Below are 57,671 nucleotides of genomic sequence, written 5' to 3'. Positions count from 1 at the left end.
GAATATCAGTCCATATCGCCGTGCTGTATGTGGTGATTTAACAACAGCTTTTGACTTTAAAAATCCAAATACCACAGCTATTTCGGACTTGATGGGTAAAAAAACCAAGAATGATGCAGATGCGATTCGTAATGCGCAAGCGCTATTGCCGCCGGTTTCCCGTCCTTTAAGTCAGGTCTATCCTGTTCAAGATTTAGGAACACGATTGTCTCGGGCATTACCTTATATTTTACATAGTAGTGCGAAAGTTGATGTGGCAACAAAAACGGTGAAGTTAATGTTCTCCAATACAGGAACACACGCCGCAGTTTTCCATGTTTATGACAAATTGAATTTAGATGCGATTCCTCGTCGTTATATGGTTGAAGCAGGTAAGCAATTGGATGATGTATGGAAAGCTTCAAATGGACTATATGATTTATGGGTGTTGGGTCCAAATGGCTTCCATCGTGGCTTTGCAGGTGATTTAGCCAAGTCTGCACAAATAGAGGCATTGCCAGAAGTGCGTGTATGTGTTGAAGAATGTGATCCTAAACTCTATTTAAAAGTTCGTAATGACGCTGCGAAAACAGCAAAATTGACAGTGAAAGCCAATGCTTATCTACCCAATAAGACATGGAATATCGAAACGGCTTCTACAGAAAAGGAGTTGAATTGGAATATGTCTGATTTCGGTGGTTGGTATGATTTTACTGTAACAATAGAGGGTGATAGCACCTTTAAACGCCGTTTTGCTGGGCGTATTGAAACGGGTAAAGATTCATTTTCTGACCCTTATATGGGATTTATAGAATCTTAATTTTAAATAGCTGAATTTTTATAATTTAAATAAGGTGCGAATTGCACCTTATTTTTAGTTGATAGAAGATTTTTAGTTGATAGAAGGCCACATAATTTGCGCAAACTTACATGATTAAGATTCCAATCATCTATTTACGTCAATAGATACATAAATCAGCTGAAATCCCTTGTTTCGTATACAGACTCTACAAATCTTTTCATCAACCGATATTTAGAATATTTCAAACTTTAGCAAATGGCAGGCTTATGAAAATACTCATTGTTCTATTCGCAGTGATTACCTTTGTATTGATGGCTGGAGATCCACGCCGTGAAGATTTCGAAAGCAAAGAATTTGACGCAAAAAATAATGAACCGCAACAACATGCTGAACAGCAGCATGATCAAGAAGACTCTGGAGAACCTTCTTGATCATTTGGATAGGACTAGCTTTCAGCTTTTGATTTTAACATCTGATAAGTGAAATTTTTACCATTTAGCACATCCATATTCATGTCTTTATACTGTTGTAGAATCTCTGTTTGATCAAATTCACAAGATTTTTGCTTTTGCGTCCCTGTTTGATGAACAGTGCTATAACAAGAACCCACCTTATTTACAAAAGCATAGTAAGGTGAAAGGGGAATATGCGCTGCTTCTAGTACTTTGGGTGCTAAGAAATGTGCCGCCACAAAAGGCCCTTTAAATTGCTTTTGATCAATCGGGAAATTTGCCCAAACTGCAAGTGGTGTTTCAAAGAAGCGAACATCTTTTTTCTCAGCTTTTTCTTGCGCTGATTTAAAGAAGCCATACTCATCGTAAACGCTTTGTAAGTTGGGTAAATGGTCACCAAAGAAAATCACAATTGTTGGGCGATCAAGCTGTTTGACATGCTCAATCAGGGTTTTAAATTTATCGTCAGCACGTTGCATACCCGTTAAATAAGTATTCAGCGCGCGTTTACTGTTCTCACTCACACCATCTTTGGTGATTTTAAAATGGTCTTTACCAAAACGATCATCACTGTACATTGGATGATTTTCAACACTGATCGCATAGATAAATTGCGGTTTATCAGTATTTTTAAGCTGATTTTCAATGCTGTTATAAATCAAATCATCAGTAGCCCAACCCGCAGCATTGATATATTTGGCGCGGTCAGCCATGTTGATCATATTTTCAATTGAAGTAAAACGGTTAAAACCTAGATTTTGATAAACTGCGCTACGGTTATAAAAATATTTGCCGTTGTTATGCATTGCAGTTGTTTCATAACCCAATGTATTCAAATACATTGGTAATGAATAAGTTGGACGTTTTAATTTTGAGACATAAGCCAGTTCATTATGATTTAAATAGGTATTTAGACTGGTTAACACTTCAAACTCAACGTTAGCAGTTCCTCCACCAAAACTTGGAGACAATAAGCTAGAAACCTGATTTTTACTAATCGTTGGGGTGATGTTAGGTGGAATGCTTTTGTCTAATTTTCTGGCATCCCAATGCGACTCGCTCATCACAAAAACGATATTTGGCAATTGTTTTTGTTGTGACGGATCATCTGATGCTAGATTCGATGTAGATTCTTCATCATGTTCAACCGCCATCGGTTGATAAAAAGCAGCAACTTTTTCTTCAGGAATAACTTGTGTTTGGAAAATTTTATTGTTTAAGCCATCTACGGTTTTGGAAAAGAAGAAGGTCGAAAAACCTAAGTATTTAATGGTTAGGTGATCACCAATCCAGTCACCACGAGTATTGGGTAAATATTTTGCATATTGGCAAATTGAATTTTTTGCTGCATTGGCACAAGCTTCACTAAAATTATTTTTAAAATTCGCGGTGATAAAGAAACCAAGGATGGCAAAAGATAAAATGCTGTTTGTCAGGAGAAGAGGCTTCGTCCCTAATTTTTCTTTTTTATAGAGAAATACAAATAGTCCAATAAACACCACAATTGCTGCAAAGACTGCAATTTTGAGCATGATTGGAGAGGCGACAAAGGTTTCTTTAAATAATAAAAAATCACTAGGAACGAAACTTGCAGAAAGATATTGCTCTTTCTTGATATTGATAAAGCTCAATAAAAAAATAATAAATTGACTAAGTAAAATGGTCGCAAAGGTTTTTCTTAAAATTAAATAAAATAAACTAATAAAGGCGTAGTTTAAGAGAATTGAAAAGCCATATTTATACAGACGTGGTTTTAGATAGATGTCACGTAATTGAAAGAAACGCGTGATATCTTCTTGATATAAGAAAAAAGCAAATACAGATAAAAAAGCGACAAGTAAAAACAAAACTTGTTGTTTCAACGTCTTCATTGGCCTAATTACAGGAATGTATTGGAAGCCAAAGATTATAGGCTTATTCAGACGGCTTTTCTATGTAAAAACTGCTTGTTTTGTAAGCAAAATTAAAACTAATCAATAAAAAATAGCAAACTAAAGCATCAACGTTGCCCAAAGAATGTAGATATCCTTTGGGCATTTTTTTTACGGGCTTACACGTTGTATCGCTTCATCATAAGTCGCGCTTGGTTTGTATTGATTGGCCAATTGGTAATGTTGCTTAGCTTGGGCATAATCTTGATTATTTTCATAGATTTTACCCATATTATAGTGAGAGTAAGCTTTGGTATTGTTATTGGTCGCCAAAGCAATGGCTTTTTGATTTGCCCACAAAGCTTCTGAGGAACGATTGAGCTTTTGATAAGCAACAGCAAGATTACTATAGGTCTGGCCAACATTTGGATTGTAGTCGATAGACTGTTGATAGAGCATTGCAGCTTGTTCAATCTGGTTGTTTTGATAGGCTTTATCCGCACTTAAATTAAGTGTCTTGGCTCGTTTTTGCGCATCTGCTGAGACAGGAACGATATTTACCCGAGTGGTTTGATTTTGATAATTTGATACTGTTGAACCCACTTGGCTTGCGTTAACCGTGGTTCCTGAAATACGATTGATATCTTGAATTTCACCTTCAGGACTAATGCGGAATACAGTCCATAAATTACCCGCTTGACCAGTTGGAATATAATAAGAACGAATCAGTGATTCACCTGCATACACCATGACTTTGGCTTGACTATTGGATAAATTGGTCGTAGTTGGTTGAGTGCGATCAGAATAGTCATGTACTGAATACACATAATATTGACCTTCTAAACGTTTATCGATAGTGACGGTTTCAGGACCATAAGAGTCGGTGTCATCTACATCCAGATTTGCAGCCAAACCTTGTTTACTGTCCCAATATACATGCTGATTTTTATAACTTAAGTGTGAATCAAGATCTAAAGGGTTTTGCCCCCAATTCAGTACAATTCGCATACTGTTGAGATCTTTAAGTACAGGACTTAAGGCGTAAGTCATGCCATCACATGGACATTTTGCAACCAGTGTTGAATAACCTGATTTTTTGATAATCAATAAATTATCTGAACTGTCTGCAGTATTACTATTGACTGAGGCTCGGCCGCTTGTATTGGTAGAACTTGAGGCAGAGCGCTCACCATTTTTTTGCAAAATTACTTCAGCATTGGCAATATTTTGATCTTTGACTGTTGCACTTAACACATGCACATTGACTGTGTCTGCATGGCTCAGGATCGGAATAGATAATGCGAATAGTGATGAATATAAAATATGTTTTTTCATTGTTTATCTCTTTTGTTGGTGCACGTAATTTGATTGTTATTTAGAAGATCTTTTGCATAAAATTAGCTGATTATTTATTGACTCATCGTTTTATTTTGTAATAAAAAAAGCAGTATATAGATACTGCTTCATGGCTCATATGATTGAGTGATTAGTCATTAAAACGCATAGATAAATCAATCGCTTTAACATCTTTAGTCAATACACCCATCGAAATATAGTCAACACCTGTTTGTGCAACTTGACTTAAATTCTCAAGAGTTATATTTCCAGAAGCTTCTAATTTACAACGCCCTGCAACATGTTTAACCGCATCAATCATTTGTTGTTGGCTAAAATTATCTAGCATGACGATATCTGCTTTGGCTTCAAGCGCTTGATTCAGTTCATCCCATGTTTCAACTTCAACTTCGACAGGCTTACCTGGTGCGATTTGATGCGCTTTGGCAATTGCCTGAGCAATACCACCAGCAGCCATGATGTGATTCTCTTTAATTAAGAACGCATCGAATAAACCAAGGCGGTGGTTTTGACCACCACCTATAGCAACTGCGTATTTTTGTGCAATCCGTAAACCCGGCAAAGTTTTACGCGTATCTAACAATTTGGTTGCTGTACCTTCTAGATATTTTACATATTCAGCCGTTTTGGTTGCGACCGCAGACAGGGTTTGCACAAAGTTTAATGCAGGACGCTCAACAGTCAGCAAACTACGCGCAGAACCTGCCAATTTATAAATGGTTTCATTGGCTTTAACCCAGTCACCATCATTTTTAAGCCAAGTAATCTGTACGCTTGGATCATACGCTCTGATCAGTGCATCGACCCAAGGTTGTCCCGCCAAGACCATATCTTCACGCGAAATGATCGTGGCTGTCGCTTGCTCATCTTCTGGTGTGAGTAGGGCAGTAATATCAGCATCGCCAATATCTTCTTGGAGTGCTTGTTGAATATTAATTTGAATAGATTGTTCAAGCAAAGATTCAGGTATGCTCATGGATATCCCTATTTTAGTCACCCTTAAAAACTGAGCGATATATTAGCACTGTCATTGCAAGTTTGAAGAAGTTTTTATTTTATACAGATAAGAGTACACTAAAATATTGAAAATCAGCTTTATTGAAAATAGAAAAATTCTGTAGGAATAAGATATGCAATCTGCACCACAGTTTCAGGTCGTGAATGGTCAATTGATTGGCGCAAGACAAGTCCCATCACCCAACTATAATCAACGTCCTGAAAATACAGAGATTCAGCTGATTGTGATTCACAATATTAGTTTGCCACCGTCACAATTTGGTGGTGGTTATATTGAACAGTTTTTTCAAAATCAACTGGATTGGTCAGTCCATCCTTATTTTCAAACCATTGAGGGTATGCAGGTTTCTGCACATTTGCTGATTTTAAGAACTGGTGAAATTATACAGTTTGTTAATTTTAATGATCGGGCTTGGCATGCTGGACGTTCAGCTTATCTGGGTAAAGTTGAGTGTAATGACTATTCAATTGGGATTGAACTTGAAGGAAGTGATGATCGCGATTTTGAAGCAATCCAATATCAACAACTGGTTGATGTGGTTGCCATTTTGCAACACGCTTATCCAAAAACTGATCATCATTTAACAGGACATTCTGATATTGCATCAGGACGAAAAACTGATCCTGGACCACATTTTCAATGGCAGCAGTTTAGAGAAAGTTTGAACCAGAAAAAAATTAAGACAAAACAAGCGAAGTAAATAAGCGTCTGTTTATGATTTAACAACGCAATTTTAAGAATATTTAATTACAATAGCGACTTTATTTTAACTAGGTGAATACGATGGCGCTGTGGCGATCCACCTTTATTGTCAGTGCAATGACCATGTTGTCACGAGTCTTGGGCTTAGTCCGAGATATGGTTTTGCTCAATGTGTTTGGGGCAGGTAAGGATTTTGACACCTTTGTGGTTGCTTTTCGTATTCCCAATTTTTTCAGGCGTTTATTTGCAGAGGGGGCTTTTTCGCAAGCCTTTATTCCCGTACTCACCGAATATAAAACTACAAAACTGCATGCGGAAGTACAGATTCTGATTAGTCGTGTGTTTGGCTGTTTGTTAATGGTGATGTCACTGTTAACCTTAATCAGTATGATCATTGCGCCTGTGATCTTGTATGTCTATGCACCCGGTTTTCATAACGATCCAGCAAAGTTTGATCTGGCTGTAGATATGTTTCGTTTAACGATTCCCTATCTGATGTTTATGTCATTGACTGCATTTGCCAGCAGTATTTTGAATAGTTATGGATCTTTTGCCTCTCCAGCGTTTTCACCTGTATTACTCAACGTGGCAATGATTGCTGGTGCTTGGTGGTTAGCCCCGCATATGGCTCAACCGATCATGGCTTTAGGATGGGCTGTGGTTGCAGCAGGGGTTTTACAACTTGCGATTCAAATACCTGAATTATGGAATAAAAAATTACTGATTCCACCTAAAGTTGATTTTAAACATGAGGGTGTAGATCGAATTTTAAAACTGATGTTGCCCGCTTTATTTGGTGTATCAGTCACTCAGATTAACTTATTGTTAAATACAATTTGGGCGTCATTCATGCAAGATGGTTCGGTGTCATGGTTATATAGTGCCGAACGGATGACCGAGTTACCACTTGGATTGATTGGTGTTGCGATTGGTACCGTGATTCTTCCGTCTCTTTCTGTGAGTAAAGCAGAACAAGATCAGGCCAAGTTTCGTAGAATGTTGGATTGGGCTGCACGCGTGATTGTGTTGGTGGGTGTGCCAGCCAGTATCGCTTTGTTCATGTTATCTACGCCGATCATTCAAGCGCTTTTCCAGCATGGTGCTTTTGATGCACGTGATACGCAAATGACCGCTATGGCACTGCAATGTATGAGTGGCGGTGTACTGGCATTTATGTTGATTAAAGTTTTTGCACCAGGTTTTTATGCCATTCAGGACACCAAAACACCTGTACGTGTCGGCTTAATGGCGGTTGCAGCCAATGCGATTTTAAACATTATCTTTATTGGTATTTTTAAATTGATTGATTGGCAAGCCGAGCATATGGCCTTAGCCATTGCTTCTTCAGGTTCAGCTTTGGTCAATGCAGGGATGTTATATTTTTATTTACATAAGAAAAATATTTTCCGTTTTGGTGCGCACTGGAAAAAATTATTCGTTCAATTTGCCATAGCCAATATCGTGATGATTGGCGCGCTATGGTTTGCTTTAAATTGGTATGATGGTACAGCTTCGCAATGGCTTCGAATTCTTGAAGTTGTCGGGTTATGTTTAGTAGGTATTGTGGCTTATGGTATTGCACTGCTTGCTGCAGGATTTAGACCAAGACATTTAAAGCACTAAATTAAGACCAATCAACAGAATATAAATGAGACAGCTTTTACTTTGAGCATCATTTAATCATATATGCTGTATCTAGCGCATGGCGACAAGGATGTCACCATAGCGTGTGGGATAGAATTTAAATTCTAAATAATAAAATACGGTACTGTAAGTTTGACAAAGGGATGAATTTACGTCTATGAAATGCGATAAGATTTTTATTAGAGCATAAAAAAACATCGCGATTGAGCGATGCTTTTTATTTTCAAAGCTATTTTACCCTGAAACTAAGGTAAAACTTTTAATAGTTCTACATCAAAGATTAATGTACTGTTTGGACCAATTGCATCACCCGCACCAATCTCGCCGTAGGCAAGTTTTGCTGGAATAAAGAAACGATATTTCGCGCCTTCTTTCATCAGTTGCAAACCTTCAGTCCAACCTTGAATCACTTGGCTAACTTGAAATTCTACCGCTTCATTCCGTGCAAAAGAACTGTCAAATACGGTGCCATCAAGTAAACGACCTTCATAGTTTACAGAAACTTTAGATTTTGCAGAGGGTGATTTTCCAGTACCTTGTTGTAAAACACTATACTGCAAACCACTTGGGCGAGTAATTACACCTGTTTTTTTCGCATTTTCTACAAGAAAAGCTTCACCTTGTTTGGCATTTACATCTGCAGCTTGTTTAAACTCTAGCATTTGTTTTGCTTCAGTTTGCTGTTTATATTGTGCAAGTGCTTTTGCCATTTCTTCATCAGTTAAGCTTGCTTTCTGACCTGTAGAGCCTTCTTTGATCCCTTGGATAAAGGCATTTAAATTAATTTGTTTTAAGGTATCGGCATTGGTACGTCCCATGACATAACCATAGCTATAACCCAGTTGATCTTGTTGGGAGCTTTTATTGTTAATCGGTGCTGAGAAAGCTGCACTACTCAGCATACTAAGACTAAGCACAATAAGTGTTTTTTTCATAATTAAAATCCAAAAAAGGAGAGTAAATCTCTCCTTCTCTTAAATGTTATTTAACTTTAACAAGTTCAACATCAAAAATTAAAGTGCTGTTTGGAGGAATCGTGCCAGGAACACCTTGTTCACCATAAGCCAATTTTGCAGGGATATATAAGGTTGCTTTACCGCCTTCCTTCATGAGCTGTAAACCTTCAGTCCAACCTGGAATTACTTGGTTTAAAGGGAACTCAACGGGTTGACCACGATCATATGAGCTATCGAATACTTTACCATCTAACAACTGACCTTTGTAATGTACAGTGACCATAGAGGTAGCAGCAGGTTGTTTGCCAGTACCTTCTTTAGTGATTTTATATTGCAATCCTGAAGCCGTTGTTTTAACACCTTCTTTTTTCGCATTTGCAGCTAAGAATGAGTCATTTGATGAAGCTGTTTCTTGGGTTTGTTGTAATTGCTTTTGTTGCATTTCTTTTTGGAAGTCAACATACGCAGCTTGTAATTCTTCATCTGTATAGGCACGTTGTTTTTTAGCGTGGCCGTCGCGAATACCGCTGATAAATGTATTCACATCGACTTCAGGTGGAGTTTGGCTCGCAACTTCATAACCAAGTGCATAACTAATTTTTTCTACAGGTTTAGCATTTTTTGACATTGAATGACTGTTTACATCAGCAGGATGTTGAGATGCATAATAAACAGGTACAAGTGCAGCACCACCTAAGATTACAGCAATTGCGATGGGTAAGGCTTTACTCATAAAAATTTCCAAATTTTAATCTTTTAAGAGGCTAATTTGATCATTAGCATAATCTGCTCAAGCATATAACTTCTTCATCATAAACGATATAGTTATCTGATGACGACAACTAAAAATATACAGTTATATTGATCAAAAAATTGGCACAAAAAAGCCAGATAGAATCTGGCTTTCTCTTCATTATTTGTTATTAATCATCTTTGGAAGCGGTGTAGGCATAAGCATAATTATAGCCATAATTACCGCCTACAGTTGCTCGGACATCATTGAGAATAATACCATTCACTTTGCTTCCCGCCTGTTCAAAGCGATTAATGGCTAATTCTAATTCTCTCATTTGTGTTTTTGCATAACGTGCAACCACAAGGTTTACACCAGCAAATTGAGAAATGATGATGCCATCAGTTACCGCCAAGATAGGCGGTGTATCGATAATAATATGATCATATTGCTGAGAAAGTTGTTCTAATAATTCGCTAAAACGATCTGAACTGAGCATTTCGGAAGCATGATTATGATTTTTACCACGCGGCAGAAAATCTAAATGGTTTACGGTATTTGAATGAACAATACATTGTTCAAGCGTGCTTTGTCCTGCTAAATATTCAGTTAAACCAGGTGAAGTGTCATGACTGAAATATTTATGTAAATAGCCTCGACGGATATCTGCATCAATCAATAAGACTTTCTTATTGCCTTGTGCAAAAATCGCGGCGAGGTTGGTTGAGATAAAGGATTTACCAATTTCTGGAGCGGGTCCTGAAATGGCAATAATATTATTTTTTGCCTTATTTAAAGCAAAGTGAATCGTGGTACGAATGCTACGTAAGCTTTCAATGGCAATGTCTTCACTATTTTTTGCGGCAAGAATAGGAATCGATTTTTTCTTTTTCAACAACTGAACACGGCTTTCTTGAATCGGAGAGCGGGGTACAGTGGCATACACAGGTAGATCAAGTTCATTTTCAATACGGCTAGAATCTTTAATCCCTGATGAAAGCATATTACGGAGTAATGCAATAACAACACCAATAAATCCGCCCACAAAAATTGCAAGAAGTAACACAATTAATTTTTTAGGCTTTATTGGTTTAACGGGTTCTACCGCAGTATCAATGATACGAACATTACCAATTTCACCTGCTTTAACAATTTTTAATTGTTGGTAGCTGTTTAATAGTGATGTATAGAGTTCTGTATTGACTTTCACATCACGATAGAGTTGTAAATATAGGCGTTGAGTTTCAGGTAAGCGTTTAATGGCTTGATTCAGTTCAATAGACTTCTTATCAATTGCTGCGAGTTGTGCATTGATCTCTGTCATTAAAGGGTGATCAGGAGTATATTTAGCAGAGTATTCAGCTTGTTTTTGCTTTAATTCTATCCGCATTTTCTCTAATTCAATATTCTGCTTTAACATCAACTCTGATTCTTGAGTGACATCCACAGTATTGTATTGTTCACGGAATCTATTAAATTTAATTTCTGATTCTTCAAGTTGCTGTTTTAGCTCAGGTAGTTGTTGATCGAGAAAACGTAAAGTTTGTTTAGATTCTAAAGTTTTACGTTCAATATTCTGTTCATGATAAACGCTCAGAATATTATTGAGAACTTGAGTAATGTGTTGTTGATCACTTCCGCTATAACTCAGGCCAATCACACCTGTCATTTTACCTTTTTCAGCAACTAAGTAATTTTCTTGCATCAGTTTAACTGCTGAAGGAAGTGCAAGCTTAGTGAGTGTAAAATCTTGCTGAAATGGGTTTAGGCTGTTAATTTGGACTGACCATAATCCTTTATTGTCTTGAGCTTGGTTGAACTGATTTAAATTGCCTTTGAATACAACCTGATCTTGATAACTCAAACTAAACTGATTTTTATTTATAAAATTTAAAGTAAGCTTTTTATCAGAATAATATTCTGGAATATCCAACTTTAAAATCGAAAAGCTAGACTGATTTTTTTGAAAATCAACTGCTTTAGCACTATAACTGAGCTGAGTTTTTTCTTTGGAAATTAACTTATGTAAAAAAGTATCTTCATTATCTTGAATTTGAATATTTAAATTCAAATTATTAATCACTTTTCCAAGTACAAGGCGCGAATTTAAGATTTCAATTTCGGCATCAGTAGGAGACTTTTGCCCTAAGCCGCCAGCAATATCTTTGAGTTCACCCATTAAAGCAGCTGAGGCAGCACTTTTACCGTCTTCAACTTGAACCATTGCATCAGTGGAATAGACTGGAGAGGTAACGCGTAAATAAAGTAAGGCACAGATTAAGGTTAAAATGACACAAAGTACAATCACTTTCCATTGAGCGATTAAAGAGAAAAATAACTCTTTTAAGTCAATCGTATCATCATTAGTTTGTAAATTTTGATTCATAAGTTAACAACTAATTTAAAATTTATAGATGTGATTGCCAGTCATTGGCATAAACTTGGATATTTTTACATGTTTCATCAAAAAAAGCTTGATCATGTTGATATGGATCAGGCACATTTTGACCTTGCCAATGTCCTAAGCGAAATACTTTACCTTTAGCAAAGGGCCATTTTTGTTCTATATGTTGTGATTGGTTTTTGCTCATCACTAGAACAAGATCGGCTTTTTTAATCAATTCAGCATTAATTTGTCGCGCAACATGGGAGCGCATATCAATATTTAAAGTATCCATACAGGCAATCGCTTTATCATCTGCGGAATGACCGATCATGGCAGCAAGTCCAGCTGACTCTATATTTAAATTTGGATAACTTTGCTTTAAAAAAAATTCAGCCATCGGGCTACGGCAAATATTACCCACACAAACCACAAGAATATTATTAATATCCATAATATTAGTTGTTTCCTAATAATTGGAATGAATAAATTGCACTGGCAAAAGGCACAATTTGCCCAATAACACGCTGCCAGCGAGTTAGACCAGTTGCATCAATATACACAATATCGTTTTTATGCATGGCAAACTGATTCGCTAAAGCAAGATTTCCAATACTATTTAAGTTTAATTGATAAATAGTTGATTGCTTAGTATTTAAATCTGTTCGCATCACATAAATTCGTGCAGCACTTGCAGAATATGGGCTAATTCCCTCACTTTCACCAAGTACATCACTTAAGGTCATGCCTTGATCACGTAAAACAAGTGCTTGACTTTTATTTGATTCACCCATGACATAGAGCTTTTGATCTTGTTTAGAATTGACGAAAATTGTGTCGTTGGGTTGAATCAATAATTGATGTAAAGATAAACCTTGCTTTTCGAGCTGAATCGTATTTAGGTTGTAGGTTTGCCCATTTCTGATCAGTTGGATATTGGTTGTATCACCTGTTTTAGTATCTACTCCACCCGCTTGGCCCAATGCTGTATAGATACTGATAGGTTGATCATTTAGATTGTATTGACCACCCTTCATCACTTGGCCATTAACAAAGTAACGACGTCCTTCATAAGAAAGTACTCGAACAACTACATCAGGATGTTTTAAATATTTAGCAAATTGATTATGTAAAAAGCGATTGGTTTCAGCTAAGGTTTTTCCAGCAATATGTACACGGCCAACAAGTGGTAGCTGTATATAACCCTCCATGTCAATTGGATAACCTACAGAGGAAGTACTTTTATCTTGAATTGGTGGTGTGATTTCTGGATATGCCCAAAGTTGAATAGAGAGGACATCACCAGCACTTAAACGATAAATACTTTGCTGATTACGAAATAAAGAAACAAGATTATTTGAACTGAGTTGATCAGCCTTATTTAGATTTGGAATGTTATTTTGATTGAGCTGTATAACAGAAAGTTCCGCACCTTGATCAGTTTTATAATGGCCTTGTTCTGGTAGATCGTAGGTTTGAAGTCCTGAAGTGATAGTACAACCAGAAAAAGAAATCGAAATAGCTAAAATTGTAAACAGTGATGTGTACGGATACTTCACATTCAAAACCCTTATTTTATATTGCGTTGTTGCTTAGAATCTCATCTTGAAAACGAATTGTAAGCTAAAAAAACCAGGTTGGATATCTTATTGTAGGGAGGTAATTGTATTAAAATCGAAAAAGAAGTGTGTTGACTTGTATTTATTCAATGATTTTGTAATTTAAAAAGAATAAAGTATCTCATCAACAGTAATCGGTGATGAAAATCAAAATTATTTTGTTTTTGCTGGAAGCTGTTTAATATATGATTTTAGGTTGAGTTTGGATATAATCTTTTTAGTGTGAAAGTGGATAGAAGTCATACTTTGTAAAAAATGATTTTGGTGTTTTGATGAAGTTGTTATTGGAACATTTTAACTATTAGATTTATTAAAAAATGATTTGCAGGATTAGGGTATGAGAGTTTTGGTGACTGGTGGTGCAGGATTTATTGGATCAGCAGTGGTACGATATATTATAAAAAATACAAATGATGAAGTATTAAATATTGATAAGCTGACTTATGCTGGAAATCTAGAATCTTTAAAAGAAGTCGATTCAGACTCACGTTACCAATTTAAGCAAATTGACATTTGTGATGCTGAAAAATTAAATCAAGCATTTGCTGAATTTAAACCTAATGTGGTGATGCATTTAGCGGCTGAGTCACATGTAGATCGCTCAATTGATGGACCTGCTGAATTTATTACCACTAATATTGTGGGTACATATACCTTATTGGAAGTGGCTCGAAAATATTGGTTAGCGCTTAGTGATTCGCAAAAGCAACAATTTAGATTTCACCATATTTCAACCGATGAAGTGTATGGTGATTTAGACGGGACTACAGATCTTTTTACTGAAACAACAGCTTATGCACCAAGTTCTCCTTATTCTGCAAGTAAAGCAAGCTCAGATCATTTAGTACGTGCATGGCAAAGAACCTATAGCTTACCTACAATTGTAACCAATTGTTCCAATAATTATGGTCCTTATCATTTTCCTGAAAAATTAATTCCATTGGTGATTTTAAATGCTTTGGATGGTAAGCCTTTACCTATCTATGGCAAAGGTGATCAAATCCGTGATTGGTTGTTTGTTGAAGATCATGCACGCGCACTGTATGAAGTTGTCACACAAGGTGTTGTGGGAGAAACATATAATATTGGTGGACATAATGAAAAACAAAATATTGAGGTGGTAAAAACCATTTGTAATATTTTGGATGAATTAAAGCCACGAATGAATAATCAGCCATATGAAACACTGATTACTTTTGTAAAAGATCGGCCTGGGCATGATTTACGTTATGCAATTGATGCAAGTAAAATTGATCAAGATTTGGGTTGGAAGCCTGAAGAGACTTTTGATACAGGTATTCGTAAAACTGTGGAATGGTATTTAAATAATTTAGAGTGGTGCCGTCGTGTACAAGATGGTAGCTATCAACGTGAAAGATTAGGTGTAAGTGTATAATGACAACAACAAAGGGTATTATTTTAGCAGGTGGTTCAGGAACTCGTCTTTATCCAATTACTAAGGGCGTATCTAAGCAATTGCTTCCAATTTATGATAAGCCAATGGTGTATTATCCATTATCCGTGCTTATGCTTGCTGGAATCCGAGAAGTTTTAATCATAAGCACACCTGAAGATATTGATGGTTTTAAGCGACTATTGGATGATGGTTCTCAGTTTGGAATAGAACTTAGTTATGCTGTTCAACCAAGCCCAGACGGCTTGGCACAGGCTTTTATTCTTGGTGAAGATTTTATTGGTGATAGCAATGTCTGTTTAGTGCTTGGCGATAATATTTTTTATGGTCAGGGCTTTACACCCATGTTACGCCAAGCTGTAGCACGTCAAAAAGGTGCAACAGTTTTTGGTTATCAAGTTAAAGATCCAGAGCGCTTTGGCGTGGTTGAGTTTGATGATCAGAAACGCGCTGTTTCCTTAGAAGAAAAGCCAAAACATCCAAAATCAAATTTTGCAGTCACTGGTTTGTACTTTTACGACAACGATGTTATTCAAATTGCCAAAAATGTAAAGCCTTCTGACCGTGGTGAGTTGGAAATTACCACAGTTAACCAGATGTATCTTGAGCGTGGTGATTTAAACGTGGAATTATTAGGTCGTGGTTTTGCATGGTTAGACACAGGTACTCATGAAAGTTTACTAGAAGCAGCTCAATTTGTAGAAACCATTGAAAAACGTCAAGGGTATAAAGTCGCATGTCTAGAAGAAATTGCACTACATAATGGTTGGTTAACTAAAGAACAAGTTTTACAAATTGGTCAAAGCATGAGTAAGAATGACTATGGTCAATATTTGATTTCTTTGGTGGATGAGTAAATGAGCTTAATTGAATGGATTAACTTACCAGACTTGGGTGATCATCGTGGCTCGCTAGTTGTTTTAGAGTCAAATAAAAGTATCCCTTTTGATATTAAACGACTTTATTATATTTTTGATGCAAAACCTGATGTGCCTCGTGGATTTCATGCTCATAAAGAATTACACCAAATAGCATTCTGCATAAGAGGTAAATGCAAAATGCTAATGGATAACGGTAATAAAAAACAGAATGTTTGGATTGATCAACCTAATAAAGGTTTACTAATTCCTCCAATGATTTGGCATGAAATGCATGAGTTTTCTGAAGATTGCGTTATGCTGGTTCTTGCAAGTGATTTTTATGATGAAAATGACTATATTCGGGATTATGAAAAGTTTTTGGCGGAGATAAAATAATGGTAGACTTTAATTTAAAAGCAAGTACAACCTATTTAAGGCTTGTGAGTGAAGATGATGCAGAGTTTATTTGTAGTTTAAGAAATGATGATAAGTTGAATACATATATTTCGAAATCAACGGCTGATATAAATGCTCAGAAAAAATGGATAGTAAACTATAAAAATAAAGAAGCTAACGGAGAAGAATATTATTTTATTATTTGTAAATTAGATAATGATTTGCCAATAGGCACAGTTCGTTTATATGATTTTAAAGAAAATCCTAAGTCATTTTGCTGGGGTAGTTGGATATTAAATGAAAATAAAACTAAATATGCAGCAGTTGAAAGTGCTTTATTGGTCTATGAAGCTGGCTTTGCATATTTAGGTTTTGAACAAAGTCATTTTGAAGTAATGAAGGGTAATGATAAAGTTCATTCTTTTCACGTGAAAATGGGAGCGGAAAGAAATGCTGAAGATGAAATCAATGAATATTATGTTTTCCCAAAAGATAGATATTTAGATAATAAAATACAATATGCTAAGTTTTTAAGGAAATAAAATGCTATCAATTTCAGAATGTAAAATAGGAATGACTGCTGAACTTGAAAAAAGCTTTTCAAGTGAAGATGTAAATATATTTTCTAAGTTGTCTGGTGATGTAAATCCTGTGCATTTAGATGATGATTATGCGAAAAATACAATGTTTGGTGCACGTATAGTGCATGGAGCATTAGCTTCAAGTGTATTCTCAACAATTTTTGCTAACATTTTACCTGGTGCAGGTTGTATTTATTTGAAATCAGAAAATAAGTTTTTAAAGCCTATTTACCTAGATGAATTGGTAACTTTCAAAATAGAAGTTATTGATATTATTAAAGAGAAAAGCAGAGTGGTTTTTAAAACAGTAGCAACTTCTGGTGATAAAGTTTTTATTATCGGCACTGCAGAATTGTATCTTCCTGAATAATAAAATGAAGAAAATATTATGATCCCATTTTTAGATTTAAAAAACATCAATAAACAATATAGAAATGAGTTAATTGATGCCTGTACTCGTGTTATTGATTCGGGCTGGTATATTGGTGGTAGTGAATTAGAGCAGTTTGAGAAGAATTTTGCTGAATATTGTGATGTAAAGTTTGCAATAGGTGTTGCAAACGGTTTAGATGCATTAATCCTAACACTTCGTGCTTGGAAAGAGTTAGGTAAGTTAAATGATGGTGATGAAGTTATCGTTCCATCAAATACTTATATTGCAAGTATTTTAGCAATTACAGCAAATAATTTGACACCAGTTCTAGTTGAACCAGATATTGCGACTTATAATATTGATCCTGCAAAAATTGAAGCGGCAATTACTTCACGAACAAAAGTCATTTTACCTGTTCATTTATATGGTTTATTGGCTCCTATGCCACAAATTATGGGAATAGCAAAAAAGCATAATTTACTTGTTTTAGAAGATTCAGCTCAATCACATGGTGCCCAAATTGATAATAAAAAGTCAGGTAATTGGGGTGATGCTTCTGGTTTTAGTTTTTATCCAGGTAAAAATTTAGGTGCACTTGGTGATGCAGGTGCAGTGACGACCAATAATGAAGAGCTTGCACAAATGTTGCGTGCGCTTCGTAACTATGGGTCTCATGAAAAATATAAGAACTTGGTGCCTGGTGTTAATAGCCGACTTGATGAAATTCAGGCTGCAATCCTTGATATTAAATTGAAGTTTTTAGATAAAGAAACACAGCATAGACGTAAAATAGCGAACTTATATTTAACAGAAATCATAAATCCTTTAATAAAACTTCCATTAAGTGATATCAATGCTGAAGAGCTTCAACAGCATGTTTGGCACTTGTTTGTGATTAAAACTGAACATCGTGAAGCTTTACAGAAATATCTGGCTGATAATGGTGTCCAAACTCTAATTCATTATCCAATTCCACCACATAAGCAACAGGCCTATAAAGAATGGAATAATTTAAGTTATCCAATATCTGAACAGATTCATGCAGAAGTCCTAAGCTTACCTATTGGACCAACATTGAGCTTAGAAGAAGCGAAAAAAGTGATTCAGCTTTGTAATGCATTTAAAGTTTAACAATGAATTTACTGAAAACCAGTATATTGAACGGAATTGCTGTTTTAATAAAAACAGCAACAATGTTTGCGCTAAATAAAATTTTGGCTGTTTACGTTGGTCCAGCAGGTTATGCTGCTATTGGTCAGTTTCAAAATTTTATACAAATGGTGACAACATTTGCTGGAAATGCAATAAATACCGCAGTTATTAAGTACACAGCTGAATACTATGAAGATGAGCATAAGCAGCAATCCATTTGGAGAACTGCTGGAAGTATAGTTTTAATATTTAGTTCGTTGTTTTCGATATTGATTTTAATCTTTCAAAAGCGACTTTCTATTTATATTTTTCATACAGATACATATCAATCAGTTTTTGTATGGTTTGCAATATTTTTAACATTTTTTACATTTAATGCATTTTTTTTAGCAATTTTAAATGGTAAAAAAGAAGTTTTAAAGTTGGTTGTAGCCAATATAGTTGGGAGCTTGTTTTCGTTAGCGATTACAAGTGTATTAGCAATCAAATACAATTTATATGGCGCATTAGTTGCGCTTTCAATTTACCAATCATTGGTCTTTTTTGCGACTTTATTTTTATGTTATAAGGCTAATTGGTTTAGGCTCTCATATTTATTTGGTAAAATAGATAAAGATATAGCAAAAAAATTTGCAGCGTTTGCATTGATGGCTTTAGTAAGTGCGGTTTGTGTTCCTCTTTCGCAAATGGTCATACGAAGTTACTTAACATATGAATATGGTTTGACATATGCGGGTTATTGGGAAGCAATGATTCGCCTGAGTGCCGCTTATTTAATGCTTGTAACAACCACGCTAGGTGTATATTACCTACCTAGGCTTTCAGAACTCTCAAAAGTTCAGGAAATTAAATCAGAAGTCTATCTTGGCTATAAATTTATATTTCCATTGGCTGTGGTTGGTGGTCTTTTTGTTTATTTATTAAGAGATTGGATAATTAAGTTGCTGTTCACGCAGGCTTTTTTACCTATGCGAGATTTGTTCTTTTGGCAAGTAATTGGTGATTCTTTAAAAATTGGGAGCTGGATTTTAGCTTATCTCATGTTGAGTAAAGCAATGACCAAGCTATTTATAACAACTGAAATTATTTTTGCTATAACCTCAATTTTACTAACTTATGTATGTACTCAGCTACTTGGGTTTGAAGGTGTATCAATTGCTCATTTACTTAATTACGGAATGTATTGGATTGTAATGAGTGTTTATGTTTTTAAAAGTTTAGGTGATAAAAAATAATGAAAATTTTATTGATTGGAGAATATTCCGGTGCTTACACTCATTTAAGTAAAAAATTAAAACAAGAAGGGCACGATGTTGTTTGGATTCATGATGGTGATGCATATAAAAATTTTTCAGGTGCAGATTTTAATATTAAATATATAAAAAAAGAAACAAGTTCAATAATTTTAAAAATTTTTTATATTTTCTTAGATGTATTTGGAATAAAAGGAATTTTAGCCATAAAAAAATATAAAAAAAAGATAGAATTGTTAAAAGATTTTGATGTTGTACAAATTATTAATACCAATCCTTTAGGTGAATTTGGTTCATTTGCTAATATTTACTTTTTAAGAAAAATATTTAAGCAGAATAAAAAAGTCTATCTATCAGCTTTAGGTGATGATTATGTTTGGGTGAAAAATTGCCTTGAGAAAAAAGTTATATATTCTATGTTTGATAGATTGACTTTGAAAAATTTTTATCGCTATAGTTGGGCATTGCTGTATGTTTATGGCATTGGTTATATTAAGTTAAATAATTTAGTACTTGATAATGTCAAAAAAATTATACCTGGTTTATTTGATTACTATTATGCATATCAAAGTCAGGGTATAGAGAAATGTAGTGATCTGGTCTCATTAATCATTGAACCGAATGAAAATAATGATGTGGACTTTTTTTCGGAAAAAATTAATATTTTTCATGGTTGGCAACATAATAAAGAATTACGAAAAGGTAATGATATTTTTGATCGTGCTATTAAAAAATTAAAAAATAAGTACCCAGATAAAATTAATTATGAAATCGTTAGCGGTTTGCCATATTCTGAATATATACAAAAATTCTCCAATGCACATATTTTTATTGATCAATGTTTTAGTATGGATCAAGGGGTCAATGGTCTTTTAGGAATGGCCTCTGGAAAGGTTGTATTCAGTGGGTATTCAGAAGAACTTAGAGAGTATTTACAAGAGAATGATACTGAATATTTAATTAATGCATTACCAAATGAAGATTATTTGTTTAATAAGCTTGAATATCTTGTAAAAAATCCAAATGAAATGAAAAAAATTTCGACTAATGCTGTATCGTACATTAAGAAATATCATGATGCTGATGTAATTTATAAACAATTACTAAGTATTTGGATCGAAGAGTAGTTTGAATTAGGTATGTTAAAATGAAGATCGGTATAACTTTGAAACGAAATGCATATACACCGGAAGCATTTGCATATCAAAAATACTTAATAGGTAGAGGACATCATGTTCAATTAGACTATGACTTAGATATAAATAATGATATAAATATTTATTTTATGGGGTTAAGGCCTCTTTGGACAAAGAAAAAAATAGGAGCTTTAGAAGTTCATGAATATCAAAGCTTATCTATACCACCTTATGTCAAAATAAAAGATACTCTAAAGAGGTTGGTGAATCTGAAGCCAGATGGAAGGATTTTTTTGAATGAGAATGTTAAGAATGGTTTAAATTTTAATGATAATATTCCTTTTATCAAAAGAGATATGGGTGTAGATAGTAGTTTATTTCAAACTCCTAAAAAAAATGTTGATTATGATATAGTTTATTCAGGCTCAATAAATGGAAGGATAGGGCTGGTTGATATTCTAGTTAAACTTTCAAAAAATAATAAGGTTATTGTTGTTGGTGAAGTTGAAGGTGATATACAGAAAATTTTTAATAAGAATAGTATAACAATGACAGGTAAAGTTGGTAGAGAGTTTTTGCCTGAGCTTTATGCTAATGCTGAATATGGTTTAAACTATACTCCTAATATTTATCCTTTTAATATACAAACAAGTACGAAAACTTTGGAATATTTAGCATCAGGTTTAAAACTAATAACTAATAAATATCATTGGATTGAATGCTTTTGTTCTAATCTGGAATATGAACCTGTTTGGATTGAAAATCTAAATGATAAAATAGAAATGGACTTAAAAACTTCCAATATTCCAAATATGGATACATATAGCTGGGATTATATTTTAAATAATTGCAAATTTGAAGAGTTTCTCAAAGGTCTTTTGATTGATAAAGGCGTTTAGGTTATGCTAATATATTGGTTTTTCTGGTTTTTTTTATCAGTATTTTCAATTTTGAGTAATAATAAAGTATTGTCAAAAAAAATATTCTTTTTAACAATACTTATTATTTATATTTTTGTAGGTTTTAGATTTGAAGTTGGTGTTGATAGGGATGATTATTTATTATTGTATCAACATATAGGAGGTTTATCTCTGAAAGAGGCTTTATTTTATAATGATCCAGGTTATGCTTTTGTAAATTATGTTGGAAACTATTTTAACTTTAAAGATATGATCTTTGTAAATAGTGTGTGTGCTGCAATTTTTATTTATACTTTTTATAAGTTTTCTAAAAAATTTCAATATTTTTGGGTTCCTCTTTTTGTTAGTTATACTTATTTAGTTGTTGTGGTTTCTATGAATTACATTAGGCAATCAGTAAGTATTTCATTGTTACTTATGGGGTTGTATTTTTTAATTAATAATAAGACTTATAAATTTTTATTTTTATTATTACTGGCAACCTTGTTTCATAAAACAGCAATTATTTTTATTGTTTTTTTTCCAGTTTTTTACTTCAAAAATTGGAAAATTGGAAAATTGATTTTTGCAACATATACTTTAGTTTCATTAATTTTTATTACATATATTTTATATTTGGCATCAGTAAATGATGCAAATATTTATGTTTCTGGAAATGATGTTTCATCAAGTGGAGCTGTTTTTAGGGCTCTTTTTCATTTGGTTCCAGTTGGTTTATATTTGTATTTTAGAAAATTTTTTGAAAATGAATATAAAGGCAATATTTATATATTGGATTATATGGTCGTTTTGGTTGTATATTGTTTTGCCTTGGCGTTTGTTTTTTCGACATTATCAGATCGATTTAATCTGTACTTATCTTTTTTTGATATTTTAATTTATGCCAAAGTTTGTGAAATATTAAGTTTGAAAAAAAGAAATTTTCTAAACCTTTATCTATTTATATTTTTTTCTTTTACTTTTTTTATATGGCTAAACTTTGGTAGTTGGGCTGATTATGGCTGGATACCATATCAAAATTATATTATTAATTTCTTATCAAATTCTTTTTAATGATGGAGGTTTTTTTGAATAAGATTATTTTAATTGGCACTACCGCCGATAGTATTACAGGGTTTAGGTCCGACTTAATAAAAAAAATGGTACTTTATGGGTATGAAGTTTTTGCTTTTACTTGTGAGTATAACGACAAACAATTAGAGGAAATATCAATATTAGGAGCAACACCTGTAACTTATAAAATGAGTCGCGGAGGACTGAATCCATTCTCTGATATACAGTCATTACTTAGCTTAAAATCAGAAATTGAAAAAATTAATCCAGACTTAGTACTTTCATACTTTACCAAACCAGTCGTTTATGGATCTTTAGCGTCAAAATTATGTAAGACACCAAAAATAATTGGTATGATAGAAGGATTAGGTACCCCATTTACTGAACATCAAAATGGCCAGTCATTAAAAGTTAAATTGATTAAAATTTTTCAAATCACCCTTTATCGCATAGTTTTTCCATTTATTGATAAAATTATTTTTTTAAATAGTGATGACCCTCATGATTTGATATATACAAATAAAATAAAACATAAAAGTAACTCAATTAATATCCTAGGGCCGATTGGTCTTAATTTAAATGATTATCCTTATAAAAAATGGGATGAATCTTCAAATATTTCATTTATTTTTATTGCTCGGTTAATAGCTGAAAAAGGAATTTTTGATTTTGTTGAAGCTGCTAAAATTGTTAGAAAAAAGCATAAAGGTATAAAATTTACAATCATTGGTGGTTTAGATATAGAAAATCCATTTGGGTTGTCCAAAAACCAACTAGATGAACTAATTGCTTCAGGATTGATTGATTACCCAGGTTTTGTAACCGATGTTGCCAAACGCATACAAGATAGTGCAGTTTTTGTTTTACCATCTTATTATCGTGAAGGTGTACCACGGAGTACGCAAGAAGCAATGGCAATAGGGCGTCCTGTGATTACGACAGATGTTCCTGGTTGTCGTGAAACTGTTGAGGATAGTGTGAATGGTTTTCTTGTCCCTAAGTGGAATCCAGAAGCTTTGGCAGAAAAAATGTGTTACTTTATAGAGAACCCTGAGCAAGTGAATATAATGGGGTTGAAGAGTTATCAAATAGCTCAAGAAAAATTTGATGCTGAAAAAGTGAATTCCAAACTTATAGAGATCATGGGTTTAAAAGATCTAAATGAAAAGATTAATTGATATTTTTATTGCTTCAATAGCACTTATTTTACTTTCGCCAATTTTTTTAATTGTGGCATATAAAGTACGTAAGAACTTAGGCTCTCCCATTTTTTTCTATCAAGAGCGTCCAGGCAAAAACGGTAAACTTTTTAAAATGATGAAGTTCCGTTCTATGAAGGACGCTAATGATACGAATGGTAATCCATTACCTGATGAACAACGTATCACACCTTTTGGGCAAAAATTACGTTCAACAAGTTTGGATGAAATGCCACAACTGATTAATGTGTTAAAAGGTGATATGAGTGTGGTTGGTCCACGACCAATGCTAAAAGAATTTGTTGAACTTTATTCACCTGAACAAGCACGTCGTTTAGAAGTCCGCCCAGGTATGACAGGATTAGCTCAAATTAGTGGACGTAATGAACTTGATTATGAAGAACGTTTTAAATGTGATGTTTGGTATGTAGACCATCATAATGTATTTGTAGACTTTAAAATTATGTTTAAGACAGTTTCTGTAATGACAAATCGAGAGGGTGTTAATGCTCCAGGTCATGTAGGTCCTTCCCTATTTAAGGGGAATGATACACAAACTAAAAATGATGAAGTAAAATCTTAAAAATTGAGTTGAAGTTGTAAAATCATGATCAAAAAAGCCATTCTTCCTGTTGCTGGACTAGGGACACGTTTCTTACCTGCAAGTAAATCAATCCCTAAAGAAATGGTGACTGTTGTAGATCGTCCTGCAATTGAGTATGTTGTCAAAGAAGCTGTAGCTGCTGGAATTGAACAAATCATTTTAGTGACACATTCTTCAAAAGCATCCATAGAAAATTATTTTGATCGTAATTTTGAACTGGAAACAACCTTAGAAAATAAGAAAAAATTTGATCTACTTAAAGAAATTACTGAAATTTTACCAAAACATGTCAGTGTGGTGAGTGTCCGTCAACCTCAGCCATTGGGTTTAGGGCATGCTGTTTTATGTGCGAAATCAGTAATTGGAAATGATGACTTTGCTGTGTTATTACCAGATGTTTTAGTGAAAGAAAAAAGTACAGAAAATGATTTAGCGAGAATGATTCATCGTTTTAATACATCTAAAGCTTCGCAGATTATGGTAGAGGCGGTTCCTGATCATCTTGTGGATCAATATGGTATTGTGGATGTTGCATCTTCACCTGTTGAGGGTGAAAGTATCGTGATGAAAGGTATTATAGAGAAGCCTGCAGTCGGTAGTGCACCTTCAAATTTATCTGTAGTGGGTCGTTATGTACTGCCTGCTAAAATTATGCAATTATTAGAACAGACACCTAAAGGTGCGGGTAATGAAATCCAATTGACGGATGCCATTGCTGCATTACAAAAATTGGAAAAAGTCGAAGCTTATCGTATGAAAGGTCAGACTTTCGACTGTGGTAGTAAAATTGGTTATTTAAAAGCAGTATTACACTATGCTGTGGAGCATCCTAAATTGGGTGAAGAATTTAAATTGCTCATCAAAGAATTGAATTTATAATAATTGGATCTGATATGAATATTTGTGTATTTGGCACAACACTCCAAGCTGGCGTACTCGCTGGCTTGTTTGCTGAATATGGACACCACGTGTATTGGTGTCCCCGAGTAGGCGCTGATCATCAATCCTCAGTACACTACCAAGATGAAGATTTAAATCAACTCATTCAAAAACAGATTAAGAACAATTCAATTCAATTGGTCGGGTTAAAACAACTTCAATTACAAAGTGAAGTTTTTTTATTCAGTTTTAATCCTTCTGAATTTGATCAAGCCAAACACTTGGCTGAAGAATTAAAACGTTCTCCTATTATTCATCCAAGACTGATGATCAATGGTTCTACATTCGGTTTACAAGGTACTGAAGAACTAAAACAAATTTTAGTGGCTGATCATTGGGCTTATTTGCCAGACACCATTCAAGAAGGCAATGCGATTCATAGTTTTATCGATCTAAAGCAAGTGATTGTTGGTGTGGATCACTCCGCGACACAACAGATTATCAAAGAATTATTAAGGCCTTTTTTTCAGTTAAAACATCAATATCTGTTTATGCCATTTTTAGATGCTGAATTTACCAAATTGAGTATTTCTGGCATGTTGGCAACACGCATCAGTTATATGAATGATATGGCGCAAGTCGCTGAAAAATTAAATATTGATATCCATAATGTTAAACAGGGATTAGCATCTGATAGTCGAATTGGCGCATCATATTTATCTGCAGGTGTCGGTTTTGGTGGGGAAAACTTCTCTCATGATATTTTAACCTTAACAGGTACAGTGGCGGGTTCAGGGATCAAAAGCCAATTGCTGGATCAGGTTTGGAATATCAATGAACAACAAAAAGAAATTTTATTTAGAAAACTGTGGAATTACTATCAAGGACAGTTAACAGGTAAAGTTGTGGCGATTTGGGGTGCTTCATTTAAAGAAAATACCTCGAGTATTGAGAATTCACCGATTCATGCCATGCTTGCAGCACTTTGGGCACAAGGCGCGATTGTTCAATTGCACGACCCACAAGCCTTAGAGCGGGTAGCCAATTTCTATGGCGAACGCGCTGATTTGATTTTATGTCACGATCAATACCGAGCAGTAGAAAATGCACATGCATTGTGTTTATTGACGGCTTGGAAGCAATATTGGAGTCCTGATTATCCACAACTTTTACAGAAAATGGCTCATCCTTTGGTTCTCGATGGTCGTAATATGTTAGATCCAGATTTCGTCAAAGCACAAGGTTTTGCTTATCAGGGTGTAGGGCGAGTATGACAAATTCTATATCAGACAATGGCCAAAGAGAGCAGCATTTAGCACGATTGCAAAATCTTGCTACAGAACAACAGCAATGGCGTTTAACTGATTTATTTGAACAAGATCCACAGCGTTTTGACAAGTTCTCAGTGCATTTTAATCAACTGAGTTTTGATTATAGTAAACATCGCATTGACCAAAATGCATGTGATGCCTTGTTTAAATTTGCAGATTCAAAACAATTAACGCAATGGATCAAACGTTTATTTACCGAAGAATCGATCAATTATACGGAAGATCGAGCAGCAATGCATTGGGCATTGCGCTTACCGAAGCATGATCAAGATTACCCTGAACTGGCTGAATTGGTACATCAACAATTAGATCGAATGTATCAGCTTGTTGACAAAGTCCATGCAGGACAATGTCGTGGTTCGACAGGTGAAGTGATTCAAGATGTGGTCAATATCGGGGTGGGCGGTTCTGACTTGGGACCATTGATGGTGAGTCATGCTTTATCAGATTATAAAGTCAGTACCGCTAAACCATTAAAAGTACATTTTGTTTCAACTATGGATGGTAGTCAGCTTTCTGATTTACTACATCAATTACGCCCTGAAACTACCTTATTTATTATTTCGTCCAAGTCTTTTGGAACCATTGATACTTTATCCAATGCTCAAACAGTTCGTCAGTGGTTAGAAAAAGATTTGGGTACGCAAAACAGTGTGATCCAACATCATTTTATTGGGGTTTCTACCAAGCCTGAGAAAATGACAGAATGGGGAATCGCACCAGAAAACCAGTTCTTACTTTGGGATTGGGTCGGTGGTCGTTACTCGTTGTGGTCATGTATTGGTTTACCAATTGCATTGCAGATCGGTGTTGATGGGTTTAAACAATTGCTCGCAGGCGCTTATGCAATTGATCAGCATTTCCAAAAAGCCTCATTTGAACAAAATGTTCCAGTACTGATGGGGTTACTTGGAGTCTGGAATAATAATTTTTTAAATATTCAGACCCATGCGGTATTGCCCTATGATGGTCGTTTAAAATATTTTGCTTCTTATTTACAACAACTTGAGATGGAATCGAATGGAAAGTCGATTCAAAGAAATAATGAAAAAGTTGATTTAAAAACCTGCCCAATTGTCTGGGGCGAAGTGGGCCCAAATGCGCAACATGCTTTTTATCAGCTCTTGCATCAAGGAACCCATGCAGTCAGTTGTGATTTTATTGCGCCAGTGCAGCGTTATAATTCGAATCAATTTACTTATGCTGAAAGTGCAGAATCCTTAATTGAGCAGCATCATTTGGCTTTATCCAATTGCTTGGCCCAGTCGCGATTATTGGCTTTTGGTAACACAGCATTAAATGCCAATGAATTATCAGGCTTACCTGTATATAAACAATATGAAGGCAATCAACCAAGCTCAACGCTATTGTTGCAAGAACTAAGCCCTTATAGTTTAGGGATGCTGATTGCATTGTATGAACATAAAGTGTTTGTACAATCTGTCATTTGGAATATTAATCCATTTGATCAATGGGGGGTGGAAAAAGGCAAAGAAATTGCCAATCAATTACTCCCTATCCTCAATGGTAAAGAAAAAGACGTGTCTCAACTGGATGCTTCAACACAAGGTTTAATTAAGATCTTGCTGGGTAAAGAGTAGATATACTGGAAAAATTTATGGCAAATATTTTAGTAACAGGTGGTGCTGGTTATATTGGATCACATACCTGTGTGGAGTTACTTGAGGCTGGGCATGAGGTTATTGTTCTAGACAATCTATCAAATAGCTCTGAAGAATCATTAAAACGTGTCCAAGAATTGACTGGAAAAACACTGAAATTTGTTCAAGGTGACATTCGTTATCAAAATGATTTAGATCAAGTTTTTTCAAACAATAAAATTGATGCTGTGATTCATTTTGCAGGTTTAAAAGCAGTGGGGGAAAGCCAACAAATTCCACTGACTTACTTTGATCATAATATTGCGGGATCTGTACAGTTAGCACAAGCGATGCAAAGAGCGGGTGTCTTTAATTTAGTTTTTAGCTCGTCTGCAACTGTATATGATGAAGCGAATATTTCACCTTTAGATGAAAATATGCCAACAGGTATGCCTTCAAATAACTATGGTTATACCAAGTTAATTGTTGAGCAATTGTTGGAAAAGCTATCAATTGCGGATGAGCGTTGGTCGATTGCACTCTTGCGTTATTTTAATCCTGTTGGTGCGCATAAGAGTGGTCGTATTGGTGAAGACCCACAAGGTATTCCAAATAATTTAATGCCTTATGTCACTCAAGTTGCTGTTGGGCGTCGTGATAAACTTTCGATTTATGGTGATGATTACGACACTGTAGATGGTACAGGGGTACGTGACTATATCCATGTGGTTGATTTAGCCAATGCGCATTTATGTGCTTTAAACAACCGTTTAGCTGCTCAAGGTTGCCGTGCTTGGAACATTGGTACAGGAAATGGTTCATCTGTACTTGAAGTGAAGAACACTTTCGAACAGGTAAATGGGGTTTCTGTTGCATATGAAATTGCACCGCGTCGTTCGGGAGATGTAGCAACCTCATTTGCAAATAATGTACGTGCAATTAAAGAATTAGGTTGGACGCCAAAATATACTTTGGAAGATATGTTGGCAGATAGTTGGAATTGGCAAAAGCAAAATCCAACAGGCTATCAAGCATAAATTTAACTGTAAAAATAGGCGCATTAAGCGCCTATTTTTTATCGCCATTTAAAACTAACCCTGAATCAACTGAGTTAACTCATCTACATAGTCTTGCATTGGTTTTGGATTTTTATCTGTACGGCTTTCAATATTTAAGCGTAATAAGGGTTCCGTATTGGATGCACGAACATTTAAACGCCATGCACCAAAATCAAGGCTAACACCATCTGTTTGATCAATTGCAGGGTTTAAATCGGCAAAATGATCGAAGATTTTTTGAATGGTTTTCTGCGTATCTTCAACTTTAAAGTTGATTTCACCACTGCACGGGAAACGTTCAATCATCCCTTCGACCAGACTTGATAACGATTGTTGAGTTTCTGATACCACTAAAATCGCCAATAACCAAGGGATCATTCCGCTGTCACAGTAAGCAAAATCACGGAAATAGTGATGTGCACTCATCTCTCCGCCATAAGCTGCATTGTGTTCACGCATCACATCTTTAATAAAAGCATGCCCAGATTTAGATTGAACGGCAATACCATTATATTGCTCAATGATATCCAGTGTATTCCAGACTAGGCGAGGATCATGTACGATTTTTTCACCGGCTTGTTTTAACAAGAAGGCTTGGGCTAATAACCCGACTATATAATAGCCTTCAATAAATTGACCTTTTTCGTCAAATAAGAAACAACGGTCAAAGTCACCATCCCACGCAATTCCCATATCCGCATGGTGTATTAAAACTGCATTGCGGGTGCTATCTCGATTTTCCACCAAGATTGGATTAGGAATACCATTTGGGAAAGTACCATCTGGATGATTATGGATTTTAATAAACTCTACTGGGATATTGAGCGCTTTGAATTTTTCTTCGATTGCGTCAACAACATGACCCGCTGCACCATTGCCCGCATTCATCACCAGTTTAAGCGGGCGGATTTTGCTTGGATCAATATAGGTGAGTAGGTGTTCAATAAATTCAGGGAGGATATTATATTTTTGGGTTGAGCCTTTTTTCTCAACTTCAATGAACTGTTCCGATTCAGCCAACGATTGGATATCTTTTAGTCCTGTATCTGCACTGATTGGTCGAGCATTTTCACGAACCAATTTCATACCATTGTAATCCATCGGGTTATGGCTTGCTGTGATTTCAATACCACCCTGAACATCGAGATGAAAAGCAGCAAAGTAAACTTCTTCAGTTCCCGTCATGCCAAGATCAAGAACATCTACCCCAGCATCATTTAAACCACGAATCGTTGCTTGTTTTAACGCTTCGCTGGTTAAACGGATATCGCAACCAATGACAACAGTTTTGGGTTGATAGATTTGACCATAAGCACGGCCTACTTTATAAGCGATTTCTTCATTTAGCTCTGTGCCAAGTTTGCCTCGAATATCATAGGCTTTGAAACAAGTCAGTTTATTCATGTTCATCTTTATATTGTTTAAGGTTGGCTGGTAGTGAAACATCATTTTAACCTTAAAGTGTATAAGAAATTATATTGGAAGATGTAAATTTAGTTTGAAGTACACAATTGAATACGTTTCTCTTGCATCAAGCTTTTTTAATAATCTATTGGATCATCAATGATAATTTGCACATTGTGGATTTACAGCTTTTGAGATGATCTATGTGGAATTTTGCAATTCATGTGATAATTATCACATTTTTTGCTGTTAGTATTTGAATTTAAAATATTTTATTAAAGAAATTTAACTTTAAAAAGTAAAAATAAGCATTTGATTAGGTTTTATAGTGTGTAGAATAGAAATGAGGTAGGGAAATAATTCAAAATAATTCAATACCGATAATTAAAAGCTTTTCTAGGTGCCATTCGCGAATGTTAATAGCAAAAAAGCCCACTATATTGTTAAAAAGTTTGAGTGCTGTGAGTTTATTGGTTCTATTGCAGAACAATGGTTATACACAAGAAACAAGCTACTTAAAAAATATCAAAGAAGGTGTGACAGGGTTTATAAAACCCAAGGATGATCAGTCATTTAGAACTGTCCAACTCAAGGATTTGACCGATTTTAAATATCAACCCGATGCACATATAGGCAATCAGAATCAACTCCCTGTTGTAAAGCCATATACTGGACAAAAGGCTTCGCTCAATAATTTATATTTAGAACAAGCGCAAACACAAACAACCCATGCGTATTCAAGCCAAGGGAAAATCTTAAGTCTTGAAGATGCGATTCAGATTGCAGTAAAAAGAAACCCCAATATTGCTCAAACAATTTCAACATTGGCAGGACAAAATGCCAATATTGACGTGGCAAAAGCGCAATATTACCCACAGTTAAAAGCGGGTATGAATACAGGTGATTTTACATCCAACGATAAAGGTCGCCAATTGTATTCAGTTGAAGCCAACCAACTGCTTTATGATTTTGGTAAAGTAAAATCCAGTGTCACCACGCAACAAAATAAATTGGCAGTTGAGCAAGCCAATGTATTAATCAGTATTGATGATATCTCGACCCAAACCGCACGAGATATTTTATCCTTACTGCGCTATCGCAATATTATCAAAATAGCGCAAGATCAATTTAATGGGGTTAGTCGTTTACATGAGATTGCACGCTTAAGAGCAGACGCAGGAATTAGTAGCAATGCCGATCCTGTGCAAGCACAAAGCTATGTTGAGTATGCACGTTCCTACTTAATTACTCAGCAAAACTTTTTAAAACAACAAGAACAAAAATTACGCACATTATTGGGTTTTGATGTGAGTCAAATGGATTTTAATATTCCTGATGAGTTTGTAAAACAATCAGGTCTTTATGATGACCCTGAAATGAATACCATTCCTACAATGATCGCAGCAAAAGCAGAGATTGATGTTGCGCAGAGTCAGAAAAAACAAACCCAATTGAGTGCTTATCCAACGATTTCATTGGTGGGATCAGTCAGTAAAGCATTGAATGGTCAAAATCCAAATACTGGTTTAGAAAATGATACCGATGGTTCTGTTGGCGTGCAGATGTCCAGTAATTTTTATCAAGGTGGTGCACTGGGATCTCAAGTCAAGGCTGCAAATTTTGCTGAACAGGCTGCACGTGCAAAGTTGAATGCAACTTACCTAGATATTATGGATCAAACACAAATTGCACGAGAAAGTATTGAAAACACGGATAAGCAAATTTGGGTTCTATTGGATCGGGAGCGCTCAACAGCAAAAACCCGTGAGCTGTATGAAGAACAATATAAATTAGGCAAGCGTTCGATCTTAGATTTATTAAGTTCAGAACAATCCTATCAAAGTTCAAGAATAGAAAGGGAAGCGGCACGCTTTGATATCTATGACACGATCGCGGTGTATATCAAGGTAACCGGCAAAAGTAGAAATGCTTATCATTTAAATAACATTCAAATTCAGGGGTTTGAAGTTCAACCATGAATACAAAAACATTAAATTATCAACCCTGGTTACAAGCGATCATTACGGTTGCGCAGCATTATCGGATGCAACCTGCTGAAGAACAAATTCGTCTGCAATTGGATTGGAATAAATACACAAATATTGACGACATGTTGTCCATTATTACCCGTCAAGTGGGTTTGAATGTTCGCAAAGCAGACTTTAGCACGGATGTACTGAATCCATGGCGATTGCCCGTTGTTGTTGAATTTAACAATGGTCAAGTTGCAGTTATCGAGAAAGTCGACAATGAGGGCAATGCAAGCTTACAGTTAAGTGGTGATCAAGGTCTTTCACAAACTTTTAATTTGCATGAACTTCAAGCCAATGCCAGTCGTGTTTATATTTTTCGACCAGAAACATCGATTCCCGATGCACGTGTTGATGAATATATCAAACCTTATGAAAAAAGCTGGTTTTGGGACATCGTTTTAAAAGATTGGAAACGTTATACCGACATCATGGTAGCTTCAATGATTGCCAATATTCTGGCATTGGCGACCATTATTTTCTCTATGCAAGTCTATGACCGAGTTGTGCCATCTCAGTCTATTCCAACCTTGTGGGTACTCGCGGGTGGGGTGTTGATTGCAGCTGTTTTTGAGTTTGTGTTGCGCATCGCACGGGTTTATTTGTCAGACATTATTGGTAAGCGTGCAGATCTCAAGATTTCAGACCGCGTTTTTGGTCATGCACTGCGGATCCGTAATAAAGATCGTGCCCGTTCAACAGGTTCGTTTATCTCACAGATTCGAGAACTTGAAGGCGTTCGTGAATTGGTGACCTCAACAACGATCAGTGCAATTGCTGACTTACCGTTTTTCTTCCTGTTTTTAGCGATCTTCTGGATTATCGGGGGCAACATCTTTTGGGTGATGTTACTGGTCGTGCCATTGATGATTATTCCCGGATTTTTGGTACAGAAAAAGTTGGCTCAGTTGGCGACTGAAGGGATGCGTGAGTCTGCGATTCGCAACGCGATTTTGGTCGAAGCAGTTCAAGGTATTGAGGATATTAAGTTATTACGTGCTGAAGCCAGATTTCAAAATCAATGGAATCATATGAATGAAGTGTCTGCTGATGTCAGTATGCGGCAACGTAAAATTGTGGGTTGGTTAAATGCTTGGACACAAAAAATTCAAGGACTGACTTATGCAATTGTGGTTTTAGTGGGTTGTTTTGCGGTGATGAAAGGCGATATGACCACGGGGGCTTTAGTGGCATGTTCGATTTTATCTTCACGTATGCTTGCACCGATTTCACAAGTTACAGGTGTACTCGGTCGTTGGCAGCAAGCCAAAGTGGCTAAAAATGGTTTAGATGAGCTGATGCAAAAGCCAGTAGACCGTCCTGATCGGGCACAATTGATTCAGCGTAAAGTCCTCTCCGGTGATTATGATTTTAAAGGTGTGGTATTTAAATATACCGAAGATGATCCACGCCCAACTTTAGTCATTCCACAGTTAAAAATCCATGCAGGTGAAAAAGTTGCAATTCTTGGACGCAATGGCGCAGGAAAATCCAGCTTATTACAATTACTTTCAGGAATGCAATTGCCAGTACAAGGCAAGATCAGTTTGGATGGTGTCGATCAATCTTTGCTTGATCCCGATGATATTCGCCGTGATATGGCATTACTAAATCAAAATGCACATTTGTTTTTTGGGACCATCCGTGAAAATTTAACTTTGGGTGCACCATTGGCAAGTAATGATGAAATTATCCGTGCATTACAAATCACCAATGCTTTAGAAATCGTGGAACAAAAAAAGGAAGGTCTGGATCATCTTATTCTTGAAGGAGGGGTAGGATTCTCTGGAGGGCAGAAACAAGCATTGTTACTCACACGGTTATTGCTCCGAAATCCAAATATTGTGTTGTTGGATGAACCAACTGCTTCGATTGATGATGTTTCTGAAAAAGTATTGATACAGCATTTAAAAGAATGGCTAGGTCATCGGACCTTAGTGGTGGCGACGCATCGTCCTGCTGTTTTGCAACTTGTTGATCGTATTATCGTTGTGCATGAAGGGAAGATTATCAAAGATGGGCCGCGTGATGCCATTCTAAATCCTGCACAGCAAGCAAATGCAGGAGGGAGTTCAACATGAGCCAAGAAAAAAATGACCAAAATATCACAGTGCAAGAGACTGAACCTGCTCAAGTTGATCATGCATCCAATATTTTACAGCGGCCAACCAATCCCTCTGCGTTAAAGTTTTCAGAACCACCGTTACCCAAATCTACATTTATTATTTGGATTGTTGCCATCGGTCTGCTGGCTTTCTTGATTTGGGCTTGTGTATTCAAGTTGGAAGAAGTTTCTACAGGAACAGGTAAAGTTGTTCCATCATCCAAAGAGCAGACGATTCAATCTTTAGATGGTGGTGTGTTGACCAGCTTGGATGTTAAAGAGGGAGATATTATTCAAAAGGGGCAGACGCTTGCGCAAATAGACCCTACTCGATTTGAGTCACAAGTCGGTGAAAGCCAAATGAAATTACTTGCGACATTGGCTACAGCAGCACGTTTAGAGGCTGAGGTGAATGGTACCGCAATCAAGTTTCCAAAACAGGTTTTGGCCGTTCCTGCTTTGGTGAGAGAGGAAAGTGCATTATATACTTCGCGTCGCGCAAATTTGGATGAGTCGATTACTGGTTTAAAGCACGCATTGTCTTTGGTTCAAAATGAATTGCAAATGACACAACCTTTGGTGGCGAAAGGTGCTGCTTCTGAGGTTGAAGTCCTACGTTTAAAACGAGATATCAATAATTTTGAAAATCAAATTAACGACAAGCGGAATGACTATTATGTAAAGTCACGTGAAGAATTGGCACGAGCCAATGCCGATATTCAATCATTACAGCAAGTTGTTGCTGGTCGTAATGATTCGGTGAAACGCTCTACTTTTAAAGCACCTGTACGTGGTGTGGTAAAAGAAATTGCGGTGACAACTATTGGTGGGGTTATTCCACAAAATGGTAAATTGATGACCATTGTACCGATTGATGAGCAGTTATTGATTGAAGCGCGTATTTCGCCACGAGATATTGCGTTTATTCATCCGGGCCAACCTGCATTGGTAAAAATCACAGCATATGATTATTCAATTTATGGTGGCTTAGAAGGGAAAGTAACGGTGATTTCTCCTGATACCATCCGCGATGAAGTTAAACAAGATCAGTTCTACTATCGAGTCTATATTCGGACCGATAAAGATAAATTGACCAATAAGGCGGGAAAATCTTTCTCAATAACACCAGGTATGGTGGCAACGGTAGATATTCGGACCGGTCAAAAAACAATTATTGAATACTTGTTGAAACCGTTTAATAAAGCCAAAGAAGCGTTAAGAGAGCGATAATTGTATCGTGTGGTGATTATTTTAAAAACCAATCTTCGGATTGGTTTTTTTGTGTTTTTATAGTTTTGTGATCAACATGCTGATTGAGTGAATACAGCATAAAGTGTGTAAGTATATGCTGATGATTTATAAATCAATAATGCAAAAAAAGCCCCAATCTTTCGATCAGGGCTTTTTAAATTTGGAGCGGGAAAGGAGACTCGAACTCCCGACCCCAACCTTGGCAAGGTTATGCTCTACCAACTGAGCTATTCCCGCGGAGTCTGTCCAATTTTTTAAATAAAAAACTGAATAAAAAAATTTTGGAGCGGGAAAGGAGACTCGAACTCCCGACCCCAACCTTGGCAAGGTTATGCTCTACCAACTGAGCTATTCCCGCGGAGTCTGTCCAATTTTTTAAATAAAAAACTGAATAAAAAAATTTGAGCGGGAAAGGAGACTCGAACTCCCGACCCCAACCTTGGCAAGGTTATGCTCTACCAACTGAGCTATTCCCGCGGAGTCTGTCCAATTTTTTAAATAAAAAACTGAATAAAAAAATTTGAGCGGGAAAGGAGACTCGAACTCCCGACCCCAACCTTGGCAAGGTTATGCTCTACCAACTGAGCTATTCCCGCATGCGGTGTATAATACATCAACAGATGGTAGGGTCAAGATTTTTCTGCAAAGGAAAACACTAATTGCATAAAATAAAGACATATTTATGAAAAAACTTCAAAATTTAATTTAAAAAATCAAATCGAACAGCAAAAGCTTTGCTGAACACACAGCGATGCTCAAAGAATCCGCTATACTATGTCATTCACCCATTGATCGATCTCTAAGGAATCAGCATGAGTTTAGAACAACAATTGATTGAAAGTTTAAATCAACTTGAGCCATCACATTTAGAAGTGATCAATGAGTCTGCTGGTCATGGCGGGTATTTTCCTGGAAAAGAGTCGCATTTTAAAGTGATCATTGTCAGTGAACAATTTGCAGGGTTACGTTTGGTACAACGCCACCAAAAAGTGTACGCAGAAGCCAAAGCCTTACTCAGCCCTGGAAAAATTCATGCCTTAGCGATCCATGCTTATCTTCCAAGTGAGTGGCAGGGTCAAGCCCCAGCAAGTCCAGACTGCGCTCATGCACCTAAAGTATAAAGTGCAGAGTTAATTAAAATGGATACACATTTGCTGATCAAAATCATTCATATGACCAGTGTTGGGTTATTAATTCTGGTTTTTGTTTTAAGCGCTTCAACATTATTTATTGGAACACACAACCAGCAACCGAATCCTAAAGGGCGGGTGGCTTTTGTTGCCCTGCAACATCTTTCCCTCACCGTGGTTATATTTACAGGGCTAACTTTATTGATTATGAACGATTTTAAAGTGCAGCCTTGGTTCTATGCGAAAATTATTTTGTTTATGGTTTTCCTTTCCTCACAAATAAAAGCCTATAAAAAGGATGATACCGTTCTTTTAACACAACGCAGAGCAGGTTTAGTGATTGGCGGAATTGCCTTGCTTGCAACTTTAGTTTTGGTGGTGCTTAAACCAGTTTTTAGTTGATTGTTAGACATGAATTTCACACTTGTATAGCGTCTAGGTTAAACTAGATACAAGTTTAAAAATAATGATAGCTTAGGGAACTTGTATGCTAACTCGTGTGGTATTTAACCAAAAAGGCGGTGTAGGAAAATCAAGTATTACGGTGAATCTTGCTGCGATTAGTGCGTATCAAGGTTTTAAAACATTGGTGATTGATTTAGATCCTCAAGCAAATTCTAGCCAATATCTTTTGGGTGATGATGCCACCTATTCTGCTGAAAAAACTGCATTAGAACCGAATATTGAAAACTTTTTTAATGACGTACTCGGGAATCATCAACAAAAAGGATTGATTGGCAATGCTATAGGTAGCCTTTTAAAAACAAAAAATAAAGGTTTTGAGCAATATATTCATCGTTCACCTTTTAAAGATTTGGATGTATTACCCGCCAGCCCGAGCTTAGGCGAGTTAGAGCATGCGTTAGAATCAAAGCATAAAATTTATAAGTTACGTGATGCGATTCAGACCTTAACCAGTCAATATGAGCGTATTTATATTGATACACCGCCAGCATTTAACTTTTTTACCTTATCGGCACTGATCTCAGCGGATCGTGTTCTGATTCCGTTTGATTGTGATGTGTTTTCAAAACGCGCATTACAGACGCTTATTCAAAATGTCATTGAAACTCAAGATGATCATAATGATCGACTTGAAATCGAAGGTATTGTGGTCAATCAATATCAAGCTCAGGCAAAATTACCGCGTGAAGTGGTACAACAGCTTAAAGATGAAGGTTTACCAGTTTTAGAAAATATGTTGCCACCTTCTGTATTAATGAAAGAGTCGCATCATAAAAATCTGCCATTAATTCATTTGGCTACAGATCATAAATTGACTCAAGCCTATCAATCATTGTTCAATGAGATTGATAAAAAATAATTTCGAGATCGTGATGAAATCATTGAAAATGACTTCTGTTAAATTATCAGTCGTTGCCTTAATGGCGCTTGTCGTATCGGCTTGTACGACGACGGTTAAACCCACTTATGTATCGCCTACCCAGTATCAGGCGATGAACTGTTTGCAATTGACGACAGAATTTAATCGTATTCAGCAATACATTAATAATGGTGTACAACCTGCGAAACGTACAGGCGTAGGTGTTGGACTAGGTGTCGGTGGTGGTTGGGGCAGCGGTGGCTGGGGTTGGGGGATTGGTCCAAGTATTTCTGTAAATTTAGGGCAATCTTCAAATACCAAAAATACTGAGCTTTCCCGACTGTATGGTGAGCAAGATGCCTTGTCTCAGGCGGCTCAATTTAAGAACTGCCCTTACGTCCCTAAACGTCAGGAAGTTAAAAAATAACGGATTTTACCCCATAAAAAAGCCGATTTTAGAAATCGGCTTTTTTATCAGCTTTAAATATGCTGTTTATTGACTGTTTGGCATTTTATTTTTATTAAAAAATTTATGACGTATATAACCAATCACACCAGGTAACACGCTGAGAATAATGATACCGAAAACCAAATGGGTGAAATTATCTTTCACAATTGGCATATTCCCGAATAAATAACCCAAGGTAATAAACGAGCCAACCCAGCAAATTGCACCGACTGCATTATAGGTTAAGAAATATTTATAATTCATGCTTCCTGCACCCGCAACAAAGGGTGCAAAAGTACGGGCAAAAGGGATAAAACGGGCAAAAATAATGGTTTTTCCACCATGCTTTTCAAAAAACTGTGATGTTTTCAGCAAGTGTTGTTTGTTGATAAATTTAGAATCAATTTCAAAAACACGCGGTCCGACATATTTCCCAATATGATAATTGAGGGTATCGCCGAGCACTGCTGCAATAAATAGCAGAGTGATTAAAACCACAGGATCCATTGCACCCGTCGAAGCAGCTAAAGCGCCAGCAGCAAAAAGTAAGCTATCCCCGGGCAGGAATGGCATTACCACGAGACCTGTTTCAACAAAAATAATCAGGAATAAAATTCCATACACCCAGATACCATAATTTCTAATAAATTCAAACAGGTGTTCGTCTACGTGCAAAATAAAGTCAATCAGATCCATAAGGCAGAAACTATGCGAATTGGTGCACAAATCCTAGCAGTGTGAGTTATGAAAGTCAGTATTAAAAAGTAATTTTTTAAAACTTATTATTGTTCTTAATTTGCAACGATGAGTTTAGTTTTTAAGTATTTAACTTGAAATGTTTAGTGATTAATATGTATACATCTTCAGAACGAAATACAAATTAGGTCACACCATGTTTAATCCAAATGTTGTAGTTAAAAATATTGTGAATCAACCCACCGCCAATGCGAGCATTGCATTGATTGCACGTATTCTTATGGCATATATCTTTCTTGTTGCAGGTTGGGGAAAAATCACGGCTTACAGTGCAACTGTCGGTTATATGGAATCAATGGGTGTACCAGGTGCCATGTTACCTTTAACCATTCTGGTTGAGTTCGGTGGTGGTCTGGCATTGCTATTTGGTTTTCAGGCACGCTTTGCAGCATTTGGTTTGGGCATATTTAGTTTGATTACTGCATTCCTATTTCATGGTGGTGAAGCAGATGCAATTAACTTTATGAAAAACTTCGCAATGGCAGGTGGTTTGTTTTTCTTGATGTTGCATGGTGCTGGGAAATTGAGTCTTGATCATGTAATAGAAAAATAATTTAAAGATAAATAAAGTTTTGAAAAGCCAGATCTGTATCTGGCTTTTGTGTGTGTTCATTTAGCACTATTCAAATGGATCAATTGGTTTATGCTATCTAAAAATATTCAATTCAGTTTTAACAATGAAAAAAGAAATTCTAGACAGAATAAAAGCACTGGGCGGTAATGTTGATCAAGTCAAAGGTGTGTCATGGGTTGATGACCTGTGCGCTATCACCTTTAATACCGTTTTATATGAACGGCCTCAGGATACACCTTGGGCGGCAGCCGATGATCAAGAACCAATTTATGGTTTGGGTGATTATATTGATCAACATCAAGCCGAGCTAGATCTAAATCCAGATGGATTTTTTAATCAACTGATTCAAGAGTATTATCAGTTAACAGAAGAAGGGCGCGGACAAACCTTTTGGCAAGCTGTGCGCTTTACTCCATATCAAGCAGATACAGCTGATTTTGATGAATGGAACCGTGATTTTTTAGAGGATGATATTGATCTCAAAGCAGTGATTCAGCTGATCCAAAATTCAAAACCTGATTTTCTACAATTGTTTTATCGTTATAGCTTTCCTGATCGATACTATATCTGCTTGTCTGATCCAGACCCTGAAAATCCAACATTATTTGGTACAGATCATGAGGTGTTTTTTACAGAAGTGACCCATGAAGGTTCTTTAGAAGATTTTTTTAATCGTTGTATGACCCCCAGTGAACTGATTAGCATCATTAAAGCCAAAATGAACCTATAAGCTGATTATTTAAAATGATTTTTTAGAAAGCTAAGGAACTTGATTGAATGGAGTGCGTACGGCTTATAAAAATGATAGAATATGGCGCTTATATTCGTTTGCCTGCATAGTTGTTGACTCATGACTACCAATACTCAAATTACTGAAGATCGTATCCTTATCTTGGATTTCGGTTCTCAATATAGCCAGCTTATTGCACGCCGTGTACGTGAAGCTGGTGTATATTCTGAAATGTATGCTTTTGATATGTCTGAAGAAGACATTCGCGCGTTTAATCCGAACGGTATCATCTTGTCTGGTGGTCCTGAAAGTGTGCATGAGGAAGGTAGTCCACGTGCGCCAGAAGTTGTGTTCAACTTGGGTGTACCTGTATTGGGGATCTGCTATGGTCTGCAAACCATGTCAGAACAACTTGGCGGTAAAGTAGAGCCAGGTACTGTACATGAATTTGGTTATGCAGCAGTTGACGTTTTAGTACGTGATCAATTGCTTGGTGATTTAAATGATGGCGATGACAAACTCAATGTTTGGATGAGCCACGGTGACAAAGTTTCTGCGATTCCCGCAGGCTTTAAAGTGACTGCAAGCACACCAAGCTGCCCATTTGCTGCAGTGAGTGATGAAACGCGCCGTTTCTACGGAGTGCAATTCCACCCAGAAGTGACACATACTGCCAAAGGCGCAGAGTTACTGTCTAACTTCGTTCACAGCATTTGTGGTTGTCGTAATCTTTGGAATTCTGAAAACATTATTGATTTACGTGTTGAACAATTACGTGAACAAATTGGTGATCAAAAAGTTCTTTTAGGTCTTTCAGGTGGTGTTGACTCATCTGTAGTTGCAGCATTGTTGCATAAAGCAATCGGTGACCAACTGACCTGTGTATTTGTAGACAATGGCTTACTTCGTTTAAACGAAGGCGAGCAAGTGATGGACATGTTTGCGAAAAACATGGGGATCCGTGTGATTCGTGCTGATGCAGAAGATCGTTTCTTATCTGCACTTGCAGGCGAAGTTGATCCTGAGAAAAAACGTAAAATCATTGGTCGTGAGTTCATCGAAGTTTTTGCTGAAGAAGCGCGTAAGCTTGATGGCGTAAACTTCCTTGCGCAAGGTACGATTTACCCTGACGTGATTGAGTCTGCGGCAACTAAAAATGGTAAAGCGCATGTGATTAAATCACACCATAATGTGGGTGGTTTACCAGAAGATTTAGCATTTGAATTGGTTGAGCCAATTCGTGACCTATTTAAAGATGAAGTACGTCGTTTAGGTACAACTTTAGGTTTACCACATGAAATGCTTTATCGTCATCCATTCCCAGGTCCAGGTTTGGGTGTGCGTATCTTGGGTGAAGTGAAAAAAGAATATGCTGATATTCTTCGTCTTGCTGATGACATCTTTATGCAAGAGCTTCGTGCAAGTGGTTTGTATGACAAAACTGCCCAAGCATTTGCAGTATTCCAACCAGTAAAATCGGTGGGAGTCGTGGGTGATGGCCGTCGTTATGCATGGGTCATTGCACTTCGTGCCGTGGAAACTGTTGACTTTATGACAGCTCGTTTTGCTCATCTTCCATATGAGTTGGTTGATAAAATCTCAACACGTATCATGAATGAAATTAAAGATGTTTCTCGTGTGGTGTATGATGTTTCTTCTAAACCACCAGCAACAATTGAATGGGAGTAATTCAGGGATTTCAAGAAGCGAAGCTTCTTGCCTGAATTACGCCAAGGGCTATGCCCGCGGTAGCAGGGTTTCAAAATGCAACGCATTTTGCTGATTTTACGTCAAGAGCTATGCTCGCGTAGTTTTGAAAAGAGTTAAACACTGATTAAAGGACGCATGAGCGTCCTTTTTTTCATGCATAGTCTAAAAATAGAATAAGTAGAAATGGTTAAGAATTTTTATCTTAATAGTAGGAAAAAGATTATCAGAAGCAACTGCATCTAAATATGCTTTAGTGATTAAAAATAGAATGAGTGAGTAGCTTTCAAGTTATCAGTTAGCAAAAAATAGTATTGAATTTGACGCTTTAAAAAATCGATAAAAAAGCCAATCAACGCATTGACTGGCTTTTGTTGCTCCAAAAGAGCGATTGCTAAATAGATTTAAACTTAGAAACGGTATCCAGCACGAACACCGTAAGTGTTGTAGTCATCACCAAAACCTACACGACCTTCTAAGCTAACGTTTTGATTAAAGAATTTCTTCGCAGAAATACCCCATTCATCACGATCAGTTAAATCATTGTTGTAGTAGTCAGCACCTACACTTAAGGTCTTATCTAAATACAAGTCACCACGTACTTTGTACTCATCCAAGTCACCGAATGCACCAAAAGCTTCAAAGTTAGCGTCATATTGACCTACTTTAGTTACATATTTAGCACGTACAGTTGGGTCTGCGCCATCATCACCATTTTTAACATCATAACCTGTCACACCAAGTGCAAGTAACAAACCAGGAGCTGGTAAATAACCGACTTCAGCGCCATAAGTCGTTACTTTATTGTCGATGTTGGTGTTATCAACTTCAAGTTCATCACGACCTACACGACCACTTACATAGAAGTCTGAGTTAGGTACATAGTATTCAAGACCTGCACCATATTGGCTGTCTTTTACACCATCATTTTTAGCATAATTTACATTGGCTTTTACATTACTTGCGCGATCTAAGAACGCAGCCTCATTAAGCGGTGAATTACGAGTTTGTACTGGTTTGAAATAATAAGTACCATCTACACCAAAGCTATGAGTTGCATCAAAATTATCTGGATCATTATATGTATATGAACCACCAACTTCGGCTTGGTAAGCATGTGCAGTGCCAGTTAAAGCGGCTACGGAAAAGATTGCAGATGCGATTGCTAATTTTTTCATGGAATTCGCCCCTATGAAGAATTGATTGATTTATACATGTTTAGTTACAATTTTGAGTCTAGGGCAAATATAAAAATCGTCAACCATGCTATGGTAACCGGAATGTAATATTAGTGAGTTTATGTAACAATTTTGATTTAAGTTATTGAAAATAAATGTATAAAACTTATGTGTTGTTTTATTAAAATTGTGTAGATAGTGTGGATATTGGTACGCTTTGAGTAAGGGTTGGACATAATTTGTAATAAAAAAGCTTTCAGAAATTAAAATACTCTTAAGCAAATGATCAAGTGTAGAATTTATAAACACAAGCTTTGACTACGATAAGACGATCTTTCTGATTGCAAAAAAGCAATTCATCTTACTTCTCTTGTTACAGCATTTTTGAGCTGTAGATTGATCTATAAAATGCCATATCTCAACTTTTTCCACTCTGTGGTAGAATGCGTGCGAATTAAAAGACGTCAAATGTGAGATTAAAACTCGTGGAAATTAATCCTTATCTAGTTCAGCTAAAAGACTTAAATGACCGTGGTCTAACACTACGGGGGTATCTTTGACTACGATCTAAAGAAAGAGCGTTTAGAAGAGGTTCTCCGCGAGTTAGAAGATCCAGCGATCTGGAATGATCAAAGCCGTGCTCAGGCGATGGCAAAAGAAAAAGGCGAGCTTGAAAACGTGATTAACGTTTTAGAAGGCTTGGCGACACAGCTTGATGATGCACAAGCCATGCTTGATCTTGCTGTTGAAGCAGATGATGAAAGCTTATTGGCAGATGTTCAGTCGGAATTGACTGCAGCGGAAGAAGAGTTAGCAAAACTTGAATTCCGTCGTATGTTTAGTAATCCAATGGACCCAAATCCATGTTATGTGGAAATTCAAGCTGGTTCAGGCGGTACAGAAGCACAAGATTGGGCTTCAATGCTGTTACGTATGTATATGCGTTGGATCGAACGTCATGGCTTTAAAGCAGAATTGATGGAAGAATCAGATGGTGATGTTGCAGGGATTAAATCTGCAACAATCCGTGTTGAAGGCGAGTATGCTTATGGTTGGTTACGTACCGAATCTGGCGTTCACCGTTTAGTGCGTAAGTCACCATTTGACTCAGGTAATCGCCGTCATACCTCATTCTCGGCAGTATTTGTATCACCTGAAGTGGACGATAATATTGAGATCGATATTAATCCTGCTGACGTGCGTACAGATACATATCGTGCATCTGGTGCAGGCGGTCAGCATATTAACAAAACCGACTCAGCAGTACGTTTGACTCACGCACCCACTGGGATTGTGGTGGCATGCCAGAACCAGCGTTCACAACATGCAAACCGTGATCATGCTTGGAAACAGTTACGTGCAAAATTGTACGAATTGGAAATGAGTAAACGTAATGAAGCTGCTCAAGCACTTGAAGATTCAAAATCGGATATTGGCTGGGGCAGTCAGATTCGTTCATATGTACTGGATGACTCTCGTATTAAAGATTTGCGTACTGGTGTTGAGAACTCGAACACGGGTGCAGTATTGGATGGCGATCTAGATAAATTTATTGAAGCCAGCTTGAAACAAGGTCTTTAATTTAAATTTTTAACAAAAGCAAAGCTTTATCCGTATTTTTGCAATATATCTAAAAAAATCGATATTAAAATCGAAAAAATGCGATATATTGGGTGCAAAGATGCTGAATGGAGCTTTGCTCTGAATTGAATGTGTCTAAGATGGATATTGATTTAATTTCTAAAGCATTAGCGAATCCGACTCGCCGACAGATTTTGGAATGGCTCAAGAAGCCACAACAATATTTGTCGGAAGAGCAGTGCGGTGGCTTTGGTCGTGGTGTGTGTGCAGGGAATATCGAGAAGCTCGGTAAGGTCTCTCAATCTACGATGTCAAATCATTTGTCTGTTTTGCAACAGTCAGGATTAATTCAGGCCGAGAAATATGGTCAATGGTCATATTTCTCGCGTAATGAAGCTTTAATTCAGCAATATATTGATTATCTACAAAACTCGCTTTAACGCCTGATTTCAATCAGAAAGCGAGTGATGAGGCAAATATGGCTGAACTTAACTCTCCCCTTGTACTTGGCGATTTACATTTAAAAAATCGTGTCGTGATGGCGCCTTTAACCCGTAGCCGTGCTACCGCTGATCGGGTACCCACGGCAATCATGGCTGAGCACTATGCACAGCGTGCCAGTGCGGGTTTAATCATTACTGAAGCAACAGTGATTTCTGAACAAGCCAATGGTTATTTAAATACACCAGGGCTATTTACTGATGCACAAGTTGAAGGTTGGAAGTCTGTAACCCAAGCGGTTCATGATCAAGGTGGATTGATTGTGGCGCAGTTATGGCATGTGGGACGTGTCTCACATCCAGATCTACTTGATGGTGAAACGCCTGTATCTGCAAGTGCAATACAACAAGCAGGACAAGTCAGCTTATTACGTCCAAAACGTGACTATGTTGTGCCACGCCCTTTGGAAATCTCCGAAATTCACACCATCACTGAACAGTTTAAACAGGCTGCAATTAAAGCCAAGGCTGCTGGTTTTGATGGCGTTGAATTACATGCTGCCAATGGCTACCTGATTGATCAGTTCTTACAAAGCTCAACTAATCATCGTGAAGATGAATATGGTGGTTCTGTTGAAAACCGCGCACGTCTTTTACTTGAAGTGATGGATGCTTTAATTGAAGTATGGGGCGCAGGCCGTGTGGGCATACATTTAGCGCCACGTGGCGATGAGCATGATATGGGGGATGCTGATCCACGTGAAACCTTTGGTTATGTCTTGGAACAATTAGGTAAACGTAAAATTGCATTCTTCTTTACACGTGAATATTTAGCCGATGACAGTATCAGTGAATATATGAAACAACGTTCAAATGGTGTGCCATATATTGCCAATATGCGTTTAAGTCGTGAGGATGCCATCAAACTCTTGGCATCGGGTCAAGCAGATGCGGTGTCTTTCGGTAAAGCTTATATTGCCAATCCTGATTTGTATGAACGTTTGATTCAAGACGCACCTTTAAATGAATTGGTGTTTGAAAATATGATTGGTTCACAAACTGCGGAAGGCTATATTGATTATCCTGCTTTGGGATAAAACAAAGACTGTATTTTCTCTGGATGTGAATGGAATACCCATTCACATCCACAACTCAGATAAATTTAACCAGTTTTCTTTTTGCATCGTTGACTCTTACAAGGCATATCTATTGTACATGGCATGGAAATCGCCATTGATTAAGGCGTACAACACTACCTCTTAACCAATAAGCGTTTTTCATCCTTGTGAAGCCAAGTTTTGCTAGCGTTGTTGCTGGTTGATGGATCAGATTTGCTCTAGCATGAGGTCGACTACCTTGCTGACAACAAATCGTTAAATATTATTCATTAACAACTGAATATGGCTCTGTTATATTTGCCCATTCATCTATATTGAGACATTCTGTTTGGCTACTCCTTTTTGGTATAACACAGCACTTAAAATCGTTAAGCCTTTGTATCAATGGCGTATCAAAAAACGTGCGAAAGATAGCGCAGAATACCAACAAGAATGTCTTGAGCGCTTTGGCCCCTTTCAAGATGTAAAGAATCAGCATGCCATTTGGTTTCATTGTGTTTCGGTCGGAGAAACCAATGCTGCTCAGCCTTTAATCGAACATTATTTAAAAGCAGGTCATGCTGTTTTAGTCACCAATACGACAAAAACAGGCCAAGCACGTGCCAAATCGTTATTCCTAAAAGCACCTTATCAAGGATTATTTCAAGCGGTATATTTGCCTGCCGATCAGCGCTATTTAGTTGCTGATTTTTATCAGAAATACCAACCCAAATTGCTAATTTTGGTTGAAACTGAACTATGGCCAAATCTTATTGACCAAGCTCAACAGTTTAAAGTGCCTTGTATTTTAGTGAATGCACGGCTTTCGGAAAAATCTGCCAAAGGCTATGCCAAAGTTCCAAGCCTGACCCGGCCAATGCTACAGAAATTAGATCAGCTATTGGCGCAAGATATTGCAACGCAGCAACGCTTTATTGATCTGGGTATGCCGCAAGATAAAACACAAGTACTTGGAAGTATTAAATTTGATATTTCTGCACCTGAACAATTTATCCATAAAGCACAACAGTTGCAGCAGGACTGGAACTTAGCAAATCGAAAAATCATTACTATCGCCAGTACACACGCACCTGAAGAAGAAAAATTATTTCTCGCATTTAAAACCTATTTAGAACAATATCCAGATTGGTTGTTGATCGTTGTCCCGCGCCATCCTGAACGTTTTGATGAGGTTTTTGCTGCTGCACAAAGTTTAAATTTAACCATACAGCGCCGTAGTTTAGAGCAAGCAATCGAGTCGGATACCCAAGTCTATTTGGCAGACAGTATGGGTGAAATGTGGCTGTGGTATGCATTAAGTCAGACATGTTTTGTTGGCGGGTCGTTAAATGAACCCGGTGGTGGGCATAATATTTTAGAAGCTATGGTTTTAGATGTACCCACCGTGATTGGACCGCATTATTTTAATTTTCAAGCCATTGTGGATGAGTTCTTACAGGCAGATGCCTTAAAAGTAGGGCAAACTGTTGATGAGGTGGTTCAGTTATTGGTGCGCTGTTTGGAAGATCAAGCTTTTGCCCAGCAATTAAGCCAGCATGCGATTGATGTTTTAAAGCGTAATCAGGGTTCTTTATACAAACATATTGCAGTGATTGATCAGTATTTATAATTTATACATTGTTGATGAATAAACACCATCAGCTAAAAGTAAAACGAACCAGAATTTTTTATGAACATCGTCCTTCTTGATCCTCGTCAAACACAAGCTGAAACTTGGACAATCAGTTCAAAAAGGCAAGTTGAACATTTGCACACGCATCTTGCTGCCAAAGTCGGAGATACGCTTAAGGTTGGCATCCGAGGTGCCAGTCGTTATTTAACTGAAATTGTTGATATTTCAGAACATACGATTTTACTTCGACCGATTCAAGAAGAGCCAGTTCCTGCAAAATTACCCGTAACTTTAATTGTGGCATTACCTCGCCCCAAAGTGTTACGCCGCTTAATTATGGATGCAGTGACACTGGGGGTCGAAAAATTAATTTTGATTCATAGTTATCGAGTCGATAAAAGTTATTGGCAAAGCCCTTTTTTACAGCAAATTGATCATTACATCACCTTGGGATTAGAGCAGGCGGGAGACACGATCGCACCCCAAATCGAACTTTACAAACGCTTTAAACCTTTTGTTGAAGATGTCTTACCTAGCTTCATTACGCCACAAAATCCTGCTTATGTGGCGCATCCGTATACTGAACAGAAAATGCCATTTGCTATCGATCATTCATGTACTGTGATCATTGGACCTGAAGGTGGTTTTATACCTTATGAGGTGGATTTACTGATAAAAAACGGCTGCCAAGCAGTGAGCTTAGGCAACCGTATTTTGCGTACTGAAACCGCGATCCCTTATGTATTGGGGCGCTTATTTAGCACGAGCTGATTCGATGTCATCCACTGATGGATCACCGCGGTAGACTTTGACTTCCTGAACAGGATAAGGAATCGAAATATTATTATCCGCAAAGGCTTCAAGCACACGTTCTTGAATTTCACTGATCGAAGCCGCTGTAACCACTTGCGTGGTATCTACCCACCAACGAACGGTTAAATTGACAGAGAAATCCGCCAAAGCAGAAACATTCACAGTAAAGCCCGGCTGGCTTAAAATACGTTGATCTTTATCAAGCAATTTAAGAATAATGTCTTTGGCTTTCTGTACATCGTCTTCATAACCAATCCCAACCACAAACTCACAACGACGGCGTTGGTAAGCGGTATTTACCGTCACGGCGCTGGTATACACAGTTGCGTTTGGAATCACGATACGTCGTCCATCAGGAGAACGTAAAAAAGTTGCACGAATTTGAATATCTTCGACAGTACCTTCCATATTGTTGACAATGATGTCATCACCAATCTTGAACGGTTCACCCAAAAGAATCAAAATTCCGGAAAGTAGATTTTGGAAAATATCTTTAAATGCAAAACCAATCGCGACCGAACCGATCCCCAAAGCACTCATCAGTTGAGCAGGAGTAAAGCCTGGAATTGCGATAACCATGGCAATTAAAAACCCAAAAAAGATAATTGCGGTACTGCCGACACGATTCAGTACCAGAACTAAATTTTGGCGCGTATAGGTACGGTTTTCGAGTGTTCTACGGACAAAGAATTTAAAAAGCTTAGACAGCAACCAAAAAATAGTGATGACGATCAGCGCAATACATAAATATGGCATACGCTCCCAAAAGCCATCGACAAACTTGTCGATGGTTGAGTATGCGTCTTTATATTTTTCAGTATGTTGAATCACTGTTTGTGCAGTTTTTTCGCCTGCAGAATGGATCAATTGAGTCGTGTCTTGTGCAACGGTACTCAATGCATTTGCTTCTTCAGCCACAATCATGTCCAATAAAATAATTGGCATATTTTGCCTGAAATTTCAAAGAAGTTAAGCTTTGATTACAGTTTTTCTTATGACGGACAAATAAAAATAATATTTGTGAATCAATATTCAACTCATATTAATGCATCATCAAGGAATGGGGTCTGTAGGCATTTCATAAATGGCTTGCGTTGTAGGTTAAAATTGAGCAGGCAAGGCATGAAATGAAGAGAATAGCGAGACTATTTTCGAGTTTCATAACGAAGGCTGAGATAATTTGAGCCACAACCCTGAGCAAGAACAAAGCACTGCTTTGTTTGCAGCGCAAGGCGCAGCGGGGGACTAGCGTGTTTTTTGCCGCTACGTCGTTACGAACTACTCATTTAGAAAGACTAAATTTCGTATTTCGCGCCTAGTATCGCCTAAAAAACACACGTAGTCGCAAACATAGACGAATTGTCAACAGACCCCAATTATCCTTAAAAATATTTAGTCCCTTTTTCAATGATTGTTGTTGGATTTTCAATTTCTCCAGTCCCCAGCATAAATGACACCACACTTATAGAGCTAACTAAGCTGATAATAAAACCGATTAGCATCAGCCAAGCCATTAATTTTTCAATAAAAGTCGATGGGCGTGGGTGGCCAAAACGATTGGTGCGATTACAACCACGTGCAAAGAGTAAATACAGCAGCATCAAGAATTGCACAATGGGAATCAGCAATAACAGAATAAACCAACCAGATTTATTACGATCATGCAGCCTGCGAATAATCACAACCATCATTCCATATAAATAAAGACAGCTGAGTGCGAGGTAAGTGAACTGTCCTAATCCCGAAATCGAATTTATCGCATGTTGGCTGAATTGCAGTGAATGTAAATTCACAATGCCAAAGACTAGACCGAGGGCAAGCAATGCAATGGTAAAAATGAGATGCAAAAATCCAAACCAAGCAATATAACTCAAACGATTAAAGCGGCCTTGAGTAGAAAGGGGATGATCTACTGGTGATACTTGATGCTTTGAAAAAAAAGTCGACGATTCTTGTATTTGCATGACGATCGCGTCCAGTTGAATGAGTTCGGTAAGGAAATGTTTTTTTCTGAAAAAAACCATATGCACTTCTGAATACAAATTATAAGATCAAAAAAACTCCATAGATATTGAAAATTCGAATATTTTGGCAAATGACTTAAGATTTTCCGATGGTTAAAGTGACCCCCGTGTCTACGACCAAAGCACAATTGTTAACCGAAATGCGCTATCGTAATACTGAACACATGCAGCAAATAAAATCAAGAACGTAGGCATACATCTCGTGATGAGGTGACAAATCAAGGAAGCAGAATATGAATGAAATCTATCCAGTTCCAGAACAATTTGTTAAAACAGCAAGGACCAATGAACAAGAATACTTCGATCGTTATCAACAGTCAGTAGAGCATCCAGATGAGTTTTGGGCAGAAGCTGCAAAGAAATTGGACTGGATTAAGCCATTTACTCAAGTAAAAAACACCAGCTACGACAAAGATAATTTTAAAATTGAATGGTTTGCAGATGGACAACTGAATGTCAGTGCCAACTGTTTAGATCGTCATTTAAAAGAGCACCCACTGAAACCTGCAATTATTTGGGAGGGGGATCATCCATCTCGCCATAAAATCATTTCTTTTGAAGAACTGCATGATGAAGTGTGTCGTTTTGCCAATGTCTTAAAGAAAAATGGAATCGGTAAAGGTGATCGAGTCATTTTGTATATGCCGATGATCCCTGAAGCTGCGATTGCCATGCTGGCCTGTACCCGAATAGGGGCAGTGCATTGTGTGGTATTTGGTGGATTCTCTCCAGACTCATTGGCAAGTCGGATAGACGACAGTCAAGCCAAATTGGTGATTACTGCTGACCAAGGTATGCGTGGTGGTAAAACGATCCCGTTAAAAGAGAATGTAGATGCCGCATTGGCGCTGGATGGAACCACTTCGGTTGAAAAAATGATTGTGGTGCATCGTACAGGCCATCCAATAACAATGCAGGAGGGGCGTGACCTGTGGTATCACATGGAAATTATGACGGTCACAGATATCTGTCCGCCAGAACCGGTGAATGCCGAAGATCCTTTATTTATTTTGTATACGTCTGGGTCAACAGGAAAGCCTAAAGGGGTGTTACATACCACGGGGGGGTATTTAACCTATGTCAATTCAACTTTCCGTGAAGTTTTTGATATTAAACAAGATGATGTGTTCTGGTGTACTGCAGATGTGGGCTGGATTACGGGGCATTCTTATGTGCTTTATGGACCATTATCCAATGGTACAACCACGGTCATGTCTGAAGGCATCCCTCAATATCCAACATGGGCACGTACAGGGCATATTGTAGATAAGCATAACATTACCATTCTCTATACTGCACCAACAGCGATCCGCGCCATGATGCGTGAAGGTGATGCTTTTGTGCGTGAAAGTGACCGTAGCAGTTTGCGTCTATTGGGTACCGTGGGTGAGCCGATTAATCCAGAAGCATGGAATTGGTACTATACCGTTGTGGGTGAAAGCCGTTGTCCAATTGTGGATACATGGTGGCAAACTGAAACAGGCGGTATTTTAATTTCTCCACTGCCGGGTGCAACCCCACTTAAACCGGGTTCGGCCACTCGTCCATTGTTTGGCGTACAACCGGCATTGGTTGATGCTGAGGGTCAAGAACTCGAAGGTGAAGCAGAAGGCAATTTGATTATTAAGAATTCTTGGCCGGGGCAAATGCGGACCATTTGGGGCGATCCTGAGCGATTTATTGAAGCGTATTTCTCGACCTATCCGGGCAGTTATTTTACTGGTGATGGTGCGCGTCGTGATAAAGATGGTTATTACTGGATTACAGGCCGTGTAGATGATGTTCTGAATGTTTCGGGCCATCGTTTGGGCACTGCTGAAATTGAAAGTGCATTGGTTGCGCATGCAAAAGTCGCTGAATCTGCAGTTGTTGGTATGCCACATGAGATTAAAGGGCAAGGCATAGCGGCCTATGTGACCTTGCAGGCGGGTGAAGCCGAAACTGAAGAATTACGTAAAGAATTGGTCAGTTGGGTACGTAAAGTGCTGGGACCTGTGGCAACACCTGATGCAATTTATTGGGCACCTGCTTTGCCAAAAACCCGTTCTGGAAAAATCATGCGGCGCATTTTAAGAAAAATTGCTGCCAATGAGATAGATAGTTTAGGTGATACTTCTACTTTGGCTGATCCCGGTGTGGTAGATCAGTTAATTACGGAGGTTAAGGCCAATTCTTAATGATTGAAGCCTCTTGATTTTGCTAGCCAAAAGTTGAATACCGTTAGAGAAATTCTAGCGGTATTTTTTTGTTATTGATTTTCAAACCACAGAATAAGTAATGCAGGCATTTAGATAAGGAAATCTTACTTGATTTGATAAGCTCAAGGTACTGGGAATAAGAGTAAATATGATGAATGCACCTCAACAGGCGGTAAACCTTTCTGCTTTAGCAACGGCAAAGCAATTGGCAGAACAATTTGCGCATACTGCTGCTGAGCGTGATAAAGCAGGTGGTAATCCAAAGCTGGAACGGGACTTGATTCGTCAAAGTGGCTTATTGGGACTGTCTATTCCACAACAATATGGTGGGCAGGGGGCAAATTGGAAAACAATTTTCCAGACCATTCAAAGTATTGCACAAGTCGATAGCTCCTTGGCACATGTATATGGCTTTCATCATTTACTAATCGCCACTGTACAGTTATTTGCTCAGCCTGAACAATATTCGTCATGGTTTGAACACACTGCCCACAATAACTTGTTTTGGGGCAATACTTTAAATCCTTTAGATCAACGCACGAAGGTACAGCAACTCACTGAGAACGACTTTATTTTTCATGGTGATAAAAGCTTTTGCTCAGGATCAATAGATTCAGACATACTGCTTTGTTCGGGCTTTAATGATGCTGGAAAATTACTGATAGCTGTGATCCCAACACGTCGAGAAGGGGTCAGTTTTTTAGGCGATTGGAATAATATGGGGCAGCGCCAAACAGATAGCGGTACCAGTCATTTTGAACAGGTCAAAATTCACAAAGATGAGTTATTGTTAAATCCAGGACCATTAAGTACACCTTACTCCAGTTTACGACCTTTGATCGCGCAATTGATTTTTGTGCATCTGTTTTTAGGCGTTGCTGAAGGTGCCTTTGACCTTGCAAGACAAACAATACAAAGTCAGAAAGCATGGTCAACGTCTTTGGCTGAAAATGCGGTGAATGATCCATTTACCCAGAAGCATTTTGCTGAGTTTTATGTACAGCTTGAAAGTGTACGTTTACTTGCCGATAAAGCCATTGCAGCATTGCAAACGGCTTGGAATATTGGTGAGCAATTAACAGCAGAACAACGTGGTGAAGTCTCAATTGCAATTGCGACTGCAAAAATTGCTGCAACCAATAGCTCACTGTTTATAACACAGAATATTTTCCAAGTGATGGGTGCTAGAGCGACAACAGCCAAATTGAATTTAGATCGTTTTTGGCGAAATGTCCGTACTCAGACTTTGCATGATCCGATTGATTATAAGTATCAGGAAGTAGGGGAATGGGTATTGACTGGAAAAGTGCCCGATCCAAGTTTTTATTCTTGAACCTAAGCTGACCGATGACATTTTATAGACGTTCATTCCTAGCGCTTTAGCAGTTGGTATTGCCTATCTTAGATTGAAAAAAATCTGTGTTGGATAAGGGGTAGGTCTTATACCCCCCTACCAACAGCGACAATTATGTTGCCTTGCAATAGATACAACATGAATGATCTAACAATGCACAAAGCTAAAGCCTAGCCCGATCTGACGTGTTTCAGCATCAAGGATTGGATTTTTGCTTTAAGCTATTGAGCACTTCATACGCTGCCTTAATTCGCTCAGCATTGGGAATTTTTTTATTCATTAACATCACCAAGCCAAAGTTCTCTTGTGGAATATAAATCACATATGTCCCAAAACCATTGGTAGAGCCAGTTTTATGAAAGACTCTTGAACCAGTCTTCACGAGGGTTTTTTCAACAGGGTTAGATTGCATCACAACCCGATCAGAATTGCTTTCTAATAATGTGTTTAATGTAGCTGGGTAGCTGAACGATTCCCAGCCAAGGGCTTGGGTCATACCACCCATTTTAAAGTAACCCGTATGTGTTGCTAGAATTGCAGGTTTAATCGCTGCTTTGGCTTGATCTGGATTTAAGTTTAAATTTAAAAAATGTAGCATGTCCGGTAGGCTAGATTTCACCCCATAGGCTTGCGCATCAAAAGCGCCAGCAGTGACCCGAAGCGGATGATTATTTTGATCATAACCAAAGGCATAGTTGCCTTGTTGTGCTTTAGGAACTTGGACATAAGTATGTTGGAGTTCTAGCTTGGGGAAAATCACTTGCTCTAATAAAGCGCTAAAAGGCATGTTCATGGCTTTAGCGGTCGCTTCACCGAATAGCCCTATGCTTGGATTAGAATATTGTCGAAATTGACCAATCGGGTTTTTGACTTTCCAATCTTGAAAATATTTAAGTGTTTGCGCATCTGTTTTTATTTGATCAGGAAATTGCAATGGAAGATTACCACTGGTGTAGGTGGCCAATTCTAAGAGTGTGACTTGATTAATGTCTGAGTTTTTTAATGCGGGTATATATTTCCCAGGATGGTCTTGAAGAGAAATTTTGCCTAAATTTTGTGCATAAGTACCTGCTGTTGCAGTAAATATCTTACTGACTGAGCCTAATTCAAAAAGGGTATTTTTATTTACGGCTTTCGCATTCACAAGTGATTGTACGCCGTAGTATTTTTCATAACTTTTTCCGTTATACAAAACACCTATTGCCATACCGGGCACTGCATAAGTTTTCATTAATGGCTGAAATGCAGTATTCATTGCAGTTTCAACCTTTATAGACGTTGCAGGTATCTCGTTGGCATTTACATAAGTCGTCAAGCTCATACTACCGATAAGGACGCAAAATATCGTTTTTGTTTTATTTAAAACTACCATGCCCACTTTTTCCATCTATGCTACAAAAAGGGCGTATTTTAAGGTTGAAAGAAATATTTTCCAAGATTGCGGTTGTTGAGTATATGTATAGAACAAATACACTCAATGATTCAATAAAACAAAAGTAGGCTAATTTATATAAGGATAATTGTACTGATTTATACGATTCTATTTTTTATAAATACTTTTTATTTATTCTAAAAAAAAATCCCTCAAGCCGAGTCAAGAGGGAAAGCTGCAAAGCTGTTTTAGTTATTTATTGTTGTTTTCACAGCACCATCGATGAAGAGATAAACCTTAAGCTGATTTTGCAGTAATTTGATCTTTTTGTGCTTCTTCAATTTGACGAACCAAAGGCAAGACCTTTTCACCGAAATATTCAACTTCTTCAATGAAATGTAAAAAGCCAGATAACACCAGATCTACCCCTACATTTTTGAGTTCAACAATACGTTCGGCAATTTGTTGCGGTGTACCAATCAGATTGGTTTTAAAGCCATCGTTATATTGCACCAAGTCTTCAAAGGTTGATTTTGCCCAGTTACCTTCACCTTCTTTAGATGCCGCGCCCGCTTCACGGGTTGCATCGCCAAAGGCATTGACCGCTTCAACATTGGCTTGGTCAATAATCTCTTGTAGCACTGCTTTAGCTTCTTCTTCAGTGTCGCGAGCAATGATAAAAGCATTGACCCCGATTTTGACTGAGTGGTTATTTAGCTTGGCTTTTTCACGAATATCATCGATTTGTTTCTTTAGCTCCTCAGGTGTATTGCCATTGGTAAAGTACCAATCCGAAACACGCGAAGCCATGTCACGTGCAGCACGTGAACTTCCACCTTGGAATACTTCAATATGGGGTTTTTGCAAAGGCTTTGGTTTTAAAGTGTAGTCTTTAAACTGATAATATTTACCATCAAAACTATAATTATCTGTCGTCCAAATACCTTTTAAAGTACGAATAAATTCTTCAGAACGAACATAGCGTTCATCATGTTCAGGCCATGGCTCACCAATGGCATCAAACTCGCCACGGAACCAGCCACTTACGACATTAATCGCAATACGCCCATTGGTCAGATAATCAATGGTCGCCAACTGTTTTGCGGCTAAAACCGGTTTCCAAGGTCCTGGAAGAATTGCTGCAATTACTTTTAATTTTTCAGTTTTGGCTAAAAGTGCATGACTAAAACTCACAGAT

At 37.3% G+C, this 57,671-nt stretch carries 52 protein-coding genes and 4 tRNA genes (2 of these 56 running past the window's edge); 37 read left to right on the top strand and 19 right to left on the bottom strand.

Annotated elements, in window-relative coordinates; genetic code table 11:
- Both MTO68_RS22615 and MTO68_RS22610 read left to right on the top strand, forming a co-directional pair.
- Window positions 1-799, top strand: the 3' portion of a protein-coding gene (locus tag MTO68_RS22615) for a phospholipase C, phosphocholine-specific (protein WP_244014470.1). 1,382 nt of this gene lie to the left of the window's left edge; the window shows 799 of its 2,181 coding nt (coding positions 1,383-2,181); its start codon lies beyond the left edge, outside the window; it ends in the stop codon at window positions 797-799.
- Between the two features lie 248 nt (window positions 800-1,047).
- A complete protein-coding gene (locus tag MTO68_RS22610; protein ID WP_004723523.1) occupies window positions 1,048-1,212 on the top strand; it encodes a hypothetical protein in 165 nt (54 codons plus the stop codon).
- A gap of 14 nt (window positions 1,213-1,226) precedes the next feature.
- On the opposite strand, the gene MTO68_RS22605 is transcribed toward MTO68_RS22610, so the two are convergent.
- The 3 genes from MTO68_RS22605 to nadC all read right to left on the bottom strand — a co-directional run bounded on the left by MTO68_RS22605 (window position 1,227) and on the right by nadC (window position 5,436).
- Window positions 1,227-3,104, bottom strand: a complete 1,878-nt coding sequence (locus MTO68_RS22605; protein ID WP_244014468.1) for an alkaline phosphatase family protein — start codon at window positions 3,102-3,104, stop codon at window positions 1,227-1,229.
- Between the two features lie 171 nt (window positions 3,105-3,275).
- Window positions 3,276-4,439: a tetratricopeptide repeat protein gene (locus MTO68_RS22600; protein WP_244014466.1), complete on the bottom strand. Its 1,164-nt coding sequence runs from the start codon at window positions 4,437-4,439 to the stop codon at window positions 3,276-3,278.
- A gap of 151 nt (window positions 4,440-4,590) precedes the next feature.
- Window positions 4,591-5,436 (bottom strand): carboxylating nicotinate-nucleotide diphosphorylase, encoded by an 846-nt coding sequence (nadC, locus tag MTO68_RS22595; RefSeq protein ID WP_244014464.1) that lies wholly within the window; start codon window positions 5,434-5,436, stop codon window positions 4,591-4,593.
- Between the two features lie 154 nt (window positions 5,437-5,590).
- On the opposite strand from nadC, the gene ampD reads away from it, so the two are divergent.
- Both ampD and murJ read left to right on the top strand, forming a co-directional pair.
- On the top strand, window positions 5,591-6,178 hold the full coding sequence (gene ampD / locus MTO68_RS22590; RefSeq protein WP_244014462.1) for a 1,6-anhydro-N-acetylmuramyl-L-alanine amidase AmpD: 588 nt from the start codon (window positions 5,591-5,593) through the stop codon (window positions 6,176-6,178).
- A 74-nt stretch (window positions 6,179-6,252) separates the two neighbouring features.
- A complete protein-coding gene (gene murJ / locus MTO68_RS22585; RefSeq protein WP_171066920.1) occupies window positions 6,253-7,803 on the top strand; it encodes a murein biosynthesis integral membrane protein MurJ in 1,551 nt (516 codons plus the stop codon).
- Between the two features lie 266 nt (window positions 7,804-8,069).
- On the opposite strand, the gene MTO68_RS22580 is transcribed toward murJ, so the two are convergent.
- The 5 genes from MTO68_RS22580 to MTO68_RS22560 all read right to left on the bottom strand — a co-directional run bounded on the left by MTO68_RS22580 (window position 8,070) and on the right by MTO68_RS22560 (window position 13,455).
- A complete protein-coding gene (locus MTO68_RS22580; protein ID WP_034614777.1) occupies window positions 8,070-8,759 on the bottom strand; it encodes an FKBP-type peptidyl-prolyl cis-trans isomerase in 690 nt (229 codons plus the stop codon).
- Between the two features lie 46 nt (window positions 8,760-8,805).
- Window positions 8,806-9,513 (bottom strand): FKBP-type peptidyl-prolyl cis-trans isomerase, encoded by a 708-nt coding sequence (locus MTO68_RS22575; RefSeq protein WP_151956697.1) that lies wholly within the window; start codon window positions 9,511-9,513, stop codon window positions 8,806-8,808.
- 190 nt (window positions 9,514-9,703) lie between these two features.
- Window positions 9,704-11,899 carry a polysaccharide biosynthesis tyrosine autokinase gene (locus MTO68_RS22570; RefSeq protein ID WP_244014460.1) on the bottom strand — a complete coding sequence of 732 codons (2,196 nt, stop codon included), beginning with the start codon at window positions 11,897-11,899 and terminating at the stop codon, window positions 9,704-9,706.
- A 22-nt stretch (window positions 11,900-11,921) separates the two neighbouring features.
- Complete coding sequence (locus MTO68_RS22565; RefSeq protein WP_151956695.1) at window positions 11,922-12,350, bottom strand: low molecular weight protein-tyrosine-phosphatase; 429 nt, start codon at window positions 12,348-12,350, stop codon at window positions 11,922-11,924.
- A 4-nt stretch (window positions 12,351-12,354) separates the two neighbouring features.
- Window positions 12,355-13,455, bottom strand: a complete 1,101-nt coding sequence (locus MTO68_RS22560; RefSeq protein WP_244014458.1) for a polysaccharide biosynthesis/export family protein — start codon at window positions 13,453-13,455, stop codon at window positions 12,355-12,357.
- A gap of 397 nt (window positions 13,456-13,852) precedes the next feature.
- On the opposite strand from MTO68_RS22560, the gene rfbB reads away from it, so the two are divergent.
- From rfbB to galE, 16 genes are read left to right on the top strand one after another with little or no spacing between them, the layout of a single operon-like run.
- A complete protein-coding gene (rfbB, locus tag MTO68_RS22555) occupies window positions 13,853-14,911 on the top strand; it encodes a dTDP-glucose 4,6-dehydratase (RefSeq protein ID WP_244014456.1) in 1,059 nt (352 codons plus the stop codon).
- Entirely contained in the window at window positions 14,911-15,786 is an 876-nt protein-coding gene (gene rfbA / locus MTO68_RS22550) for a glucose-1-phosphate thymidylyltransferase RfbA (RefSeq protein WP_244014455.1), read from the top strand. The genes rfbB and rfbA overlap by 1 nt, the downstream gene beginning before the upstream one ends.
- On the top strand, window positions 15,787-16,185 hold the full coding sequence (locus tag MTO68_RS22545; protein WP_244014453.1) for an FdtA/QdtA family cupin domain-containing protein: 399 nt from the start codon (window positions 15,787-15,789) through the stop codon (window positions 16,183-16,185). It begins immediately after the preceding gene.
- Window positions 16,185-16,727 (top strand): GNAT family N-acetyltransferase, encoded by a 543-nt coding sequence (locus MTO68_RS22540; protein WP_244014452.1) that lies wholly within the window; start codon window positions 16,185-16,187, stop codon window positions 16,725-16,727. Before MTO68_RS22545 ends, MTO68_RS22540 begins: the two co-directional genes overlap by 1 nt.
- 1 nt (window position 16,728) lies before the next feature.
- A complete protein-coding gene (locus tag MTO68_RS22535; protein WP_244014450.1) occupies window positions 16,729-17,136 on the top strand; it encodes a MaoC family dehydratase in 408 nt (135 codons plus the stop codon).
- Window positions 17,137-17,154: 18 nt separating this feature from the next.
- On the top strand, window positions 17,155-18,270 hold the full coding sequence (locus MTO68_RS22530) for a DegT/DnrJ/EryC1/StrS family aminotransferase (RefSeq protein ID WP_244014448.1): 1,116 nt from the start codon (window positions 17,155-17,157) through the stop codon (window positions 18,268-18,270).
- Window positions 18,271-18,272: 2 nt separating this feature from the next.
- Window positions 18,273-19,526: an O-antigen translocase gene (locus MTO68_RS22525; protein ID WP_244014446.1), complete on the top strand. Its 1,254-nt coding sequence runs from the start codon at window positions 18,273-18,275 to the stop codon at window positions 19,524-19,526.
- Window positions 19,526-20,671 (top strand): glycosyltransferase, encoded by a 1,146-nt coding sequence (locus MTO68_RS22520; protein ID WP_244014444.1) that lies wholly within the window; start codon window positions 19,526-19,528, stop codon window positions 20,669-20,671. The genes MTO68_RS22525 and MTO68_RS22520 overlap by 1 nt, the downstream gene beginning before the upstream one ends.
- A 20-nt stretch (window positions 20,672-20,691) precedes the next feature.
- Window positions 20,692-21,579 carry a glycosyl transferase gene (locus tag MTO68_RS22515; RefSeq protein WP_244014442.1) on the top strand — a complete coding sequence of 296 codons (888 nt, stop codon included), beginning with the start codon at window positions 20,692-20,694 and terminating at the stop codon, window positions 21,577-21,579.
- A gap of 3 nt (window positions 21,580-21,582) precedes the next feature.
- Window positions 21,583-22,653, top strand: a complete 1,071-nt coding sequence (locus tag MTO68_RS22510; protein WP_244014440.1) for an EpsG family protein — start codon at window positions 21,583-21,585, stop codon at window positions 22,651-22,653.
- Window positions 22,653-23,831: a glycosyltransferase family 4 protein gene (locus MTO68_RS22505; protein WP_244014438.1), complete on the top strand. Its 1,179-nt coding sequence runs from the start codon at window positions 22,653-22,655 to the stop codon at window positions 23,829-23,831. Before MTO68_RS22510 ends, MTO68_RS22505 begins: the two co-directional genes overlap by 1 nt.
- The gene (locus MTO68_RS22500; protein WP_151956344.1) at window positions 23,815-24,435 is read left to right on the top strand and encodes a sugar transferase; all 621 of its coding nucleotides are present in this window, start codon (window positions 23,815-23,817) and stop codon (window positions 24,433-24,435) included. Before MTO68_RS22505 ends, MTO68_RS22500 begins: the two co-directional genes overlap by 17 nt.
- Window positions 24,436-24,459: 24 nt before the next feature.
- Window positions 24,460-25,335 (top strand): UTP--glucose-1-phosphate uridylyltransferase GalU, encoded by an 876-nt coding sequence (gene galU / locus MTO68_RS22495; protein ID WP_004723496.1) that lies wholly within the window; start codon window positions 24,460-24,462, stop codon window positions 25,333-25,335.
- A 14-nt stretch (window positions 25,336-25,349) separates the two neighbouring features.
- Window positions 25,350-26,609 (top strand): nucleotide sugar dehydrogenase, encoded by a 1,260-nt coding sequence (locus MTO68_RS22490; protein ID WP_244014436.1) that lies wholly within the window; start codon window positions 25,350-25,352, stop codon window positions 26,607-26,609.
- Window positions 26,606-28,267, top strand: coding sequence for a glucose-6-phosphate isomerase (pgi, locus tag MTO68_RS22485; RefSeq protein WP_244014434.1), 1,662 nt, complete (start codon window positions 26,606-26,608; stop codon window positions 28,265-28,267). Before MTO68_RS22490 ends, pgi begins: the two co-directional genes overlap by 4 nt.
- Before the next feature lie 17 nt (window positions 28,268-28,284).
- Complete coding sequence (gene galE / locus MTO68_RS22480) at window positions 28,285-29,304, top strand: UDP-glucose 4-epimerase GalE (protein ID WP_154129772.1); 1,020 nt, start codon at window positions 28,285-28,287, stop codon at window positions 29,302-29,304.
- Window positions 29,305-29,358: 54 nt separating this feature from the next.
- Here galE and MTO68_RS22475 read toward each other — a convergent pair whose 3' ends face one another.
- Entirely contained in the window at window positions 29,359-30,729 is a 1,371-nt protein-coding gene (locus MTO68_RS22475) for a phosphomannomutase CpsG (protein ID WP_244014432.1), read from the bottom strand.
- 413 nt (window positions 30,730-31,142) lie between these two features.
- Here MTO68_RS22475 and MTO68_RS22470 point away from each other — a divergent pair, with 413 nt between their 5' ends.
- The 3 genes from MTO68_RS22470 to MTO68_RS22460 are packed head-to-tail and all read left to right on the top strand — an operon-like array spanning window position 31,143 to window position 36,093.
- Window positions 31,143-32,708, top strand: a complete 1,566-nt coding sequence (locus MTO68_RS22470) for a TolC family protein (protein WP_244014430.1) — start codon at window positions 31,143-31,145, stop codon at window positions 32,706-32,708.
- Window positions 32,705-34,840, top strand: coding sequence for a type I secretion system permease/ATPase (locus tag MTO68_RS22465; protein ID WP_105714203.1), 2,136 nt, complete (start codon window positions 32,705-32,707; stop codon window positions 34,838-34,840). The genes MTO68_RS22470 and MTO68_RS22465 overlap by 4 nt, the downstream gene beginning before the upstream one ends.
- Window positions 34,837-36,093 (top strand): HlyD family type I secretion periplasmic adaptor subunit, encoded by a 1,257-nt coding sequence (locus tag MTO68_RS22460; protein ID WP_244014428.1) that lies wholly within the window; start codon window positions 34,837-34,839, stop codon window positions 36,091-36,093. The genes MTO68_RS22465 and MTO68_RS22460 overlap by 4 nt, the downstream gene beginning before the upstream one ends.
- A 182-nt stretch (window positions 36,094-36,275) precedes the next feature.
- Here the strand turns inward: MTO68_RS22460 and MTO68_RS22455 are convergent.
- The 4 genes from MTO68_RS22455 to MTO68_RS22440 form a co-directional block, all read right to left on the bottom strand.
- Window positions 36,276-36,351 (bottom strand) — tRNA-Gly (locus MTO68_RS22455).
- 45 nt (window positions 36,352-36,396) lie between these two features.
- Window positions 36,397-36,472 (bottom strand) — tRNA-Gly (locus MTO68_RS22450).
- Between the two features lie 46 nt (window positions 36,473-36,518).
- Window positions 36,519-36,591: transfer RNA gene (locus tag MTO68_RS22445), tRNA-Gly, on the bottom strand.
- Window positions 36,592-36,637: 46 nt separating this feature from the next.
- Window positions 36,638-36,710: transfer RNA gene (locus tag MTO68_RS22440), tRNA-Gly, on the bottom strand.
- Window positions 36,711-36,926: 216 nt separating this feature from the next.
- Here MTO68_RS22440 and MTO68_RS22435 point away from each other — a divergent pair.
- From MTO68_RS22435 to MTO68_RS22420, 4 genes are all read left to right on the top strand, one after another.
- Window positions 36,927-37,235 carry a BolA family protein gene (locus MTO68_RS22435; protein WP_004723487.1) on the top strand — a complete coding sequence of 103 codons (309 nt, stop codon included), beginning with the start codon at window positions 36,927-36,929 and terminating at the stop codon, window positions 37,233-37,235.
- Window positions 37,236-37,253: 18 nt separating this feature from the next.
- On the top strand, window positions 37,254-37,646 hold the full coding sequence (locus tag MTO68_RS22430; RefSeq protein WP_244014426.1) for a SirB2 family protein: 393 nt from the start codon (window positions 37,254-37,256) through the stop codon (window positions 37,644-37,646).
- A gap of 85 nt (window positions 37,647-37,731) precedes the next feature.
- Window positions 37,732-38,568, top strand: coding sequence for a ParA family protein (locus MTO68_RS22425; protein ID WP_004723483.1), 837 nt, complete (start codon window positions 37,732-37,734; stop codon window positions 38,566-38,568).
- Between the two features lie 13 nt (window positions 38,569-38,581).
- On the top strand, window positions 38,582-38,995 hold the full coding sequence (locus tag MTO68_RS22420; protein WP_004723482.1) for a hypothetical protein: 414 nt from the start codon (window positions 38,582-38,584) through the stop codon (window positions 38,993-38,995).
- 66 nt (window positions 38,996-39,061) lie between these two features.
- On the opposite strand, the gene MTO68_RS22415 is transcribed toward MTO68_RS22420, so the two are convergent.
- On the bottom strand, window positions 39,062-39,712 hold the full coding sequence (locus tag MTO68_RS22415; RefSeq protein ID WP_151956337.1) for a DedA family protein: 651 nt from the start codon (window positions 39,710-39,712) through the stop codon (window positions 39,062-39,064).
- A gap of 196 nt (window positions 39,713-39,908) precedes the next feature.
- Between MTO68_RS22415 and MTO68_RS22410 the strand changes: the two genes are divergently transcribed.
- The 3 genes from MTO68_RS22410 to guaA all read left to right on the top strand — a co-directional run bounded on the left by MTO68_RS22410 (window position 39,909) and on the right by guaA (window position 42,765).
- Complete coding sequence (locus tag MTO68_RS22410; RefSeq protein ID WP_244014424.1) at window positions 39,909-40,325, top strand: DoxX family protein; 417 nt, start codon at window positions 39,909-39,911, stop codon at window positions 40,323-40,325.
- 124 nt (window positions 40,326-40,449) lie between these two features.
- Window positions 40,450-41,076: a hypothetical protein gene (locus tag MTO68_RS22405; protein WP_244014422.1), complete on the top strand. Its 627-nt coding sequence runs from the start codon at window positions 40,450-40,452 to the stop codon at window positions 41,074-41,076.
- A gap of 120 nt (window positions 41,077-41,196) precedes the next feature.
- Window positions 41,197-42,765 (top strand): glutamine-hydrolyzing GMP synthase, encoded by a 1,569-nt coding sequence (guaA, locus tag MTO68_RS22400; RefSeq protein ID WP_244014420.1) that lies wholly within the window; start codon window positions 41,197-41,199, stop codon window positions 42,763-42,765.
- A gap of 428 nt (window positions 42,766-43,193) precedes the next feature.
- Here guaA and MTO68_RS22395 read toward each other — a convergent pair whose 3' ends face one another.
- The gene (locus MTO68_RS22395; protein ID WP_004723476.1) at window positions 43,194-43,961 is read right to left on the bottom strand and encodes a putative porin; all 768 of its coding nucleotides are present in this window, start codon (window positions 43,959-43,961) and stop codon (window positions 43,194-43,196) included.
- A 485-nt stretch (window positions 43,962-44,446) separates the two neighbouring features.
- Here MTO68_RS22395 and prfB point away from each other — a divergent pair.
- The 5 genes from prfB (at window position 44,447) to MTO68_RS22370 (ending at window position 49,483) form a co-directional block, all read left to right on the top strand.
- Window positions 44,447-45,542, top strand: a protein-coding gene (prfB, locus tag MTO68_RS22390) for a peptide chain release factor 2 (RefSeq protein ID WP_096735380.1) whose coding sequence is annotated in 2 segments (ribosomal slippage) — window positions 44,447-44,518 and window positions 44,520-45,542 — 1,095 coding nt in all. Because the reading frame shifts where the segments join, the coding sequence is not laid out codon by codon here.
- Window positions 45,543-45,682: 140 nt separating this feature from the next.
- A complete protein-coding gene (locus tag MTO68_RS22385; protein ID WP_016539735.1) occupies window positions 45,683-45,982 on the top strand; it encodes a helix-turn-helix transcriptional regulator in 300 nt (99 codons plus the stop codon).
- A gap of 38 nt (window positions 45,983-46,020) precedes the next feature.
- Window positions 46,021-47,079, top strand: a complete 1,059-nt coding sequence (locus tag MTO68_RS22380; protein ID WP_096735379.1) for an alkene reductase — start codon at window positions 46,021-46,023, stop codon at window positions 47,077-47,079.
- Window positions 47,080-47,428: 349 nt separating this feature from the next.
- Complete coding sequence (locus MTO68_RS22375; RefSeq protein ID WP_244014418.1) at window positions 47,429-48,709, top strand: 3-deoxy-D-manno-octulosonic acid transferase; 1,281 nt, start codon at window positions 47,429-47,431, stop codon at window positions 48,707-48,709.
- 60 nt (window positions 48,710-48,769) lie between these two features.
- Window positions 48,770-49,483: a 16S rRNA (uracil(1498)-N(3))-methyltransferase gene (locus MTO68_RS22370; RefSeq protein ID WP_034614958.1), complete on the top strand. Its 714-nt coding sequence runs from the start codon at window positions 48,770-48,772 to the stop codon at window positions 49,481-49,483.
- Here MTO68_RS22370 and MTO68_RS22365 read toward each other — a convergent pair.
- Window positions 49,466-50,443, bottom strand: a complete 978-nt coding sequence (locus MTO68_RS22365) for a mechanosensitive ion channel family protein (RefSeq protein ID WP_244016013.1) — start codon at window positions 50,441-50,443, stop codon at window positions 49,466-49,468. The genes MTO68_RS22370 and MTO68_RS22365 overlap by 18 nt on opposite strands.
- A 464-nt stretch (window positions 50,444-50,907) precedes the next feature.
- Window positions 50,908-51,489, bottom strand: coding sequence for a DUF805 domain-containing protein (locus MTO68_RS22360; protein ID WP_244014416.1), 582 nt, complete (start codon window positions 51,487-51,489; stop codon window positions 50,908-50,910).
- Window positions 51,490-51,782: 293 nt separating this feature from the next.
- Between MTO68_RS22360 and acs the strand changes: the two genes are divergently transcribed.
- Window positions 51,783-53,726, top strand: coding sequence for an acetate--CoA ligase (gene acs, locus MTO68_RS22355; protein ID WP_244014414.1), 1,944 nt, complete (start codon window positions 51,783-51,785; stop codon window positions 53,724-53,726).
- A 169-nt stretch (window positions 53,727-53,895) separates the two neighbouring features.
- Window positions 53,896-55,080 carry an acyl-CoA dehydrogenase family protein gene (locus MTO68_RS22350; protein ID WP_244014412.1) on the top strand — a complete coding sequence of 395 codons (1,185 nt, stop codon included), beginning with the start codon at window positions 53,896-53,898 and terminating at the stop codon, window positions 55,078-55,080.
- A gap of 217 nt (window positions 55,081-55,297) precedes the next feature.
- Here the strand turns inward: MTO68_RS22350 and ampC are convergent, their stop codons facing one another.
- Together ampC and sfnG are read right to left on the bottom strand one after the other, a co-directional pair.
- Window positions 55,298-56,473 carry a class C beta-lactamase gene (gene ampC / locus MTO68_RS22345; protein ID WP_244014410.1) on the bottom strand — a complete coding sequence of 392 codons (1,176 nt, stop codon included), beginning with the start codon at window positions 56,471-56,473 and terminating at the stop codon, window positions 55,298-55,300.
- Between the two features lie 297 nt (window positions 56,474-56,770).
- On the bottom strand, window positions 56,771-57,671 hold the 3' portion of the coding sequence (gene sfnG, locus MTO68_RS22340; RefSeq protein ID WP_034614949.1) for a dimethylsulfone monooxygenase SfnG. 218 nt of this gene lie beyond the right edge of the window; the window shows 901 of its 1,119 coding nt (coding positions 219-1,119); its start codon lies off the right edge, out of view; it ends in the stop codon at window positions 56,771-56,773.

It is taken from the genome of Acinetobacter sp. NyZ410 (assembly GCF_022828975.1).
Taxonomy (GTDB): domain Bacteria; phylum Pseudomonadota; class Gammaproteobacteria; order Pseudomonadales; family Moraxellaceae; genus Acinetobacter; species Acinetobacter guillouiae.
The sequence above is the reverse complement of the archived record's forward strand: the minus strand, read 5'-3'. Positions and strand labels throughout refer to the sequence as shown.

Coding starts and splice junctions, on each gene's coding strand:
- MTO68_RS22610 (WP_004723523.1), top strand. CDS start 1,048: ATGAAAATACTCATTGTTCTATTCGCAGTGATTACCTTTGTATTGATG.
- MTO68_RS22605 (WP_244014468.1), bottom strand. CDS start 3,104: ATGAAGACGTTGAAACAACAAGTTTTGTTTTTACTTGTCGCTTTTTTA.
- MTO68_RS22600 (WP_244014466.1), bottom strand. CDS start 4,439: ATGAAAAAACATATTTTATATTCATCACTATTCGCATTATCTATTCCG.
- nadC (WP_244014464.1), bottom strand. CDS start 5,436: ATGAGCATACCTGAATCTTTGCTTGAACAATCTATTCAAATTAATATT.
- ampD (WP_244014462.1), top strand. CDS start 5,591: ATGCAATCTGCACCACAGTTTCAGGTCGTGAATGGTCAATTGATTGGC.
- MTO68_RS22580 (WP_034614777.1), bottom strand. CDS start 8,759: ATGAAAAAAACACTTATTGTGCTTAGTCTTAGTATGCTGAGTAGTGCA.
- MTO68_RS22575 (WP_151956697.1), bottom strand. CDS start 9,513: ATGAGTAAAGCCTTACCCATCGCAATTGCTGTAATCTTAGGTGGTGCT.
- MTO68_RS22570 (WP_244014460.1), bottom strand. CDS start 11,899: ATGAATCAAAATTTACAAACTAATGATGATACGATTGACTTAAAAGAG.
- MTO68_RS22565 (WP_151956695.1), bottom strand. CDS start 12,350: ATGGATATTAATAATATTCTTGTGGTTTGTGTGGGTAATATTTGCCGT.
- rfbB (WP_244014456.1), top strand. CDS start 13,853: ATGAGAGTTTTGGTGACTGGTGGTGCAGGATTTATTGGATCAGCAGTG.
- rfbA (WP_244014455.1), top strand. CDS start 14,911: ATGACAACAACAAAGGGTATTATTTTAGCAGGTGGTTCAGGAACTCGT.
- MTO68_RS22545 (WP_244014453.1), top strand. CDS start 15,787: ATGAGCTTAATTGAATGGATTAACTTACCAGACTTGGGTGATCATCGT.
- MTO68_RS22540 (WP_244014452.1), top strand. CDS start 16,185: ATGGTAGACTTTAATTTAAAAGCAAGTACAACCTATTTAAGGCTTGTG.
- MTO68_RS22535 (WP_244014450.1), top strand. CDS start 16,729: ATGCTATCAATTTCAGAATGTAAAATAGGAATGACTGCTGAACTTGAA.
- MTO68_RS22530 (WP_244014448.1), top strand. CDS start 17,155: ATGATCCCATTTTTAGATTTAAAAAACATCAATAAACAATATAGAAAT.
- MTO68_RS22525 (WP_244014446.1), top strand. CDS start 18,273: ATGAATTTACTGAAAACCAGTATATTGAACGGAATTGCTGTTTTAATA.
- MTO68_RS22520 (WP_244014444.1), top strand. CDS start 19,526: ATGAAAATTTTATTGATTGGAGAATATTCCGGTGCTTACACTCATTTA.
- MTO68_RS22515 (WP_244014442.1), top strand. CDS start 20,692: ATGAAGATCGGTATAACTTTGAAACGAAATGCATATACACCGGAAGCA.
- MTO68_RS22510 (WP_244014440.1), top strand. CDS start 21,583: ATGCTAATATATTGGTTTTTCTGGTTTTTTTTATCAGTATTTTCAATT.
- MTO68_RS22505 (WP_244014438.1), top strand. CDS start 22,653: ATGATGGAGGTTTTTTTGAATAAGATTATTTTAATTGGCACTACCGCC.
- MTO68_RS22500 (WP_151956344.1), top strand. CDS start 23,815: ATGAAAAGATTAATTGATATTTTTATTGCTTCAATAGCACTTATTTTA.
- galU (WP_004723496.1), top strand. CDS start 24,460: ATGATCAAAAAAGCCATTCTTCCTGTTGCTGGACTAGGGACACGTTTC.
- MTO68_RS22490 (WP_244014436.1), top strand. CDS start 25,350: ATGAATATTTGTGTATTTGGCACAACACTCCAAGCTGGCGTACTCGCT.
- pgi (WP_244014434.1), top strand. CDS start 26,606: ATGACAAATTCTATATCAGACAATGGCCAAAGAGAGCAGCATTTAGCA.
- galE (WP_154129772.1), top strand. CDS start 28,285: ATGGCAAATATTTTAGTAACAGGTGGTGCTGGTTATATTGGATCACAT.
- MTO68_RS22475 (WP_244014432.1), bottom strand. CDS start 30,729: ATGAATAAACTGACTTGTTTCAAAGCCTATGATATTCGAGGCAAACTT.
- MTO68_RS22470 (WP_244014430.1), top strand. CDS start 31,143: ATGTTAATAGCAAAAAAGCCCACTATATTGTTAAAAAGTTTGAGTGCT.
- MTO68_RS22465 (WP_105714203.1), top strand. CDS start 32,705: ATGAATACAAAAACATTAAATTATCAACCCTGGTTACAAGCGATCATT.
- MTO68_RS22460 (WP_244014428.1), top strand. CDS start 34,837: ATGAGCCAAGAAAAAAATGACCAAAATATCACAGTGCAAGAGACTGAA.
- MTO68_RS22435 (WP_004723487.1), top strand. CDS start 36,927: ATGAGTTTAGAACAACAATTGATTGAAAGTTTAAATCAACTTGAGCCA.
- MTO68_RS22430 (WP_244014426.1), top strand. CDS start 37,254: ATGGATACACATTTGCTGATCAAAATCATTCATATGACCAGTGTTGGG.
- MTO68_RS22425 (WP_004723483.1), top strand. CDS start 37,732: ATGCTAACTCGTGTGGTATTTAACCAAAAAGGCGGTGTAGGAAAATCA.
- MTO68_RS22420 (WP_004723482.1), top strand. CDS start 38,582: ATGAAATCATTGAAAATGACTTCTGTTAAATTATCAGTCGTTGCCTTA.
- MTO68_RS22415 (WP_151956337.1), bottom strand. CDS start 39,712: ATGGATCTGATTGACTTTATTTTGCACGTAGACGAACACCTGTTTGAA.
- MTO68_RS22410 (WP_244014424.1), top strand. CDS start 39,909: ATGTTTAATCCAAATGTTGTAGTTAAAAATATTGTGAATCAACCCACC.
- MTO68_RS22405 (WP_244014422.1), top strand. CDS start 40,450: ATGAAAAAAGAAATTCTAGACAGAATAAAAGCACTGGGCGGTAATGTT.
- guaA (WP_244014420.1), top strand. CDS start 41,197: ATGACTACCAATACTCAAATTACTGAAGATCGTATCCTTATCTTGGAT.
- MTO68_RS22395 (WP_004723476.1), bottom strand. CDS start 43,961: ATGAAAAAATTAGCAATCGCATCTGCAATCTTTTCCGTAGCCGCTTTA.
- MTO68_RS22385 (WP_016539735.1), top strand. CDS start 45,683: ATGGATATTGATTTAATTTCTAAAGCATTAGCGAATCCGACTCGCCGA.
- MTO68_RS22380 (WP_096735379.1), top strand. CDS start 46,021: ATGGCTGAACTTAACTCTCCCCTTGTACTTGGCGATTTACATTTAAAA.
- MTO68_RS22370 (WP_034614958.1), top strand. CDS start 48,770: ATGAACATCGTCCTTCTTGATCCTCGTCAAACACAAGCTGAAACTTGG.
- MTO68_RS22360 (WP_244014416.1), bottom strand. CDS start 51,489: ATGCAAATACAAGAATCGTCGACTTTTTTTTCAAAGCATCAAGTATCA.
- acs (WP_244014414.1), top strand. CDS start 51,783: ATGAATGAAATCTATCCAGTTCCAGAACAATTTGTTAAAACAGCAAGG.
- MTO68_RS22350 (WP_244014412.1), top strand. CDS start 53,896: ATGATGAATGCACCTCAACAGGCGGTAAACCTTTCTGCTTTAGCAACG.
- ampC (WP_244014410.1), bottom strand. CDS start 56,473: ATGGTAGTTTTAAATAAAACAAAAACGATATTTTGCGTCCTTATCGGT.